This is a genomic window from Brevibacillus sp. JB24b (assembly GCF_051713385.1).
Taxonomy (GTDB): Bacteria; Bacillota; Bacilli; order Brevibacillales; family Brevibacillaceae; genus Brevibacillus_B; species Brevibacillus_B laterosporus.
The window spans coordinates 2,953,947-3,011,617 of sequence record NZ_JBNVQV010000001.1 but is presented as its reverse complement, the minus strand read 5'-3'; the positions used below and the strand labels follow the sequence as shown (position 1 = coordinate 3,011,617).

Below are 57,671 nucleotides of genomic sequence, written 5' to 3'. Positions count from 1 at the left end.
TTAAAGAGGCTGTTTCTCGTGAATTAACTCCTTATGTTAGTGCGATTTTATTAGACCTTGAAACAGGAAAATACGGTATTAAAGCCAAAAATGATCGAGCAGGATTGTTACTTTCCTATGAAAAAACAGGATATGATGCTACCGAGCCAGGGCGCTTACCAGATGTCATAGAAGATCTGTCTGCTCTTCGAATTAAAGAACAGGGAGGAGATGCCGTCAAGATTTTAGTCTACTATGATCCAGACGAACCCATTGAAATTAATGAAAAGAAGTATGCATTCTTAGAAAGAGTAGGTGCCGAATGCAGAGCGGTAGATATACCGCTTTTTGTCGAACCCATTGTTTATGATCAATTTGTGGAAGACACAAAAAGCGTCGAGTTCGCAAAAATAAAACCTGCTAAAGTAAAAGCATCCATTCGAGAATTCTCAAATCCACGTTATGGAATTGATGTATTAAAGATAGAGGTTCCTGTTAACTTCAACTATGTGGAGGGATTTGGAGATGGGGAGTATGCATATACAAGAGAGGAAGCTGCCAGACATTTTAAAGAAGCTTCAGATCTAGCTACTTTACCATTTATCTATTTAAGTGCAGGTGTTACATCGGAATTATTCCGTAAAACAATTGAGTTCGCCATTGAAGCTGAGTCTGCATTTTGCGGTGTACTTTGTGGACGAGCTACATGGTTTGACGGTGTTGCTGCTTATGGGGAAGGAGAAGAAGAGGGGCTACGTCAGTGGCTACAAACCAAAGGGAAGTATAACATCGATCATTTAAATGAATTATTAGATAAAGCCTCTCCATGGTGGTCCATTTATGGAAATATAGAAGACATTCAAATTATAGACTAGTCCCAGCCCCTTTGTAGAATAAAGGTAAACCGGATAGAAAGAAGAGAGTAAAACCAGTGCATTGCTGTAACTACAGGAGTGTACTGGTTTTATTTGTCATTGTATGTAAGATAGAGCGTAGGATTTGGAGATCATGAGAACGATTACAAAAATAGCTTGACGAAAATTATTACCTTAATTTAAAATTAATATGAAAATAATTTTCATCATAGAACTGGGGAGAAGAAAATGAGCGTATTCTTTGAACAAGCACAGCGCTTTGGGAAATCATTCATGCTACCTATCGCTGTTCTTCCTGCAGCGGGTTTATTACTTGGTATCGGGGGAGCGTTATCGAATCCCAATACTTTGGTAGCGTATCCATTTTTAGATGTACCTTGGTTACAAGCTATTTTCACCATTATGAGCTCAGCAGGTTCCATCGTGTTTGCTAACCTAGCTATCATCTTCGCGGTTGGGATTGCAGTAGGTTTGGCACGTTCTGATAAAGGAACTGCTGGACTTGCGGCTGTATTGGGTTATTTGGTTATGAACGCTACAATCAACGCGATGCTTATTATTACGAGCAAACTGGCAGCTGAGAATTTAGCAGCCGTTGGTCAAGGAATGACGCTTGGTATTCAAACATTAGAAACAGGGGTTTTCGGTGGTGCTGTTGTGGGTGTTCTAACAGCTCTCCTGCATAACCGTTACAACAAGATTGAGCTACCCCAATTTTTAGGATTCTTTGGTGGTTCACGTTTTATTCCCATCATCACTTCATTTGCCTCTATTTTGCTGGGAGTAGCTATGTTTCTTGTATGGCCACCCATTCAGGCAGGGATTTTTAAGCTAGGTGGCTTAGTTGAATCAACAGGGTATATTGGTACATTCTTCTACGGATTTATTCTTCGGCTACTAGGGCCTTTTGGCTTGCATCATATTTTCTACATGCCATTTTGGACGACTGGCCTTGGCGGTTCGTTAGTTGTTAACGGAACATTAGTAGAAGGAACACAGAAAATTTTCTTTGCACAATTGGCTGATCCGAACACAACGCAATTTTATATTGGAACAGCACGTTTTATGTCGGGGCGCTTTATTACCATGATGTTTGGATTATTAGGAGCAGTACTTGCCATGTATCAATGTGTAAAGCCAGAGAATCGCAAAAAAGTTGCAGGTCTATTGCTTTCGGCAGGTCTAACATGCTTTTTGACAGGAATTACGGAGCCGATTGAATTTTCTTTCTTGTTCATCGCACCTGTTCTATATGCTGTACATGCATTCTTTGACGGTTTAGCGTTTATGATGGCTCATGTATTCCAAATTACGATTGGTCAAACCTTCTCTGGTGGATTTATTGATTTTGTTCTGTTTGGGATTCTACAAGGAACTGCGAAAACCAACTGGTTATATGTGCCGGTAATTGGTGTTTTCTGGTTCTTCCTATACTACTTCACTTTCCGTTTTGCGATTAAGAAATTTAATATTAAAACTCCGGGACGTGAAAATGATCAGGCTTCAACCGCGACTGAAACGGATGTAACCCAAACGAATCGCGCAGCCAGTATTATTGAAGCCTTAGGTGGCAGCGAAAATATTAAAGATGTGGATTGCTGCGCGACTCGCCTACGTATGACTGTTTTTGACGGTGAAAAGGTGTCTGAAGAAGAACTGAAGAAGACGGGGGCAAAAGGTGTCATTATGAAAGGAAATGGAGTTCAGGTTATTTATGGACCACACGTGACTATCATCAAAAATGAAATTGAAGAGACATTGGGAGTGTAGGTACCGTGAATGAGATGACAAACGAAGCAATAAAAGCACAAATGAAACATGGTCTGGTAGTATCATGTCAAGCCTTGCCTGATGAACCCTTACACAGTGCGTTTATTATGGGGAGAATGGCACGAGCGGCTGAAGAAGGCGGTGCTGTTGGTATTCGAGCCAATACGAAGGAAGATATTGCAGAAATTAAAAAGCAGGTCAACCTACCAATTATGGGAATCGTCAAACGAGATTACCACGATTCAGAAATCTATATTACTCCAACCATGAAAGAAATAGATGAGCTAATCGAGATAGGTTGCGAAATTATTGCGTTAGATGCGACTGATCGAATTCGACCATTTGGGAAAACACTAGAACAATTTGTTCAGGAGGTAAAAGAGAAATATCCTCACCAATTGCTAATGGCGGACATTGCTACCTTGCAAGAAGCGAAAAAAGCAGAGGAGCTTGGCTTCGATTTCGTTTCTACTACGCTTGTTGGTTACACACCTCAGAGTATCGGGCATAGGCTGTACGATAACGATTTTGCCCTTCTGAAAGAAATGCTCACGTGTATTTCTGTACCAATGATTGCGGAAGGAAATATTTTAACTCCTGATATGGCAAAGCGTTGTTTGGAATTAGGGGTTTATGCTGTCGTTGTAGGAGGAGCGATTACGCGACCACAGCAGATTACAAAACGCTTTGTTGATCAAATTTTGAAAGCAAAAGAATAGGTATTTACTCATTGATTCTCTCTAGCAGTAAGGGAGAAAAGAGGTGAATGAAAAAAGAAGGCTTCGCCGATTGATAGGGAAGCCTTCTTTTTTGTGCCAAGATTAACCTTGTTTATGCTGATAAAGCACTCGCAAGGTTTCTTGTCTTTTAGCCAATAAATGAGTATCCTCGGCTAACAGCATAGAAATGACATCAATGATGAAATAGAACGCAAGCTGGCTTTGCACGAATTGCAATTCATCACTGCGTCGTAGATTCGATGTGAACAGGACTATATCGGATGTATCGGTGAGGGGCGTGTGATTATAATTCGTGATGCTAATTACGGTCGCTTCATGTGACTTTGCCTCTCTTGCAGCATCAATGACTTCACGTGTCAACCCCGTGTTTGATAGACAAATGACCAAATCATTGCTAGTTAAAAGTGAAGCATCCATAAGCATCATATGAGGATCAATAATCGCATCGACAAGTAAGCCAAACCGAACCAATCTGTTTTTCATCTCCAAGGAGGTTAAGCCTGAACTACCGATTCCATAAATATGAATGACACGCGAGTTCATAATCAATTCAACGATCCGTTTGATAATAGCCGGGTCAATCATTTCGATAGTAGATTGGATGATCTGCAAATAGGTATTTCCTACTTGAGCAAACGTATTTTCACTCGGTTCCACAGGAGCGACCTCACGACTCAGCATAATTTTAAACTCGACAAAATTATTACAGCCGATCTTCTTACAGAAGCGGGTGATGGTCGAAGTGGAGGTTTCTACTTTCTGCGCTAATTCTTTAATATTAATATTTAGCATTAGATCTTTATGCTTACGGATATACTCTGCGATTTCTTTTTCCTTTGAAGAAAGCAGGTGATAATTAATTTGGATGCGTTCGAAGACTCCTGCTGTAGACAAAAGTTGGGCACCTACCTCTCATGAATGAAATACTTTTATTATACTGTTTGATTTAAAATTGGACAAAACATATTCATAACCTAGAAGTGGATGACCCTTTTTATTTACCTTGTGAAAACCGATGAAACTGATTTGCTAGGAACCTTTTCTTATTTGGGCCTGATTCTGCTATCATAAGTACGAAAGTAATACCGGATAGAGCAAATTTACATGCAAAAGGAAGGATCAAAACAATGAGCTTTCAACTGAGTCGAAGGATCATTAAAGCCCTGTGCGGCCAGATCTCTTACGATAAAGGTGACGTATATTATCAAACGGGAAAAGTGATGATTACGCATTATGACCCGAATCAACAAAGCTATGAAGCAACGGTAAATGGCAGTAATGGTTACCAGGTTACGATTACATTAGAACAGAGAGGGGGAGTAAATGCAGAATGCACATGCCCCAAGCTTTCTTCATACGACAAATTTTGTCAGCATATTGCCGCTGTATTGTTAAGCATACGAGATAGTGATCAGGATAGTAGTGCAGTTCTCCGTTCCGTTAATACTCAGGTACATGATAGGGGAAAATTTGCTGGTTCTACGGATAGGCCTGCTCCGTTTCTCGATCAAAATCAAATGGCAAATCATATGCTGAAGATGTTCAGCCACAAATCGTTGCGTCCAAGCAGTACGCGAGCTTTCTTAGATACAAGGGATGTACTTGATGTAGAGTTTATTTGTAGACCCTTCCATTATGGTTATGGCAAGTACATGTTTGGCCTTGAGCTTAAATTAGGTCCAAAGCGACTATATGTTGTTAAGAATATAAGAGAATTTCTTGGTCGAATGGATCGGCGAGAAGGGATTCTTTTCTCTAAACATTTTGCTTATGATCCCGAGCATCATAGCTTTCAAAAAGAAAATGATGAAGTGCTCCGGCAATTAATCCAAATTAGTCAGAACGAGAAGATGTATCGAGATACATGGAATAATTTTGTCCATGCCAATAGTAAGAGCGGTGATCGCATGCTACTAATCCCCCCCTTTTCATGGGAGCCACTTCTAGCCCTGCTAACGAAAGCTCCATTGGTGAAGCTCGGACAGGGAGAGCGTCTATTCGATGGTATCCATTTATCCGATGAGCCATTACCCCTACAATTTGAATTCGATCAAGCGCAGTCTGAAGGCTATCAGTTGGATATTCAGGGATTAGATAAGCTCACAGTAATGGAATCATATGGTGTAGTTCTCTCAGAAGGAAAACTTATAAAACTACAGCATGAACACTGCAAACGGCTCATTGAGCTAAAAAATTTGCTCGAAACATCTCACCAGAATCAAGTCCAGATAAAAAAAGAGCAAATGGAACCTTTTTTGGAAAAGGTGATACCCGGTCTGATAAAGCTAGGAAGTGTCCATATCGCCCAAGCTGTTTCTGAGCAAATTGTGCAAACACCTTTGCGGGCAAGGCTATATTTAGATCGTGTAAGAGATCGACTACTAGCGGGCCTTGAGTTTCAATATGGGGATATTGTCATCAACCCTTTGGAGGGCACAAGCCGGAAGAAAGACACTGACCCGATTCTCATGAGGGATGGTGATCAGGAACGACGAATTCTTGAACTGATGGAAAAAAGTTCTTTTGTGATGACGGAAGCAGGATATTTTATGGATGATGAAGAGGCAGAATATGAATTTTTATACCATGTCGTTCCACAGTTAGAGAAGCTTTTAAAGGTATATGCGACTACGGCAGTAAAAGTAAGACTTCATACGGGGCATACCCCGCCTAAGGTAAGCGTAGATGTAGATGATCGAATGCAATGGCTTGAATTTAATTTTGACATGGCTGGAATTCCCGACTCAGACGTCCGAAAGCTATTAAAATCGCTTGAAGAGAAACGGAAGTATTATCGATTACCTAACGGAGCATTATTACCGCTGGAGAGTGTGGAGTTCCAGGAAATCTCTAACTTTATGGATGAAATAGGGATACGAATGGAAGAATGGAAGGAAGCGAATTTACGCCTTCCATTAATCCGAGGACTTCATTTGATCGATTCACAGGAAAGGGGAAAGAACGTCAAGCTGGGTAAATCATTTCGACGGCTTATAGAAAATATCCGAAATCCTGACAATCTGGATTTCCCAGTACCAGATAGTCTGGCTCACGTACTTCGAGATTATCAGGTGTATGGATTTCAATGGATGAAGACGCTAGCTCACTATCATTTCGGTGGAATTCTGGCAGATGATATGGGACTTGGAAAAACATTGCAAAGTATCGCATTTATCGCCTCCGTACTACCAGATATCCGAGAGCAGGGAATGCCAGCGTTAATCGTCTGCCCAGCTTCTTTGGTGTACAACTGGCGAAATGAGCTGAAAAAATTTGCGCCCGAAATTCGGACGGTTATCGCTGATGGTAGCAGAATGGAGCGTAGTAGCATCATACGAGACGCATCTAAAGTAGATGTTATTATTACCTCTTACCCACTACTGCGTAGGGATATAGATTTGTATGTTGTCCCGATGTTTTATACTCTTATTCTGGATGAGGCCCAGGCTTTTAAAAATTATGTAACTCAGACAGCACAAGCGGTAAAGGAGATCCAAGCCAAATATCGCTTTGCTCTTACTGGAACACCTGTGGAAAACAAATTGGGGGAACTGTGGTCGATCTTTGACGCAGTATTCCCCGAACTGTTTCAGAATCGGAAGGCATTTCATAATGTAACACAAGAAATGGTAGCTAAGAGGATTCGACCCTTTTTATTACGCCGTTTGAAAACCGATGTACTGAAAGAATTACCCGAAAAGATCGAATCGATACAGGCATCCACGCTTCTACCTGATCAGAAAAAGCTGTACGTGGCCTATCTGGCAAAATTACAGCAGGAGACATTAAAACATTTGGGTGAGGATGGATTTCAAAAAAACAAGATTAAAATTCTTTCTGGTTTGACCCGACTTCGCCAGCTATGCTGTCACCCTGGTTTGTTTGTCGAGGGCTATTCAGGAAGTTCCGCCAAGTTTGAACAATTGCTAGAGATTGTTCAGGAGTGCTTAAGCGCAGGGAAGAGGCTACTAGTGTTCTCACAATTTACCCAGATGCTTGGATTTATTGGGCGAGAGCTAGGTTATCTTGGAGTACCATACTTTTATTTGGATGGAAACACACCGACTGCCGAGCGGGTTGAGCTGTGCAGCAGGTTTAATGAAGGTGAGCGCGACTTATTTCTGCTTTCCTTAAAAGCTGGTGGTACTGGCTTGAACCTGACCGGAGCAGACACGGTTATTCTGTATGATCTGTGGTGGAACCCGGCTGTAGAGCAGCAAGCAGCTGATCGTGCACACCGCATAGGACAGAAAAACGTAGTGCAAGTTGTTCGACTCGTCACACAAGGCACCGTAGAAGAGAAAATGTATGAGCTCCAGCAGAAAAAGAAAAATTTAATTGAGGAAGTAATTCAGCCAGGTCATGAAGCTTTGTCTACTTTAACAGAGCAGGAAATTCGGGAGATTTTGATGATCTGATAAATAAGCCTGTCTGAAGTCTCTTGGTGTTTTAAACAACTCTCAATGATACGAACTTCTAGAAACACTCCGTATCATTGAGAACACCTATTTTACAAATATAGAATAGTACTATAAGATTATATAAATTCCAAATGTTGCATGCTCATACAGTTCGACTATTATAAATAGCTAAAAACGGATGGTAGACAGAATGAATGTAAGATTATACAAGAGTAAAAAAATCATAATGAAATAACGGAGGAATTAAATGCCAAATAAGAAAGCATACGTAAACGTTGAACTATTAAAACCCATGCATATAATACCAACCAACATAACATGTATTCAATGTGAAGGAAATGCCTCTTACATTCAGTGTGCGATTCCAAATCGAGAAAACAAAACCATTCAGATTATAGCTAGATCAACGTATTGTAAAAACCATGTAGGATTAATAGCTTCAAAACGAGATATTCCAATAGCGAACACTGATGAAGAGCTCAAAAGTTTGAGAGTAAATGGCGACTATGATGAACTGTGGAAGAAACTATTAAGCTGATCATTAATTTTTTCAATGCGAGTGAAGTTTACATAATAGAGCAGAGAGTGAATGAGTGATGATGCTTGTGAGGAAAGAGACTGATAGCCTCGCTTTTCTTTGCATGCATCCGAACTATAAGGGACAGGGATACGGTAGCATTTTGTGGAGTTTTGTAAAAGAAAAAGCAGTTGAATGAGGGATACTCAAGTTTACTATTGATAGTGATCCTCATGCAAAAGAATTTTATCTAAAATTAAAGATCGAATACTACCATTATTGCAGTATGAATTCTAAGCAACTGCATCTGCCATATTACCAATAGCAAAAAGGATATCAACTTACATCAAATGAGTGTAAAAAAACCAGTCACAAACACAAAAGCTAATGTGTTAGACTGGTTTTTCATTTTTCTATATAGCCTACATTTTTTCTCTAAAAATTTAGTGGGGGACCATATAGCTACCTAAAAATCAGTAAATGTTGGTGGCATGCAAAGGCAATGTTTGGACATGTTTTAAAAAAGCCGTAACCCGCTGATCTTCTTCTTGAGGATATTTATAATGTAAATGGTTTGCCACGTATTTTGCTGTACTGCGAAATAAATTCCCCATTGTAAAGAGCGCTTTCCATGTACCTTCGTAGCTCCCATCGGCATAGGTGGATAGAAGGGACTCCCAGCTTTGCTTTGAAAGATACTTTTCCAAGTACTTTCCATTTTTTCCTACACTGACTGAAAAATCAGTTTGGACACCAACCTTCCATTCCAGCATGGTAAGCAGCATTGGTCTTACACACAAGCTAAGGTGGTCCTGTGCGTAAAGAATTTCTCTTCTCCACAACCCTTTTGCTACATAAGTGGAGACCCACCAGAATTCATTGCAACAATCTGCAAAAAATTCAGCAGACGGACGTTTTGCCCAATAATCTACATCGGTTGGAGGAGGGATCTCAGGAAGAGCGTTATCTTTGTCCATTAATATGATCAGTAGCTTATCTTCTTTGCAATACTCTTCTGCTTCATGTAGGGGAATTAAGGTAAGGTCAATACGGTTTCCATCCGTAAACAACATCAGGTACGAGAAACGTCTACCTAACTCAGGGGGAAACATGGACATGGCCTCAGGAGTTTGTAAAATGATTCGATCCCCAAAAACTTGAATCCACTTGGGATCTCGAATAAAGGAATCCATATCGGTTACCAGATAACTAATATCAAAATCCTGAAACATGTCTTTGGGCACATTTGGATTCGTTCGTGACCCCTCTAACGCTACTGCACGGATGCGTTCATCGTTTTTTGCAAATCCGAGGATCATATCTAGCATTTCTTGTTCAGATCTCATGATTTTTTTCTAACCTCCGTATTTTTAAAGTAGATGAATGTAGGAAGCCAGCAGGTGGTCCACGAGTTCGAATCGTACGAAGGCTAGTTTTGCAAATAGGTTATAACTTGTTAAAGATTTTCTTCAAGATGCTCCTATCCTTTCATTGGAAATTGATTTATAAATGAGCGGTTAACCCAGTTGATGATTTATTTACCTCCCAGAATAGCATGTGTATAAGGTGTGCACAATAGTCAAGCTATTATGGAAATTTGCCTATTGTCGAGGTGAACCTTACAAAAGTGTTATATTTACGTAAGGTTATTCAATAGTTGAATTATGATGGAAATGTAATAATAAGAGCATAAGAAATCATTAGAGGTGAATGTTATGAAAGGAAATCATATTTTATCTTCTTTATGTTACTTCAGTGTCTTTTTCGCACCATTTTTATTACCGATTATTGTCTATTTCGTAGGTGACAAAGCTGTTCAATTTCATGCTAAAAAAGCATTGTGGACACATCTTGTTCCCTATGTCACCTTAGTTATTGGACTCGTAGTATCAGGAACCATTGGATTGAATCAAGGAACGGAGACAGCAGTCGGATTTAGTATCGTAGCTACTTATGCTATTACTGCTATTGTGATGATTTACTATTTCATTTGGAATATTGTTAAAGGTGTAAAGGTATTAAATGAAATGTAATCTTACACAGAGAGTTCGGCTATATTGTTTGTTTCGTTTAGGAAACCGTATGGATAAAATCTATACGGTTTTTTTCTTATTGTTGTAATAAAACAGAAAGATCGTCCGTCTAATTTGTGTATTTCTTGAATTGGAGTGAGAAAATGTGGAATGTAATCATGAGGTCGAACGATTATTTATTCAATACAAAAATGATATTTACAATTATCTAGTCTACTACACAGGGAGCACGGATGGTATGTACTGCACCCCAATTGTTAGACACACCCAACAATTGGGGTGCAGTACATGCTGATCGGGTGAAAAGATTAATTCAAGAGTTAAATGAAGTTTGGGACTTAGAAAGACCAGAGTTCGTGCTTCATAAAAAAGAAGTTCGTCTTACAGATTTTTTGATAGATATAGAAGATAAATTTATGTATTTATGCAAACAAAAAGAGGTGATATTCTCCATTATTCACTCGTTTGATGCTGAGTGTCGAGCTAGCTTTGACTCGTTTAGGGTAGGGGAGGTGATAGAGAATATTGTTTCCAATGCTATAAAGCATACCTCAACTGGGGATAGCATCCTACTTGAAGTTTTTTTAATAGATAGATCCTTTAGAGTTACTGACTCAGGAGTTGGTTTTGCAGAACAAGAATTAGCTGTTATTTTTACTAAATATCGTAAAGGGAACAACAGTGGTATACATAAATCAAGTGCTGGACTTGGTTTGTACATTTGTAAATTGATTGTGGAAAAACATGAAGGGACAATCAAGGCGTATAATCACGGTGAGGGTGGCGCTGTCATAGAGTTTACGATTCCTGTGTGACTTGTAGTAACTGAGAATTTTATATTGAAATCGTGGAGATGAGCAAGGTATGTAACTTTTGGAAATGTCTTGTTTGCAAAAAGAAAGAGGTTGAAAAGGGTATGGTAGATACCAACCCTCCTACCTCTTTCTATGTGCCATCCCTAGAAGCCTTTATACTGAGGTTCTTCTTGTTCCAATTGTTGAACACGAGATTCTAATTGATCAATAATGGTTTGTGCTTGCTCAGCTGATTGTGTAAATGCTTGCTTTGCCTTTTTATTTTGTGTACTTAATGCAAAGGTTTCTAAATTAGCCTGTGCACTTTTTAAACTAGCTAATGTTTGTTTTACTGATGAAGCTACTGTCATCCTTATCACCTCCGGATTTAGTATGTCTCTAACTCTTTGGTTTAAATACAAGTGCCCCTAAAAAACCAAAAATAATAGCAGCAGAAATACCTGCACTGGTCACTTCAAAAATGCCTGTAATGATCCCGATGATTCCATCGCGTTGCATTTCTGCCATAGCTCCATGGACTAGGGCATTCCCGAAACTCGTAATGGGAACGGTAACACCAGCTCCAGCCCATTTAATTAACGGTTCATACCAGCCGAGTCCATCCATAATGGCTCCAACTACCACTAGGGTCGACATTGTATGAGCAGGTGTTAGTTTGGCAACATCCATTAATAACTGCCCAATGACGCAGATGATGCCTCCTACGATAAATGCCCAAATAAAAATGCTCACTCATTTCCCCCCCTCTCAATAGCTACAGCGTGTGCTATGCAAGGAATCGTTTCATCTTGTTGAAAACTGAGTGGTGAAAGTAAAGCGCCTGTTGCCACTACTAAAATTCGATTCCATTCCCGATTAGTTAACCGATTAAGCAAATGACCATACGTAACAGTAGCACAGCATGCACAGCCGCTACCTCCTGAGAACACCTCTTGATTGTCGTTATAAATTAATAATCCACAATCTGTAAAAGCTTCTTCACGAATGGAGAACCCATGTTTCTTTAACAATTTTCCAGCAATCGAATGGCCAACTTTTCCAAGATCACCCGTAACAATCAAATCATAATAATCAGGTCCAATTTGCATATCTCGAAAATGGGCTTGTATAGTATCTACTGCAGCGGGAGCCATAGCTGCCCCCATATTAAGAGGATCAGTCAGACCCATATCAACGACCTTCCCAATCGTAGCAGAGACAACTTTTGGCCCTGTACCTTTAGGTGCCACAACAGCAGCTGCAGCGCCAGTTACCGTCCACTGTGCAGAGGGAGGCTTTTGTGAACCATATTCTGTGGGATAGCGATACTGTTTTTCAGCAGTCGAATTATGACTGCAAGTACCAGTAAGAACATAATTAGCTGATTGGCTATCTATCAATTGAGCTGCTAATGCTAAACCTTCCATGGACGTTGAACAAGCACCAAATACACCTAGATATGGTACCCCAATGGTACGTGCTGAAAAGCTTGAGGAGATAATTTGGTTCATCAAATCTCCTGTAATCAGATAATTGATATCTCCTTTTTGTAAACTCGCTCGTTTTACTGCGAGGTCAAATGCCTCTTCTAGCATGATTTTTTCTGCCTTTTCAAAGCTGTCTTGTTCCAGCCAGGTGTCACTGTGAAGAATATCAAAATCATTCGCAATTTTTCCTTGTGCTTCAAAAGGTCCACCAACCGTAGCGGTGGATAAAATCGTTGGTTTGCTTGGAAAAATCCATGATTGATGTCCTTTTAACATCTTAAGATCCTCCTATACCTACCGCATAAGTAAAAAACCATTTTAGTAATGCGATGAAAAACGCGGCAACTACTCCAAAAACGATAACAGAACCTGCTAATTTAAACATGTTACCGCCTACCCCAAGTACATACCCTTCACTTTTGTGTTCAATAGCTGCTGAAGCAATCGAATTGGCAAAGCCAGTAACAGGAACAGCAGTTCCAGCCCCTCCAAATTGTGCCAGCTTGTCATAAACGCCAAAACCAGTCAGAAGAACAGAAATAACGATTAGAACAGCAGAGGTCGGATTTCCAGCGCTTTTTTCATCAAAGTGAAAAAAGTGAATGAAAAAGGTTTGAATAACTTGTCCTAATAAACAAATCAAACCACCAACCCAAAAAGCTCGAATCGTATTTTTAAGCACAGGTCGGGGCGGTTCTAACGCTTTTGCAAATGCTTGGTATTCGATTTGGGTTGCCGTTAATTTTTTGTTTTTTGTAGCCATCTTTAACTCCTTTATTAATGTAGTCAAAGTTAATTTGGAATACAAAGCCAGTTTTTATACCTTACTTTCATATATAAAAAACCACAAAGTAACACAACCTAAATGAGACAGAAGGTATTAGAAGTTCTAGGGAGGGTATTTATGCCTGAATTCTGGGAGATTGTTTTTAGATCAATTGTTACGCTTTTTACATTATTGTTCTTGACGCGATTAATGGGAAAACGTCAAATTGCCCAAGCCACTTTTTTTGAATATATTGTGGGTGTCACAATTGGTTCTATTGCGGGATTCATTTCTGCTGACGTTGATGATAGGTTTATGAATGGGTTTGTTAGTATGATCATTTGGGCCCTTGTACCGTTTCTTTTCAGTTATCTATCGGTCAAAAGTAAGACAGTGAGCGATATGGTTGAAGGAAATGCTCGTGTGTTGATCCAAGATGGTAAGATTATGGAGGACAATCTCAAGAAGGAGAATTATACAGGTGAGGAATTGTTAGAACAATTACGCCTAAAAAATGTATTCTCGATAGCTGATGTTGAGTATGCGCTATTAGAACAAAATGGTCAGATTAGTGTTCTGCTAAAAAAAGAAAATCAACCACTTACTTCCAAAGATCTGAATATCCAAGGTGCTCCAAGTAGAGAACCTCAGACGGTCATTTTGGATGGAAATATTATGCTAGAGCCGTTGGCAACCACAGGTTTATCAAAAAGATGGCTTGAAACAACTTTAGATAAGATGGGCATCGTCTTAGATAACGTTTATATCGGACAAGTAGATAGTTACGGGCAATTGAATGTAGATTTATATGATGATCAAATTACGGTACCGGTGCCACAAGAGAAACCATTGACATTGTCCACGCTAAAAAAATGTCAGGCCGATTTGGAGACTTTTTCTCTTGAAACGAAAAATGATGTGGCTAAAAAGGAATATGAGCAGGGTGCTCTACGCTTAAAACAAATGATAGAAGGGGTAAAATCCTTTTTACAAAGCTAAAAAGGGTTACGATATGGACGCTTTGAATAGAAATATAGGAGGCCGAGTATAAAATCGGTTGCAACTTGCTTGAAAGGTAAGCTATCCTTAATTGGATGGCTTTTTTGCTTTCTATACATATAATTTAGAGATAAAAAAATAAGTGTTAAAGATATGAGAAATCTAGGAATTACGATAATAAATTAATAACATAATTAACTTTATGTAAACAAATAATGATCTGAATACTACCAAACTACAAACATTACGTAAATATTTTACAAAGTTCTTACAAACATATCACAAATTCACCATTACCTTGCCATGTTCCACCAAATCGTGTTACACTCACAAACAATTACAACATTTTTATATCCATGTTACGGTGTTTGATTTAAGGATCAGACTTAAAAGGGAAGTTCGGTGAAAACCCGATGCGGTCCCGCCACTGTATATGAGGAGCTACATCCGATACACCACTGTTCACTTTTACAGAGAATGGGAAGGGAGGATGATTGCGACGATCCATGAGCCAGGAGACCTGCCGTAAGATGTAACACTCCCACGAGGATGGGCAGGTGTTTGGGTAGGTCGTGTGGTGATATTATACATACGCCTATAAGGAATTGGTTTGTCCAAAAACCCAAGCATCTGTCTCCTTTTGGAGCGGATGCTTTTTTGTTTCAAATCTCAGAATAATAAAATGTTAATGGGACGTACAGGTCCAACTCGGTGCTACCTGCACCTGAAGCTTGGGTGATCACCAAGCTTCTTATTTCAAATTATGCTTTTGTTTACTTTGCATTACACAGGGGGGAGAAGCATGCAACAAACCGCCACGACAGCCCCAACGTCAGTTAACAGCATCGGTACACATTATACAAAAAACTGGATAGCGAAATTGATTGGAAGCGGCGTGGTTTTATTTTTATCTATGACGGTGGCAATCATGCTGGGACCAGTGCAAATTGACCCAGTTACCGTTTGGAAGGTAATAGGTTCACATGTTCCTTTTGTCCAAAACTGGATAGTAACTGATGTACCTAACGCTCAAATGCATATTGTTTGGGATATTCGAATGCCACGTGTTTTATTATCTGCGATTGTAGGTGCCGGCTTGTCTATTGTTGGGATCGCCATTCAGGCATTGATTCGTAATCCTTTAGCTGATCCCTATATCCTAGGAGTATCATCGGGGGCATCGGTGGGGGCAACAGCAGTGTTGTTATTTGGTAGTTTGGGGGTATTTGGTTCGTATGCGCTTTCTTTAGCGGCTTTTTTAGGCGCTCTAGCTTCGATTGTATTGGTGTTTCTTTTGTCGCTGGTAGGTGGGAGAGTGCAATTAATACGTCTGTTGTTAGCTGGAATAGCTGTTTCTATTATGTTGTCAGCGCTTACTAGTTTTTTTATTATGCTGGCACCGAGAGCTGAAAGTCTTTCAAGTGTTCTGTACTGGATGATGGGGAGCTTCACTCGTGCCAAGTGGGAGTCACTTGTATTGCCAACTATTGCGGTAATTGCTTTCTTTCTATTTTTATGGATGAATGCACGCAACCTAAATTTGTTGATATTGGGGGAAGAAACCTCTACGCTGTTGGGTTTACATCCAGAAAATATGCGTAAGATCCTACTGATTACGATTTCCCTTGTTACAGGTTTACTGGTTGCTGTAAGCGGTAGCATTGGCTTTGTTGGTTTAATGTTACCCCATATCTTTCGGTTGTGGGTGGGGTCTGATCATAGGAGGCTAATTCCTCTTTGTGCCTGTGGAGGGGCGATTTTTATGGTCTGGGCAGATGTATTAGCAAGGTTGATCATTGCACCTGAGGAATTACCGATCGGAATAGTCACAGCGCTTTGCGGCGGTCCATTTTTTATCTGGTTACTACGTCGTAGGGCGTACACGTTTGGAGGAAGCTGATGTGACCGTAAAATTGGGCGTGGACAAGCATGTAGAGTTAAAGCAAGTAGGCTATGAGACCCAAGGGACATGTATTTTGCAACAGATAGATTTACACGTACAAAAAGGAGAATTCGTTGGCTTACTTGGTCCAAATGGTAGTGGTAAATCTACTCTTCTTAAGCAAGTATATCGAACCCTTTCACCCACGACAGGCAGTATCTTCCTACTTGAAAAAGAACTTGGACGATACCAGCAGAAGCAATTAGCAAAAGAACTGAGCGCAGTGGTACAAGAAACACAAATTCAATTTGATTTTAATGTATACGAACTTGTACTGATGGGACGTTCTCCACACAAGAGTATGTGGGAAAATGAGAATAAGCATGATATAGCCTTAGTGGATCAGGCTCTAGCTCAAGTTGGCTTACAGAGCATGGGTGACCGGAGTTATTTGAGTTTATCTGGTGGAGAAAAGCAGCGTGTTTTATTGGCTAGAGCTATTGTGCAAGAGACCGATCTTTTATTGCTAGATGAACCAACTAATCATTTGGACATTCATCATCAATTGGGGATGCTACAGTTGCTAAAACAACAGCAAAAAAGTGTACTGGCTGCCTTACATGATCTCAATTTGGCTGCTATGTTCTGTGATCGTCTCTATATGCTAGAAAAAGGGGTTATCGTTTGCTCAGGAACTCCTCAAGAAGTGCTTCGACCTGAAATTTTAGAACGAGTGTACAAGATTCAAACGGAAGTAACCGTTCATCCCATTACAGGCAGAGTGAACATTAATTATATGATACCAGACCATGTTTGTAGTTGAATAAATGAAAAGGTAGGAAAACAAGATGAACAACGTAAATAGGCAAAGTTCCAGTATGAAGAAACAGGGCCTTTTGCATAGAGGTCAAAAGATGATGATTACGATGTTTGCAGGGCTTACGTTAGTAGTCAGCGGCTGTGGAAATGGGGCCACTCCCCAAGCAGCTTCCACTAACTCTCAACCAGCTGCTGAGAAGATGCAAATTAAAAATGGAGAACATACCTTAACATTTGAACAAGCTCCTAAGCGAGTAGTGAGCATGAATCAGCACGTTACTGAAATGCTTCTAGCATTAGGTGTTGAAGAGGTAATGGTTGGTACCGCTTATCCTGACGATGAAGTCTTGCCCGAATATAAGGCAAAATATGATCAAATCAAACTTTTGTCTAAGCAGTACCCTTCATTAGAAGTCTTTTTAAGTGTAGAACCTGACTTCGTAATCGGTAGAAGCTCTGCCTTTACAGCTAAAGGGATTGGCAGTGTTGAGGAGCTACAAAAAATTGGTATCCCAGCTTATACCATTACAGGAACGGTATCTAAGCATCCGACGGTCGATGAAGTCTATGAGGATATGATACAGCTGGGTAAGATTCTACAGGTGGAAGATCGTGCTAAGGACATTGTTGCTAAAATGAAAACAGACATCCAATCTATTCAGCAAAAGATAGGAACCATAGACAAGCCAGTCAAGGTTTTGGTCTTTGACAGTGTTAATTCAGGTCTATATACAACAGGAAATTCATTAGAAACTCGTCTAATAGAGATGGCCGGTGGACAAAACGTATTTGGTGATTTGGAAAAGTCATGGAGTGAAGTGAGCTGGGAGGAAGCAATTAAACGTGCTCCTGATGTTATTGTAATCAATGATTATGATAAACCAAGTGCAGAGGAAAAGATTAAATACTTATTAGAAAATAAAGCACTTTCCGATATACCTGCTATCAAGAATAAGCGATTTGTTAGCTTGCCACTCTCTGATGTATTTGAAGGTGTTCGAAATGTGCGAGCGGTAGAAATACTTGCAAAAGGATTTTATCCAGAGAAATTTTAATACACTGTCGCACAAGTAGTTCAAAGGTAAGCATATGTTGGGATATGGTTGATTATTTTATCTGGAGCATGCGCTTTTTTTATTGACATAATAGGAGGAAATTCTTTAGTTGTACGTTATAAATAAAAACGCAGTTATCCCTGCAACCTTTTTGTAACCAAATCGGTCAGAGATTGTGCATAGGTACATTCATATGGATTGATACCATTTGCACCAGGATTTGTGTGGGAGGATTCAGTTCAACAGATTCTTTGCAAGGAGTCATGTAAGGAAGAAATGAAGTATCCATCTTCCTTATTTTACCTCCACCTGTATTTATACTGACGAGGTAAATAACTAGATTCAAGACACATTGATAAAAACAAGCTAACAAACCATTTCACAGCAACAAGCGAAAAGTTGTTTTATAACGTCAAATAACGATGATTTGAATAAAGGCCAACTACTTTCCTTTTTGAAGAAGGAATCTGTTAGATGAAATCCTCCCATACACTTTAACCGCCATGCTGCCACCACAGCTATGGCGGTTTTTTTATGAGGCTCAATTCAACTATTTATGCCCTTTCGTTGGGAGAAGGGAAGGTAAATTCGCCTTAACAGGATACTGATTCCGTATGCTAATTAACTCCGATACCGTAATCATTTCATATCCGCGTTTTTTTAGCTCCGGCAAAATTATTTTCAATGCATCTACGGTTTGTTGACGATCACCACCGTGGTCGTGGAATAAAATGATATCTCCATTTCGTACATTTCTCAGCACTTTGTTGACGATCTTTTGTACCCCGGGATTCGTCCAATCTTTTGTATCTTGATGCCAGGACCACATGACAACCAAGTATCCCATATCTTTTGCTGCACCCACAATTTTTTCATTATAACTACCACCAGGTGGACGAAATAGAGTAGGTACTACCCCTGTTGTTTTTTGAATAATGGATTGAGCAGATTCCAATTCAGTTTTTATTCGTTGTTTTGAAAGGCGTCTCATATCTGGATGGGTGAGTGTATGATTTGCCAGCTCGTGATGTTGCTGTACCATCTGTTTTGCCAGCTTGGGATTTTTTTGAACACGGGTACCGACCGTAAAAAAGGTGGATTTAACCCCATATTTCTTTAATAGCTCTAAGATTTGAGGGGTGTAGGACTCGTTTGGTCCGTCATCAAAGGTTAGGGCAATTGCTTTCTTTTCTGTAGGCAAGTCCCAAATGGCTTCTCCACGTTTTTCATAATAATCGCGGTTTTTTTGTCGGATCGTTACCTCAAAGGCGAGGGGACGCCCGATGAGTAGCTTTTTCTCAACAGAAAGCGGCGTTATTTGCTTTGCATAAAGGGTATCAGACCAAGCTTGTGAAGCCAGTAGGCCTATAACAAGTAGCAGGCAGAATGTATAGCTGATTTTACGTAGCATGAAGGGCTCCTTTCGATCCGCTTTTCCTTCTTGAACCTTCTCAAGAAATTCTTACACACATGCTAGTATGCACTTTTTTTTATCAAAGCATGAGATATAGGCGGAAAGAGGATGGGAAGAAAAAAGCCCTGCTAGTAAGCAGAGCTTTTGGAACATTTTCTTATTTATAGTCACCTAATAGATAATTATAGAAGGGAGCATCTACATAAAAGGGATAGGAAGTTATGTTTACCTTAGGATCAATCTTCTTAAAACCAGCAACTACTTGAGCCGATTTATCGTTTAACGAGAAGGATTGGGCCATGTAATTGTCTTTTTCCATATAGTTATTGGTAATCTGTTTATAGCCCTTCATTTCATTCATGGAGAAGTAGAGGGGCTGCCACCAAGATGAGATAATCAATCCCGATTGATCTTCCTTGTCTTTTTTTGCATAAGAGTGAATGATCTTATCAAAGGCTTCTTTATCAGCAACAGATGTGAATTCAAAACTGATATCGTATTCTTTGGAGTAGGCGATGTATTTTCCGTTATCAATCTTTACTACTTGATAGTCAGGAGTGATGACAGGCTGACCCCATTCGGCTAAATAGATAAAAGCAGAGGTTTTTGGCTCCAGTTGTACTTTTGCTATCAATCCTTCACTTTTTAACAATCCGATCAGTTGAATGGCATGCGTTATGTCGCTATGGCCATAGGTGAGCGAAAGAGTCGGGTCAAAACGTGGAGAGAATCGCTTATCTTTGAGATTATAGCCTGTGACGATATCTTGTTTAAGTGTTTCATCTACGATTTTTTGTAATTCTTCCGCTTTGATTAGACTGGTGGTTTTCCAAGAATGATAAACCTTACCATAAATATCTTCATCGCTTGTTAGACCAAGAAAATGCTTATATTCACCTTTATATTCCAGAACTTTTCCGATCAACAAAGCTGCTATTTCAGGAGAAACAGCTTGATTTTTGATAACGGTTTGAGCAATAGATTCCGGGAGTAGCTTTGTATCGATTGCTACGGCAATTTCTTGCGCTACCTTAATAGGAAGCTGCCCCGTTTTAAACGTGAGGGAGGCAGAAGCAAAGGCTTTTTTTACTTTAGCCTCCGGATACGTATAGGCTAACTCTTTAAGACCAGCAGCGCGAACTGCATAAGAGACGGCATCTTGTGTTGCTAAGGATTCGTTTGGTTTCAAAGTTGTGGAATTGATGATCCCTTGTTCTTGCAGAGCAGGAACAGCTTGTGCTAGAGTAGAACCCGCTTTTGCATCTGTAATTGAAATTTTGCTTTCTTTGGATGGTTGCAAAGCAAGTATTGTCGTTAGTGCTTGTAGATAATCAGCTTGAGTTACCTGTTTTTGAAAGGTGAGCTGATAATTGGTTTGTAAGAATTGAGCATATTCATTGGAATGAAGGGTAGCAACTGAAGAAGATGCTCCCTGAGACGCAAGCAGTAAAGTCTCCTGAGCATAAACAGAGGAAGACGTTGTTAAAACGCTTAAAGCTAAGACAAAAGCTAGTCCAGACTTTTTCATTGGATGCAGGGTTCGTTTCATGTTTGTTTGGCCTCCCAATTAGATAAATTTTAACTGAACTAAACTTTTTTGCAGAAAAAGGTTTAGTTTGCTACCTATTAGTAAATTCCATAAAATTACAATATAAAAACGTTTTATATCCATATTATAAAGGGATAGAAGAGTTTTTTAAAAGGATTATTTTTTTGGAATGTAAGTAAAATACATTAAAATTTCTGTTTAGTAATCAAAAAAAACAATTTAACATACTAAAATACGTACAATGTTCCGTTTTAACTTGATTAAATTCGGATATTAAAATAAAATAGGATTGCACCACTCGATTGTTGATTTATATTTGGTAATGTTGTGTTTTGTGGCATTTGCACAGGAAACGAATGATAAGACAGAAAAAACAACAGGGAGGTTTCTTATGCATAAGTGGGAAGCTATAGATGAAGCTAACAGATATATACAAGAAAGAATAGATCAAACGCCAACAATCGGATTGATTCTAGGATCGGGCTTAGGAGAATTAGCGGATGAGTTAGATGATGCCATTGTTATTCCCTATCAAGAGATTCCTCATTTTGTGATGTCGACAGTGGATTATCATGCAGGTAAGTTGATCGTTGGTAACCTTGAAGGGAAAACGGTTGTCGCTATGCAAGGTCGCTTTCATTATTATGAAGGTCATAGTATTGATTCGGTAACATTTCCTATTCGAGTAATGAAAATGCTGGGAGTTGAGCAACTTATTTTGACAAACGCCAGTGGTGGCTTACATATAGACCAGCAGCCAGGGGATTTAATGTTAGTAACGGATCACATTAATTTGATGGGGATAAATCCGTTGATCGGGGCTAATGACGAGCGACTAGGAGATCGCTTTCCTGATATGAGTACCACATACTGTAAATCCTTAGCTCAGGTAGCGAAACAGGTAGCAACACAGACAGGTGTTTCCTTAAGAGAAGGTGTCTATGTAGCTTTTACAGGTCCTTCTTTTGAAACACCGGCTGAAGTTAAAATGGCACGAGTAATAGGAGGAGATGCAGTAGGTATGTCGACGGTACCAGAGGTGATTGTAGCCAACCATGCTGGAATTAAGGTGTTGACTATCTCTTGCATTTGTAATTTAGCTGCAGGTATTTTACCGCAACCTATTACGGCTGAAGAGGTTTATGAGGCAGCGGGACAAGCAAAAGAGAATTTTTCTAAGCTGTTACGAGGTATCGTGAAGAATATGTAAGTCACCAGGTTATATGAATAGGTATTAAATAAAAAACAGAGGTGTAAGTCATCATGGATTTTCTACGAGGCCTCCTTGGGGTAATTGCTGTACTATTTATTGCATTCTTGTTTTGTAACAATAAAAAAGGGATTAAATGGCGTCCAATCATTGGAGGTCTAGCTATTCAGTTTCTGTTTGCTTTTATTGTATTAAAATGGGAGGCAGGTCGAGCTGCGTTAAGTAAGTTCACCGATGTCATGAATCATATTATTAGTTATGCGAATGAAGGGATCAACTTTCTTTTTGGTGGACTGTACACTCCTGATTCTAAAATTACGTTTGTCGTAGCATTTAATGTTGTTCCGATGGTTATTTTCTTTGCAGCCCTGATTTCAGTTTTGTACTATGTCGGTGTTATGCAGCTTTTTATAAAATACATTGGTGGCGGTATTTCTAAAATATTAGGTACGAGTAAGGCTGAGTCGATGTCAGCAGCTGCGAATATTTTTGTAGGTCAAACAGAGGCACCTTTGGTTATTCGTCCCTTTTTAGGCCAGTTGACTCGCTCAGAGCTATTTGCTGTGCTTACGGGGGGGCTTGCCTCTATAGCAGGAACAATGCTTGCTGCATACTCCTTGCTAGGAATCCCGATGGAATATTTGCTGGCGGCTAGCTTTATGGCAGCTCCTGCTGGATTAGTTATAGCCAAGCTATTCTTCCCGGAGACTGAAAATATGAAAGAACGGGAAATAAAACTGGAAAAAAATGAATCAACAAATATATTCGATGCAGCAGCACGTGGGGCTGGAGATGGCCTATATTTGGCACTTAATGTAGGAGCGATGCTGTTGGCATTTGTCGCCTTGGTCGCGTTGGTGAATGGTGTGCTTGGCTATGTTGGGGGATTGTTTGGCATGGAGTTAACCTTACAAAGAATTTTTGGGTATCTTTTCTCCCCTCTGGCTTTTGCAGTTGGTGTACCATGGTCTGAGGCTCTTCAAGCCGGTTCTTATATTGGACAAAAAATCGTATTAAATGAATTTGTTGCCTATATTGATATGGCTAAGAATATGGCAAATTTGACACCTAAAACAGTAGCGATCTTAAGCTTTGCGCTGTGTGGATTTGCTAACTTTGGTTCCATGGCGATGCTGATTGGGGGACTTGGTTCACTTGTACCTGAGCGTCGTAGTGAAATTGCTCAAGTTGGAATGAAGGTTATCTTTGCGGGCACATTGGCTTCCTTGTTAAATGGTGCGATTGCTGGGATTTTCTTGTAAGGGTGGTATTAAACAAAAAACGCAGTTTCCAACCCTATATGGGCAGGAAGCTGCGTTTTTTCGTACCAATAATGTTTCCACGTTTTCTCGCAAGTAAACCTTAGGAGGAAGTAGTGGGTTCCTCGGGAGCAGTATCCATATTCTCATCGTCGATCTCGATATTATATCTGCTTAATAGTTGTCGCCATTCTACAGATAAGGATTGGTCTGTTACCACTTTTGTGATGCCTTGGAAGTCGGTAATAAAAGTGAAACCAGCTTTATCAATTTTTGTATGATCTAGCACTAAGATTTTTTGCTCTGAATTTTTTAACATAAGCTTTCTAATTTCTGCTTCAAATTCGTTAGAGTCCGTAGCGCCTCGTTGGAGATGAAGACCCGTACAGGAAACGAAGGATGCATCGGCAAAATAATGGGAAAGGGCACGGGTTGCTGAATGACTCACATACGAAAGGGAGCGCCGTTGTAGCGTTCCGCCTGTAGAGATTAGCTTTACATGCTCAGCATCGGACAACTCTAGCTCGACCTTAAATGAATTGGTTATAACCGTAAGATTCTGTTTATTTTTTATTTTTTTGGCAATATATAATGAAGTAGTGCTGGAATCAAGCATGATTGTATCGCCGCTTTTAATGAGTTGAGCGCATTTTTCTCCTAGTTTTTCCTTTACATCGACATAGTAGCTTTCACGTACCCAGAGTGGGAAATCAGAGCGTAGTCCATCTTCTAAAATAGCTCCTCCATAAGTACGGACCAAAATGCCTTCCTTCTCTAATTTGTCTAAATCACGACGTATGGTCTCTTCAGAAACAGTGAATTGTTTACTGAGCTCGGTTACCATCACATTTCCTTGTTCAAATAGCATATTCATGATTTTTTTGCGACGTTCGATTGCTAACATAATACCTCCCAAAACAATGATCTATCCCAATTGACCTACAGGCAAATATATCTGTTCTCTTGCCAAAAAGGATACCAAAAATAACGTTGTAAAAAAAGATGGAAAGAAAAGAAAGTTGAATTGTCGTGACAAGGGAAGAGAAATACGGGGAAAGAGTAGAAAAAGTTTGATGAAAGGGCTGGAAAGCGGTTGAAAATAGGGATCTAGATTAGTAAAATCAAAATACCGGTCATTATATATGTTTGATTTTGTGGTTTTGTGTGTTTTTTAGATTAGTAGCAGAAAATTTTTTGTTTTTTTGCTATAACAGAGATAGAAGACAAACAGTAATTTTATGCCGTTCATACTTGATTTGACCGTTTACAAATAGGGGGAGGCTCTCACATGGCAACGTTTATTCAATCGGTTCGTTTTGAAAACAACACTTTATTTATTTTAGATCAGACGAAACTTCCAACTTTGAAAGAATTTTTAGAAATAGACAACATAAAAGATGCCTGGGATGCCATTAAGGAGCTAAAGGTAAGAGGAGCACCCGCGATTGGGATTGCTGCCGCTTATGGGCTACTATTGGGAATCCATGATGCACCAGAGGACTCCTTCGAGGCTTTCTACGATGTATTCACAAAGCATAAAGAGTATCTAGCGTCTTCAAGACCTACAGCTGTTAATTTATTTTGGGCGCTAAACCGTATGGAACAACGTGCACTGGCTGATCAGCACTTATCTGTCACTGAAATTAAGCAACGTCTCGTTACAGAAGCGCATGCGATCCGTGATGAGGACGAGGAAACATGTCGCATGATTGGTGAATATTCGCTGACGTTGTTTGAGGATGGTATGGGAGTGTTGACGCATTGTAATGCTGGTGGGATTGCTACGGCACGTTATGGTACAGCACTTGCGCCTATTTATTTGGCAAAAGAAAAAGGCTGGGATATCAAAGTATTTGCCGATGAGACTCGTCCTCTTCTACAAGGAGCTCGTCTAACAGCGTGGGAATTACATGAAGCGGGTATTGATGTTACGTTAATTACGGATAACATGGCGGCAATGGTGATGTCTAAAGGCTGGGTACAGGCAGTTATAGTGGGATGTGATCGAGTTGCTGCTAATGGTGATGTAGCTAACAAAATTGGAACTTATGGGGTAGCCCTACTGGCAAAAGCTCATGGGATTCCATTTTATGTAGCAGCACCGATGTCTACTATCGATCTTGAAACTGCTACAGGAGCCCAAATTCCGATTGAGGAGCGAGAAGCAGGCGAAATTATTGAAGGGTTTGGTAAGCAGACAGCACCGATTGATGTCAAAGTCTTTAACCCTGCCTTTGATGTGACTCCACACGACTTAATAACAGCGATCATTACAGAGAAAGGCATTTTACGAGCTCCTTACGATAAAGCGTTGACAGATCTGTTCCAAGCCACTGAGAAAAGCAACTAGATTGATTCACGGGACACAAGGAGGACAAACTAATCATGAACGAACCAACGAACGAACAGATGCAAAAGGAAGCTAAAATAAAACAGGATATCTGTGAGATTGGGCGCAAAGTATATGAAAAAGGCTTTGGTGCGGCTAACGATGGAAATATTTCGGTTCGTCTTTCTACCAACGAGATCTGGATCACTCCAACCGGTGTAAGTAAAGGAGCTTTGCAGCCAGAAATGCTGGTCAAAGTAAATGGACAAGGTGAAGTGCTAGAAGGAGAACTTCGACCTACTTCTGAGATGAAAATGCACTTGAAAGTATACGAAATGCGTCCAGACATTGGTGGGATCGTTCATGTTCACCCTCCGTATGCTACAGCTTTTGCAATAGCGGGGCTTCCATTAGATTTTGCAACTTTGCCAGAATCGGTAGTGCTACTTGGGACCATACCTGTAGCGAAATATGCGACTCCCTCCACGCAGGCTCTCCCTGAGTCCATTGCTTCTCACGTCATGAACCATCAGGGGGTTCTGCTAGAAAACCACGGGGCACTTACATGGGGAAAAGATCTTCAAACCGCCTATTATTTGATGGAATCACTAGAATTTACCGCGAAAATTAACTGGATTGCAAGACAAATGAATGGGGCTCGGGAATTGTCAGTAGAACGGGTACAAGAGCTGGTAGCGTTGCGAGAGAAAATGGGTTTCATGGGGGAGACACCAGCTGGAGTCATTTGTCCACCAGGAATTGATGTATGCTCTGCATTTGAACAGTCTACCTCAATCGAAGAATCTCAAACGCTGACTGTCAAAATAGATGAACAACAAATGGAACAGATTGTTAACCGGGTAACCGAGGCGGTTATTTCCCGGTTACAGCTTCCAAAAATAAAATAGGAAATGCATCCGAAAGAAAAAAATGCGAAGCCTACTTTATTAAGGTCTTCGCATTTTTTTTGGTTGAAAGTTACGTAAAAAAAATCATGTATACAATAAAACAGATGTGATAGGATATAGAGATGCTTCTACTAGGAAGCATGTATTAAAGGGGGGAATCAGGTGGAAACCGTAAAAAAACCGCATATCTTATCAAATCCATTTATACGCGTTATTCTAATGTCTGGAGTATTTTTACAGCTAGGCACTTGGGTGCGAAATTTTGCTATCCTTTTGTATGTTATGGAAGTTACCCATAATGATCCTTATGCGGTCTCCATGATTTCTGTAGCGGAATTTGCTCCTATCTTTATTTTCTCATTTATAGGTGGGACGTTTGCTGACCGTTGGAGACCAAAAAGAACGATGGTGTGGTGCGATATTTTAAGTGCCGTTTCCGTTTTTGGTGTTCTACTTACTCTCATGTTTGGGTCTTGGAAAGCAATATTCTTTGTTACGCTGTTTTCTGCTATCTTGTCTCAATTTTCGCAACCATCGGCAATGAAACTATTTAAACAGCATGTTCCAGCAGAACAGTTGCAAGCAGGAATGGCGATGTTTCAAACGCTAATGGCAATCTTCATGATTGTTGGACCAGCTATTGGTACCATGGTATTTCAGAGTTTTGGAATTGATGTTTCGATCGCCTTGACAGGAGTTGCGTTTTTAGTTTCAGCAGCCGTGCTGTATAGATTACCAGCCGATCAGAAGCCCAAAAAGAACGATGTTACCACAGGTATTTTAAAAGAAATGACTGACGGGTTCCGTTACGTCTGGTCAAAAAATGTATTACGGACTCTAAGTTTTTGCTTTATGATGGCAGGCTTAGCAGTGGGGTTATTACAGCCATTGGGTGTATTTATAGTAGTGGAGCAGTTAGGCTTACCTAAAGAGAATTTACAATGGTTTTTGATGACCAATGGTGTAGCTATGTTAGTAGGTGGGGCTTTGGTGATGACGATCTCTAAAAAAATCTCCGCTCAGAAACTATTAGCTATCGGTATGATTAGCAGTGCCATTTCGGTCATTGGAATTAGCTTTTCACAAAATTTTATGCTAGCACTTGCTTTTCAATTTATTAACGGATTATTCTTTCCCTGTATCCACATTGGGGTCAATACTTTGATCCTAATGTCCGCAGAAGAAGATTTTGTTGGACGGGTTAATGGAGTGCTTAGCCCCTTATTTTCCGGAATGATGGTTGTGATGATGAGCGTATCTGGTGTTGTAAAGGAAACGTTTACGTTACAAGGAAGCTACCAAATAGCAGGATTATTCTTTGTAGTCGGGGTCTTTGCGGTGATACCACTGTTTAAACTTCAGCTACAAAAGCCAGAGCATACAGATAATGCGTCTCAACCAGTCTCTGAACCACAGCCGGAATCATAGGGTATGCATTATCTTTTACGCATTTGAATAAAGAAAACACACAAGTCAGCTGGTTATACTGGTTTGTGTGTTTTCTTTATTTATATGTCAAGGATTAGCTTACATATTCCATTCCAATTGTCTGCCGCCGATAATGTGATAATGTAAGTGGAAGACGGTTTGCTGACCATGTTTTCCGGTATTTGTTACCACGCGGAATCCGTTTTCTTCTAAACCAGCTTCCTTTGCTACCTTTTGAATCGCCAAGTGGAGGCTACCAATTCGTTCTTTATCTGATTCATCCAATCCCATAACGGAGGAAATATGTTTTTTGGGAATTACCAGGATATGTACAGGTGCAATGGGATTTATATCGTGAAACGCGTAGACATCATCATCCTCATAGACTTTTTTGGAAGGAATTTCTCCTTGAATAATTTTACAAAATAAGCAATCCATATAAAAATCTCCTCTCATTGATTAATATTCTTCCTCTTATTGTAGTAAAATTCTAATCAATTTACTAGTTTACTTACCCAATCGGCTCATTATTTTCTGGGAAAGCGCAAAAAGAGACAAAAAACCACTCGTATGTATACAAATAGCAAAATCCAACATACTAAAAAATGAAGGAAATTGTTACAAGAGTGCGAAAGTTATCAGTAAAATCAAAAAACACAAGGCATTTTATATTTCATTTTTTGTAATATTCCTTTACAATGTTAGAAATCCTTTATCATAGTAGAGAAAGAGAGTGGGGGAACCATGGCACAACAAGCGACAAAAATGACGGAAAACTTAAATCCGTACGAAATTGTTCAAAAGCAAATTGAGAATGCTGCGAAATTGCTTGATCTTCCTCGAGCAGCGGTAGAGATTTTGAAAAAGCCCAAACGTGTTGTCAGTGTATCTTTTCCAGTGAAGATGGATGATGGAACTGTTCGTGTATTTGATGGATATCGTTCGCAACATAATGATGCTATTGGTCCAACTAAGGGTGGAATTCGCTTCCATCCACAAGTAACTCTTGATGAAGTTAAGGCTCTTTCTATGTGGATGTCATTTAAATGCGGTGTGGTGCATTTACCGTATGGTGGTGGTAAAGGTGGGGTCATTTGTGATCCACGAACGATGAGTCAAGGAGAATTAGAGCGTGTCAGCAGAGGATTCATGGAGGCTATTCACGATGTAGTTGGACCCGAAAAAGATATTCCAGCACCTGATGTCTACACGAATGCGCAGGTAATGGGATGGATGATGGATACCTATAGCCGTCTAAAAGGTGCGGTTACGCCGGGGGTTATTACGGGAAAACCACTAATTCTTGGCGGGTCAAAGGGTAGGAATGAGGCTACAGCACGTGGCTGTGTGTATACGATTCTAGAAGCTTTACAAGAAAAGGGCATGTCCCCTACCGATGCAACAGTAGCCATTCAAGGCTTCGGCAATGCTGGGCAAATCGCAGCTAGACTTTTGCATGAAATAGGCGCTAAAGTAGTAGCTGTTAGTGATTCAAAAACAGCTATCTATGCAAAAGCAGGGTTGCATATACCTGATGTCATTACAGCAAAGGAAGCGGGGTCCTTAGGTAATGTAGCTGGGGCTAGCCTCATTGCACATGATGAACTGTTAGAAGTTGAAGTGGATATTTTGATTCCTGCTGCTTTGGAAAATGTGATTACTTCAGCTAATGTAGATCGAATTAAAGCGAAAATTATTGCAGAAGCTGCAAACGGTCCAACAACACCAGCAGCAGATGAGGTCTTGCAACAAAAGGGGGTCCTGGTCATTCCAGATATTTTAGCCAACGCAGGTGGAGTGACGGTTTCTTACTTTGAATGGGTGCAAAACCTCATGAACTTTTACTGGTCAGAATCAGAAGTAAATGACAAATTAAAAGACGTAATGGTACGTTCTTATCAGGAAGTAAGTCAGATTGCTAAACAATATCAAACAGACAGAAGAACAGCTGCTTTTATGATCTCTTTACTTCGCATCACAGAGGGAATGAAAGCGAGGGGCTGGATATAATTCCTTGCTAACACGATCGATTTTTCTTATGATAACTGTATGATATGTTATTCCCCGCCGGAAACTATACCCGGCGGGTTTTGCTGTTCCCCCACGTTCCTGTAGGTGCTTTTATAGTATGTTGATCAGGTTGGTCAGCGTGTTCAATTCAGTCGCCTTTTTTAAGTAATAAGGAAACCCTTTCCTTATTAGGATCGTCACTTACGTTGTACAAATTTTTTTCCGCATGAAGCAGTTGAACAGACCTTGTGATTGGAAAGAGGAGGAAAAAAGGAAATTATGAAAAGCGTACGCACTATTTCAGCTACAGCTATACTTATCGCACTATCTGCTTCATTGGTTGCTGGGTGTCAGGAAACATCGAATAAGACGCCATCTACAGGCTCGGAGAATGCTCAAACCACTGAGACTAAGGGGACGCAATCTGGTCAACCAACAGAGCCAGCAACAGACAGTAAGGAACGTACCGGAAATGAGCCTACAGGTGCATCTTCAGGAAATACTTCAGCACCGGCTACCTCGACGGAAGGCACAACAGACAAGTCGGGAAGTAAATTACAAGCAGTGACTCCAGAGAGCATAGAGGTACTTGTTAATAAACAGTATAAGTTACCTGATAGCTATAAACCTCAGGATCTTGTCTATCCAGATGTTCCTTTTTTGTTTAAAGAAAAAATTGAAAAGCGTATGATGCGCAATGAAGCAGCAGATGCTCTACAACAAATGTTTGCTGGCGCTAAGCAGGAAGGCATAATGTTGGCGGGGGTATCCGCCTATCGTTCTCATACTACACAAACAAATTTATTTAATCGTTATGTGAAAAAAGATGGAGAGGAAGCGGCCAAAAAGTACAGCGCAGAACCAGGACACAGTGAGCATGAAACAGGACTTGCCATTGATGTTTCGGGAAGTACAGGGAAATGTGCAGCAGAGGACTGTTTTGATGGTACTCCTGAAGCTGTTTGGTTAGCTGATCATGCGCACGAATATGGATTTATTATTCGCTATCCAAAAGGGAAAGAAGCCATTACGGGCTATCAATATGAACCATGGCATCTGCGTTATGTTGGTAAAGAAGCAGCTAGTGAGATTCATGATAAGGGTATAACACTTGAAGAATATTCAAATGCTCCTACAGCATAAAACTCTTCCATGGAATAATTTTTTTGAATTTCGTTGGTAAAGATGTGACCCTTTTGGATTGTAAATCGTCTTAGTAGATAGGGGATTTTCCTCTACGTAAGGAGTGGGTTACATGAGTATGAAATTACAATCGCTCACAGCTAGCTTTTTAACAGCGAGCATGCTGTCAATAAGTCCTGTTTGGGCAGAAGAGATGACAAGTAGTATGCAAACCAAAAGCAAAGAAGTTGTGACCATACAAACACCTGAGAAAACACATTCAGAAATACAAAAGAAGATAAAACAACCAAAAAATGCTTCCATAAAAAAATCTGTCCATGGAGACATTCAATCGAATAATAGGTGATTTGTATTCAAAGGAACCAAAAAGGAGCGTGTGCTTAGAGAAGGCACACACTCCTTTTTTTGATTGAAGATAAAAGTATTTGTTCTTGTTATGATTCTCAGAAGGCAAGTAACGACCAGTGGTTATTTTTTTTCTTCTAATAAATCTAAAAAATGCTGGAAAGCTTTAGAAACTCGCTTTTTACGATGATATACAATTTGACGGAATACCCTGATATCTGGATGTGTAAAAGGAAGAATGGCGAGCTTTCCCTGTCTTACCTCCTCAATAACTGCAAGTTTTGGCAATATCGAGACCCCTAAACCATACGAAACACATTGCTTGATAGCCTCTAAACTGCCAAATTCGTACGAAAGCTCCGTTTTGACCCCATTCTGTTGAATTACTCTTTCTAACATATCACGATAACTACAGCCTTCTTCGGTCACAATCAAAGTTTCGCCTTCGAGATCATGAACGCTCATTTGTTCGAGGGAAGCTAGTGGATGATCCGGATTGCCAATTAAGACAAGCTGTTCTTCTGTTAATACATGACAAATCAAATCAGGATCATTGTGTTGTCTGTCCATGATGATTGCAATATCAAAGGTGCCATTTTTAACACCTTGGACTAAATCACGACAAATTCCCGGTTGTAGAAAAAGCTTGATACGTGGATGTTTCCGGCGAAGTGCTTGTAGATGAGGAGGTAAGTAAAATGCTGCTAATGATTCGACTGTACCTATAGTAAGCAACCCAGTTAACTGAGTTTGCTCGGATAAATTTTCTTTCACCTCATCTAAAAGAGCCAAAATCTGTGAAGAATAATGCAACAACTCTTCACCACTATCGGTTAATCTAATTTTCCGACCATAGCGTTCAAATAAACTGGTCTTAAATTCTTCTTCCAGACGCTGGATTTGAGTTGTTACACTTGATTGGGCGTAGCCTAGTATTTCTGCGGCTCGTGTAAAGCTTTGCTGTCTTGCCACTTCGCGAAAGGTTCGAAGATAATATATGTCCATGTTTTCCCTTCCTATCAAAATTATCGATTGAATTTATCAAATATTATAGATAACACCGATGGGAAAGTATATGGTAAAGTGAGGTCAACTTATTCCAGGAGGACTATTATGACAACGCAAAGTGTAGCAGCTCAAACCTTAAAGAAAACGTTGAACCTGCCTCAAATTGTAGCTTTATACATAGGAGCAGTACTTGGATCAGGAATTCTGTTAATTCCCGGAATAGCTGCTGAAATGGCTGGACCTGCGTCTTTATTGTCTTGGATTACCATGTCATTTGTAATGATACCGATGGCGATTACTATGGGACTCTTATCTGCCATTCATCCCAGCGCGGGGGGTGTTTCCCATTTTGTTAGACTCGTTTATGGTAATCGTTTTGGCAATTTAGTTGGTTGGTTCTTTTTATTGTCAGTTCCCATTGGTGCACCGATCCTGGCAGTAACAGGTGCTACCTATGTAACCACACTGTTAGGCTGGGAGCATAGCAGTGTGTATCTAATGGCGACCATGATAATTGCTGTTGTTGTGGGCATGAGCTTTTTGGGAATGCAGGTGACAGGGCGCTTGCAGACGATTGTGGTTTCCTTTATTTTGGCCATTTTGGTATTGGCCATTGCTTCTGCCGTACCACATGCAAAGCTAGAGGCCTTTACACCATTTGTTCCACATGGTTGGCTTTCGATTTTTCAATCTGCTAGCTTATTGTTCTGGTGTTTTATTGGCTGGGAGGCAGTAACTCACTTGTCAGAGGAGTTCGTTGATCCAAAGAAAAATGCCATTAAAGGAGTCATGATTAGTTCAGGTCTAGTAGCCCTTCTATATGTAGGTGTAGCGATCATGACGATTGCTACCTCTAGCTATGGTGGAAGTACCAAAGCTTCACTTAGTACGATGGTACAGCTAACTTTTGGTCAAGCGGGGGGCTGGGTGGTTGCTATTACGGCTCTGTTTATCTGTTTAGCTACTGCAAATGCTTACGTAAATGCAGCCGCGCGAATTGCTTTTTCGTTAGCGAAAGAAAAAAGTGCTCCTGCCTGGATGGGTACCTTACACTCAAGAACACAAGCTCCTTTGGGAGGACTTCTTTTTCTTAGTGGTGGTTTTGTACTAACGTTACTGTTACTTGCAGGTGGAGCTATCTCACTAGAGAAGCTGATTCAGGTACCAAATGCTACTTTTATGGCTACATATCTAGGCGGGTGTCTTGCCGGAATCAAGCTTTTGCGTGAAAATAAATGGGGGTATATCTCTGCATGGATTTCTCTTGTGGTCACCCTGTGTTTATATCCTTTCCTTGGTTGGGGTGGATTGTACCCCATATGTATTTTTCTACTGGTACTTATATTTGATAAAAAGAAGTGTAAACCTATATAGGATGCAGGATCTGAAAAAGGAACTCCCTTTGCAAACAAAAAGACCCACGAATGTCAGTGCTTCGTGGGTCTGCTATAGTATGTACCTATAGATCTTATGAAGAGAAGGGTGTTACCAGGTCTCTTTAAAGTTACCTACAATACGTTTAATTGGTGCCACAGTAATAAAAGCTTCTGGATCAGTAGCAAGTACTATCTTTTTTGTTTCCGACCATTGGTGTTTTACAATAACGCACATTAGTACCTGTTTGTCTTGATGTGTATAGGCACCACTCGCATTCCAAATGGTCACGCCACGTCGAACGACTGATTTTGTGATCGCTTCGGCTACCTCATCCCCTTTTTTGGAAATAATAGTAACTGTAATCCGATCGATATGATTCAGAACCAAATCAACTGTACGAGCTCCAATGTACATAGAGATGATTGTATACATCCCTAGCTCTGGATTACCAAAATAGGACGACGCTATCACGATTAGGGCATTAATACACAGTCCAAAAACGCCCATCGGAATTTGAAAATACTTAACAGCGATTCTGCCTAAGATGTCTGTTCCACCAGTTGAGCCACCCACGCGTAGTATAAAGCCTGTTCCCATACTAGCAATTAACCCACCAAAAACAGCACCCAATAAGATATTGTGGGTCCATAGTTGCTTTTGTGGAATCACATTGAGAAAGATTGAGATACAAACAACTGCGTAAATGGTATAGCAAATAAATTTCTTGCCAATTTTAAGATAACCGAGAATCAATAAAGGAATGTTTAGTACAAAATATAAAGTACCAACACTCATCCCTGTGAGTCGATAAAGAAGGGTACAGATTCCAGTTAAACCACCGGGTAAAAGCTGATGGGCGGCAATTAGCGTATTAGCTCCAAAGGCAAACACTGCGCAACCGATTAGAATGCCTAATAGATCACGACAAACACAACAAACTGGATGGTAAAAAAAGCGTTTTGTTTTCTCAGGAATGTCAGCAGTACTCATGTCGTTTCGTCTCGTTCTCCATTATTTTTTCTAGTTTGTAATACTCGTATGATTTTACCTAAAGCTATGCCAAGATTCAATAACAATTAAGAGTTTGAAAAAGGCAATGATATGAATTTTTATACGAGAGCCAGCGTGACAGAGAGCAACAATGTCTGTCAGGTTGGTAAAGTTCGCATATAGGCTAAAAATGCTCCTTTTTCTCCAAATTCGACAACCATCACGTTTGACTGTATGCTTATTGATATGACATCATTAGTAGCAGAAAGGGGGGAAAGTGATGGGGCAGTGTATCGTATAGGAGAATTGGCTGTTTTGGCAAACATTTCAAAGCGAACTGTGGATTACTACACCAATTTAGGTCTCTTGCAACCGAAGCGGTCTTCTTCCAATTATCGTTATTATGATGAGTATGACTTAGAAATTTTGCAGATGATTGAGCAATGTAAGTCATTACACATGCCGCTCTGTGAAATAAAGGAATTGGTAAAGAATAAACGGGAAGCACCCAATGCAGAACAACTGATGGGATTGACAAGAGATGTTAATCAACGTATGCAACAGCTCGAACAAGAAATGAGTTTGCTGACAAGCCAGATTAATTCTCTGTCGGAAGAGGAGCAACATGAGATTCGACAAAAACTGTCGGTACAAGGAACCACGCTTTTACACTCTTTGTTACTACTTTTGCCTTACAAGCAGGAAAAAAATTAGAGAGAGAACGACTCGATGGAGGTGAACACCTTAATTCAGCGATGGATTAAGGTAACTGGTTGGAGATATTTAATTTAGTCATGGTATTCATTTTGATTGCCTTTACTGGATTTTTCGTGGCGGTAGAATTTGCGATAGTCAAGATTCGTACGAGTCGCATTGATCAATTGGTTGCGGAAAAGAAACCAGGTGCATTAGCAGCAAAGAAGGTAATTACCAACTTGGATGAGTATTTGTCCGCATGCCAGTTGGGAATAACGATTACAGCAATGGGTTTGGGATGGCTAGGTGAACCTACTGTACATCATATGTTACAGCCCCTTTTCGAAAGAATGAATATTTCGGGAGGAGTAGCCAATACCCTTTCTTTTATTATTGCGTTTGGAACCATGACATATTTGCATGTGGTAGTAGGAGAATTAGCTCCTAAGACTTTTGCTATTCAAAAAGCAGAGCGAGTAACTCTGTTATTTTCAAAACCATTAATTTATTTTTATAAAGTGATGTATCCATTCATCTGGGTTTTGAATGGTTCCGCGCGCTTTCTTACCGGGGTATTTGGTTTAAAACCAGCCTCTGAACATGAAATGGCTCACACAGAAGAAGAGCTACGACTGATCTTATCAGAAAGTTACCATAGCGGTGAAATCAATCAAACCGAATTTAAATATGTGAATAAAATATTTGAATTCGATAACCGGATTGCGAAAGAAATCATGGTACCGCGCACAGAAATGGTAGGTCTCTATCTGGATGACCCGATAAAAGAACATATCAAAACTTTAAAATCTGAACAATATACTCGTTACCCTGTTTTTGGCGAGGATAAGGATGATGTAGTCGGGATTGTAAACGTTAAAGACTTCTTCATTCATAGCTTGGGTGAGAGTGAGCTACAGATTACGAGTTTGAAAGAGTTTACTCGTCCTGTCCTAAAAGTAATAGAGACTATGGCCATCCATGACCTCTTAGTGCAAATGCAAAAAAAACGTATTCAAATGGCTATTTTGTATGATGAATATGGGGGCACTGCTGGATTGGTCACTTTGGAAGATATCATTGAAGAAATAATCGGTGAAGTCCGTGATGAATATGACGAAGATGAACGCCCTCGCATTCAAGAAATAGGGATAAATCATAAAATTATTGATGGGAAAGTGCTGATAAGCGAAGTAAATGAGATGTTTGATCTGTATATGGATGATGAAGATGTAGATACCATCGCAGGCTGGATGCTTATGCAAAATCCTGATTTACGAAAAAATGTCCCGATTATATACGAGGGCTACGAGTTCCGTATTTTAGAAAAGGATGTTAATCACATTAAACGTGTGGAGATTAAGCCTGTTGCCGAGCCAGAAACAGAAGCATCGGTTGATAAGGAATAATCCACATGTAATCACAACGAGTAAAGTATAAGATGCTAGAAGGCATTTCTGGATTAGCTTATTCGGAAATGCCTTCTAATCATTATCCTAAAAATATGGACAAAGATTATCAGGGATTCTGTTAACTCTCAATTGAATTTTGGGCGTAAACCATGTAACATGTAATACATGGTTTACAATACCTAAGAGTTTATGTAGGCTAAACTACTGGTGCTTTATCTTACAGGGTAAGCGCAAAGCGAGCAGGTCATACATACACATTGGTAAACGGCATGATTACGCTGTTGACTGTTAAGTGAAGCATAAGCTCTCATCCCGTACTTTTTAGAAAGGGGCGAGAGCTTTTCAATACTTATTTGGATAAAAAGGAGTTTTAGAGAATGAGTGTAACCATGGACAAAATCGTCGCTCTTGCCAAACACAGAGGATTTGTATTTCCAGGATCTGAAATTTATGGGGGTCTTGCTAATACGTGGGATTACGGTCCGCTTGGTATCGAGTTAAAGAACAACATTAAAAAGGCTTGGTGGAAAAAATTCATTCAAGAATCTCCGTACAATGTTGGAATTGACGCGGCGATCTTGATGAATCCGAAAACATGGGTTGCATCTGGTCATGTGGGCAATTTCAACGACCCAATGATCGATTGTAAAAAATGTAAGGCACGTCATCGAGCAGATAAACTGATTGAAGATAAACTCGCAGAAAAGAACATCGAGCTAGTTGTTGATGGTCTACCTTTTGAAAAAATGCAAGAGCTTATTTCAGAACACAGCATTGTGTGCCCAGATTGTGGTAGCCAGGATTTCACAGATATCCGTCAGTTCAACCTGATGTTTAAAACATTCCAAGGTGTAACGGAATCTAGTACGAATGAAATCTTTCTACGTCCAGAAACGGCACAAGGTATCTTTGTAAACTTTAAAAATGTCCAACGTACTATGCGTAAGAAGATGCCATTTGGTATTGGACAGATCGGCAAAAGCTTCCGTAATGAGATCACACCAGGTAACTTTACGTTCCGTACACGTGAATTCGAACAGATGGAGCTTGAATTCTTCTGCCAACCTGGCGAGGATATGAAATGGTTCGAGTTCTGGCGCAACTACTGCTTCCAATGGTTGTTGACATTGGGAGTAAAAGAAGAGAACGTTCGCCTTCGCGATCATAATGAAGATGAATTATCTCATTACAGCAAAGGCACTAGCGATATTGAATATAAATTCCCGTTTGGTTGGGGAGAGCTTTGGGGTATTGCAAACCGCACGGATTTCGATCTGAAGCAGCATATGGAGCATTCTGGGGAAGATTTCTCTTACCTTGATCCTGAGACAAATGAACGTTATGTACCTTATTGCATCGAGCCATCTCTTGGTGCAGATCGTGTAACGCTATCATTCTTGATCGATGCGTATGAGGAGCAGGAGCTTGAAGGTGGAGATAGCCGTACCGTTTTACGTTTCCACCCAGCGCTAGCACCTTATAAAGCAGCTATTTTCCCATTATCCAAAAAGCTGTCTGAACCAGCTATGAAAGTGTTTGCGGACTTGTCCAAGGATTTTGTGGTAGATTATGATGAATCCGGCTCTATTGGTAAACGTTATCGCCGTCATGACGAGATCGGAACACCGCTTTGCATTACGTACGATTTTGAGTCCGAGCAGGATGGCATGGTAACGGTACGTGATCGTGATACAATGGAACAAACACGTGTAGCGATTGCAGATTTGAAAGCCTTCATTGAAGCTAAAATTTCTTTTTAAGCATGTACAATTTGCTACAAGCATAGCTCGATAAATTACCTTACTGGTTTGATCCTATTTCGTAAATATAATAATTCTTTCATCAAATATTTTGGTGTTACAAAAAGCCGTTCTTTATCCAGCTTGGAGAGGGCGGTTTTTTTGTAGGGAAGAATGTTTCAGAGAGAACCAGTATCAAGCTTTACTAGAGCATCGGAAGTATCTAAAAAACGTAATTGGTAAACGTTAGCTTGTGTACGTGTAGCATATATGGTTTGGTAAGAATCTGGACCATAAATACTTGATTTACAATTTGCAAGATTCAACAATTGACTATGATAATCTTTATCAACTAAAATGAAGAAAGAATGATACTAAATAGCAAGTAATGGTTGTTACGAACGATACATATAAAGGGAGTGTAAGTTCATGTTCATCGAAACAAAAACGATTATCGTAAAAGAAGGTACCTCAGACTTGGTCGTTAAGCATTTTACTGGTGAAGGCGACATTGAGAAGATTGAGGGCTTTATCGATTTGAGCGTGTTAGTAAAACGCACTCGTAAAGGCCATGATGAAGAAGTCATTGTGTTAATTCGTTGGGAATCAGAAGAAGCCTGGAAAAGATGGGAGACAAGTGAAGCGCATCTGGAAGGTCACCGACAAAGCCGTGGCAAACCAAAGCCAGATCATATCGTAAGTTCAACCCATGGCGTGTATGATGTAAAGTCTAGTAAATCTGCTATCGTACAGTCATAATGAGAGAAATGCTGTAAAAATGACGCTGGTATAGCGTCTTTTTTCATGTTGTTCTTCCTCCTAAAACAGATCTAAACGTATTATTTAAGGAAAATTTTAGCATAAATTAAGCGTGTCTTAAGGTATAGCTCTATAAACTTATAAGCAGGTATGTTACCATACAAGTAGATAAAAGGATAGATTTCCTATTGTTAAAATGGGAATAGAGAGAAGAGAGGAGCCTTTCATACTACCTATGAACTTCATAAATAAAAAGAGAATAATAAAATGGGGGAGCATCTTACTTACTGTTCTTTTCCTTCTTTTTATTATTCCAGTGTCCACTCCTTTGTTACTTGCCTTGCTGACGGCGATCGTATTAGAACCCTTGATTGGTCTTATGCAAGAGCGATTCAAGCTGAGGCGGAATCCTTCTGTGTTGATTGTATTTTTTTTCTTTGTTCTAGTTATCGCTTTAAGTGGATACCTTATGATAACAAAAGCGACCACACAATTCTTGCAGGTAGTTGAGAATATTCCGCATTATATTGATCTGGGTTCCGCGCTTTGGCAAGAGGTGCTGGATCAAATTTGCGCTTTTTCCGTAGGTCTACCAAATGCATTAGTTGAAGAGGTCGCCAAACAGATTAGTGTATTAGTAGGGACAATAAAATCAGGGCTGTTATCCTATGTTAATGCAGATACAATTAAACATATTGTAACAAAAGTACCTGCTTTTTTCGTTAATTTTCTTGTTTATTTAATCGCCCTATTCTTTATCATGGCTGATTTAGATAAGCTCAAAGCTTCGTTTTATGCAAAATTAACGGAGCAAACCGAACAAAGGGTCAAATTTATTTTTCATAAAATAGCGTCATTTTTTACTGGCTTTTTTAAAGCACAATTCTTGGTAAGCTTAGTTATTTTTGCTGTTACGTTCGTTGGATTGCTCATTATTCAGCCAAAAATAGCATTGTTTATGGCGCTTGTCATATGGATTATTGACGTAATTCCGATAATAGGGTCTATTGTGATTATGGCGCCATGGTCGATTTTTTATTATGTTACCGGTGATTCTGTCATGGGAACCAAGCTGTTATTTCTAGGGATCGTCCTGTTAATTATCCGACGAACAGTCGAACCTAAAGTGATGGGCAAACATATGGGCTTGTCTCCTATTGCTACCTTAGCCTCTCTATTTATTGGTATTCAGCTATTTGGTGGGGTGGGTTTACTCGTAGGTCCTTTATTAGTGATCACTTATAAGGCAATGAGAGAGTCTAGTATGCTCCAAATAGATTTTAAGCTATAGCTGAGTTAACCAGTAAACAAAATAATGTAAATGGGTGATCTACCTTTTTTCGAGTAAAGAATAGTTGCTTACTAGGTATTAGAAGAGAACTTTATACGTACGGCAGAATATAATGAAATTGTGATGATTTTTCTATTAGTTTTCCATATTATTTCTTTATTTTTCTAGTAGAATAAAAAACAGCGAGGAAGAGATTACAAAACCATGGAAGGAGAGAAGAGCATGTCTTATGAAATTTCATATTTTACTGGACCTGTTTTATTATCGATGGCTATGATCGGCTTCTGGTTCTCTACGGTTTTGGTACGGAAAGATCTTCGCACACAAACCGTTGAGGCAAGTATCCAAGACGTAAGTGAACATCATAAATTATTGAAAAAAATGGATGATGCCACCTATAAAGATGTTACACAAAAATTGCAAATGAAAGCTAAGAAAAAACAGAAGCAATAGTAGCAGGGACATAGGAATACCGAAAGAGCATGTGAATTGGACAATGTATTACAAAAAAGTGAAAAAGTAAGCCTCCCATAGGGCTGTCGGATACAATTCCGGCAGCCCTATTACATTATGAAAGGATTTTAGAAGGAACTAGAGCTCTTTTTACCTGAAATCATGATTTAATATAAACGCTTGGTGTAGCTATCATGTAATAGGTTTGCTACATCCTCCGCGGAAAATTTAGCATGCTCGGCCAACATTACTGCTGGTTTGGGAAGGCTTTCCTTTGGTAGCCAGCTAGTTGGTTGCCAGAGGCCAGAACGTTTAAACGCTTTAGCGCAATGTACAAAACATTCGTTCACTTCTACAGCAATTCCCAGTTGAGGCACGCGGCCTTGCACTTGCATTGGTTCGAGAAGCTCTTGATCTGTAATGACCCGTGCTTTTCCGTTAATACGTAATGTTTCTTCAAGTCCTGGAATGATGAAAAGTAAACCTACATATGGATTGGATATAATATTTCGTAGAGAGTCTACTCGACGGTTGCCAGGGCGTTCAGGTATGAGAAGATGATGGTCATCTAGTACATGAACAAATCCCGGATGGTCTCCACGAGGAGATGCGTCACAAAGGCCTTCTTTGTTGCTTGTAGATAAGACTAAAAAAGGTGCCTTCGCTAAGAAGGAGCGACAATGCGCATCTAAGAATGGAATAACCTTGTTACTGGCTAGAGGGCTTGGTGTACCAGTCAGTGTAAGCAGTTCTTCTTCAGATTGGATAGTGTGTTGAAAGGGCTTCATCTAATCCAACTACCTTTCATAAAAAGATATGTTATATTATTGTAATGTTCTATAAAATACAGGACAGAGTTCATCATATCATATTTTGAATATTTTGTTTTGGTTACCTTTTTTTCTTGGACAAGATGAAAACAACATGTAGCAGTAAAGCTAGAGAAAGAGAGTGAGTAACTGTGTATTCCATTAGCCAAGTGGCGAAAATGGTAGGAATTCCTACTGTTACCCTTCGTGCATAGGAAAAAGGTACTGATCTAACAATGTTTCTTATGTAGATATTGGATAGAACAAACCACCCGGCTTGGCTCGCTCGATTTCGCAGGGTGGTATTTGGCAATGATTATTCAGATGGTCTTTGCCAGTGCGTTCGTCTCCAGCTGTAATTCTCCTTGCAGTCCTTGTAAAAATTCTCGTAATGTTCTGATTTGACTGACCAGTCCGCTGAGGGCGAATGTGAGTGCGAGTAGAATATCTTCTTTTTCGCTTGGCTCTTTACTCTCATTAGACAGCGTAGAGAGTAGCACTGCGAAACCGAAAGTAGCTTGCCTTTCTAAAGCAAGAATTGCTCTTTGTGTTGCCCTAATTCTTGTTGTTGTAGTAAAAATGTCAACCAAAAGGCTTTTTTGAAAGTCAGTGATCAAAATAAATTCCTCCCTTCATGTGAGCAATTGTTGAATGACGGCTAAAGTTTGTCGTAATTGATCATTAATATCCTCAAAATCAACTTTTATTTCGTCAGCTTCATGCAGGAATTGACTTGTGAGTGTTTTAATATTTTCCTCGATTTCTTCCAAACGTCTACAAAGACTGGCACTCATGGTTCATAACCCCTTTCTTTTCTACGTGAGCAATGCTTGTTCAATTAATATCTGAATATTCTGAATGAGAAAATTTGATTCATCTGCTTCTTTTCTGCTCTCTCTTCTTTTATGTTTTAGTCTGCATTTGAATCTTTTAATGGTCCGAACGATTTTCTTAATTTCCTTTTCTGCACACTTGTTATTACTCATGGTATTCCCGCCCTCCATTTTCAAAAGTTTATCAGGGATGTTATATATAATGCGAAAGTGAAGAGAAGGGAAATAGACAAGTGCCAACCAATAAGCCCATTTTTTGAGAGTCCTAGATTTGTACCAATAGAAAAAAGCCGGCATGGTTTACCTGCTTTTTCGTCTCTGTTTATGAGTGTTCGGGCGATTGAATCGCTAACGAAATTTAGTTTACCAGAGCATGCTGAGGTGTTACGTCAGCTTCACGAAAATAAGAAATTGATCGAGAAACTATCATTGAAGAGGATGAGCCAGCCGAGTTTTGTTACAGGATATCTGACTCATGTCAGTATGACTATGCGATAACAATTAGCTGGTGGAAAGAGACAAAAAAGGTCGAGGAGTAATTGAATCAGCATGGGGATGGGTAGAAAGGTTGATTCAACGTTTAAATAAATCAAGTTAAAGAATGATGAGGATCTCTGGTGGATACCTGTAGAAGATGTGGTTGCTGTCATAATTACATAAGCAAGGGAACTTATTTGAAGAAGAACTAAATTAACATAGCAAAGCCCTCCCACATTAGTGAAGGAGGGCTTTGATCGTAAAAAAATCACAATCGTATCTCCTTAAATTTAGGAAACGATTTTCCTTTTGCAAACCAACTTCAAGATACGTAAAGGACATAACAGTACCTAATATATGCAAGAAGTGGTTTTTTATTTGAAAAAACAATAAACATTTTCTATCAAAATAATTCACAGGCTTTTAACGAATAGTATCAGGTCAATGATTTACAATGATGTATAAGGTTTGTATAATTGTGATGGCTTGTGAATATTTGATTTATTTATCCAAAATATATTAACAAAGGTGATAGAAAAATATGGGAAAAAGCTTTTTATTTTTGAGTTGGTTTCGAACAAAGTCAGAAGAATCTTCACAAACAAAAATGTTTAAAGAACAGATTGCAAGTAGCCAAGTCAGCATGAATATTAAGCATTCAGAAATTGAAACCCAAATGAAAATGATTCGTCTGAGTCAAGAGGATTTAAAAATAGCTAAAGCATTGCAGCCAATTATAGCGGCGCATATTCATGATATTGCCAAAACCTTTTACAAAACAATTCTTAGTGTTCCTCACCTAAAACAAATTTTGACCAAGCATAGTACAGTAGATCGACTGGCAAAGAGTCTAGAGTTACATTTGATGGATATGTTTGATGGACATATAAACGACGGATTTTTACGAAAACGCTTTAAAGTAGCAGAGGTTCATGTACGCATTGGATTGGAGCCGAAATGGTACATCGCAGCATTTCAAAATGTTCAGGAGCATGTATTGAGAATTATTTTTGATCAAATTCTAGATTCGAAGCAATTATTAGAAGCAAGCATTGTGGTTTCTAAAATGTTTAACTTTGAACAACAAGTGGTACTTGAATCTTATGAGAAAGAAAATATGCGACGTGAGCAAGAATATCGAGGACGTGAGCAAATCCAAACAAAAATGGCGGATATTAGCTTTATGCTTGCATCATTAAGCCAGCAAACCACTTCTTCGGTGGAACAGTTGATTTCTAGCGGTCAAGATATGAATATAGCTGTCCAGCATAGTGCGGACAAATCCAAAGAGACCCTTCAATTAGCGAGTGAAGGACAGCAACGAATGAAAGAACTGGAGTCACGTATTCGAGATATTAGTAATGGTATGAATGATATGGAAGGGTTGATTGAAAAGCTGAGTCACTCTTCAAATGAGATTCAAAAAATTGTAAATCTTGTACAACAAATTGCAGAACAGACGAATCTCCTTGCGCTTAATTCCGCTATTGAGGCTGCTAGAGCTGGAGAGCATGGACGTGGATTTTCCGTCGTCTCTCAAGAAGTACGTAAGCTGTCCGAACAAACTAGACAATCCGTTCAAGATGTTTCTTCACTGATTGCCCAATCGAGTCAATTTATGCAAGAAGTCGTTTCCTCCATCCGCCACATTCAACTCCTAGTAAACAAGGGACAAGAAGAGTCAGATCAAACAGAAGTAGCACTCAATCAAATCGTAATTTCCATGCAAACAAGCATAACCGAGATTGACCGAGCCACTACCAAAATGGCCCAATTTATTGAAGATGTCGAGATGATTGGGAATTCAACCTATAAGGTTTCTCAATCAGCCCAAGCATTAAATCAGTTACAAGATGAACTAGAACAACAAGGCAACAGGTAAGGTAAACTCACGAAGGGTAGCTAATTAGAAACGCTTAAAAGAAAAGGGGAATTGTCATATGGAGATTATTTTTCCCGAGAAATTACAAAAGGGGGATATGATTCGTGTCATATCTCCTTCCCGTAGTTTAGGGATTATTGCGAAGGAGATACGTGAACAAGCATTATATGTGTTAGGTAAGCTGGGGTTACGCGTTACGTTTTCAAGACATGCAGAGGAGATGGATCATTTCTCATCATCAAGGATTGAGTCAAGGGTAGCAGATATCCATGAGGCGTTTACTGATCCTGAGGTGAAAGGTATTTTGACAACTATTGGGGGTTTTAATGTTAATCAACTGCTACCTTATCTTAATTATGAGTTGATTAGAAACAACCCTAAATTATTATCTGGATACTCTGATATTACAGCTCTACAGAATGCTATTTATGCAAGAACAGGGCTTGTCACTTATTCAGGTCCTCATTTTTCTACGTTGGGTATGAAGCAAGGTCTGGAATACACGGTCGAATACTTCCAGAAATGTTTCATGGAAAATAAAGAGATAATCATACAATCCTCAGAGACTTGGAGTGACGATGCTTGGTATGCTGATCAAGAAAATCGTGAATTTATTCCAAATGAGGGAGTGTACATGATCCAACCAGGAGAAGCTAGGGGTAAAATATTAGGTGGAAATTTATGTACGCTAAATTTATTACAGGGAACCCCATATATGCCAGATTTGAACGATGCCATTTTGTTCCTAGAGGATGACTACCTTAGTTTTGCTGAAGAATTTGATCGTAATTTACAATCGTTACTCCACACTCTTTTATACCGAGGGCAAGTGAAAGGGATCTGCTTTGGTCGCTTTCAAAAACAATCAAACATTTCCCCTAATGTGTTAAAAGAGATGATTCTGACGAAACGTGAACTACAAAATATCCCTTTGATTGCTGGTTTAGACTTCGGACATACCTCGCCTTGTTTTCCATTTCCAATAGGGGGAATGGCGGAATTCGTGGCCAACGAACAAGGAACCGAGCTTTGCATTTTAAGACATTAAGTACTTAAAACGTAAATGGCAAGTTATACAATGTCAAACGTCATTGCTAACTTGCCAAAAATTTTCATTATTTATTTGAAAAAACGAATGACGTACATGATAAGTGATAGCACCACGCTAATAATAATGCAGGTAACGACAGGAAAATAAAAACGAAAGTTCTCCTTTTCTACCACGATGTCACCGGGTAACCGCCCTAGATGCAAAAAGCGACCACCTACCTGCCAGAGTAAACCTACTACAATCAAGACGACACCGATTACGACTAAGGTTTTTCCCATATGTACTCCTTAACTGCCACCATAACGATCAGAAATGATCTGCGTTTACAAAGCATTTTGCTTCGAAAGCTGAATCATTTGATACACGTCTACTGGTTTTTTTGTTTTCTCTTGAAAAAGATGCCCATTTTTTACATGATCAATGTACAAGACACCGTCCAAGTGGTCCATTTCATGCTGGATACAACGTGCTTTATGCCCTGAAGCCTCAATAATTACTTCTTCCCCCAGACGATTTAATGTTTTTACCACAATCGATTCAGCTCGTTTCACAGCACCGTACATACCTGGTAAGGAAAGACATGCTTCATATTCAAAGGTTTCTCCCGTTCGAGAAATAATTTCTGGATTCATTAATTCTACTAATCCGTCACCACAGTCCAGGACCGCAATTCGCTTTAAGAAGCCCACTTGTGGCGCTGCCAGGCCTGCTCGACCAGGATCAGCATAAAGTGTATCAATTAAATTTTGTAATAATTTTTGTTCCCGATCTGTGATGCTGGTAATAGGCTTGCATACTTTGCGTAGCACAGGATCACCAAGTTGTCGAATCATCAATTCAGCCATGTTGAAATCAATCCTTTCCTTCTCGGTTTATTCATATTGTTTTCCTTCCATGATTTACAGTTATTGTGTTAAAAAAGGACTGTAAATTTATGTATCTATTCATATTATACGTTTTATCGGCTTGTTAGTGAAAGGGTTAAGATTGTTGCTACCCCCTTATAGTTACAGAAAATAAACAAGGGACTTGTCAGCACGAAAGGACAGCCTCTTGTTTATTTTTTAGACACCTTGATTATCTCTAAGCTCGATAATCGTTCCTTCAGGAGCGAGCAATTTTAGTAAGCGCCCGTTTTCAACGGTATAGATTTCCTGTCCATCCTTCATTTTTACGTGGTAGCCTAAACTCTTCACTCGTTGAAGCTCTGACTCCAAATTTTCCACCCACAAACACAGATGGCCAAGTCCTTGGGCATTGGCGTTAGGAGGATCTAGTAATTCACCAGCTTTCCCAGTTTGAAGTTCGATGTAAAAGGAATCTAGCCTTAACCATGTATTAAAATCACGTTGGTGAAAATGAGGTGTTTCCTGGACGAGCTCAAATCCTAATACTTCTTGATAAAACTGTAACGATTCCTTATATGTATTCGTTTGGATACAAATGTGATGAACATATTTACGAGTCATGTTATTGCTCCTTAAGCTAGTTGTTTTTAAATCGGATCATTTAAATCGTAACTACAAACTGTTCATTACAGCAAATCAATCTTAATAGTCAATCTCTTCCCAATCCTGTAAATTTATATTTGAATTTTTTACTAGATTAGTAAAGCTGTCAGCAACATAATAAATAAAATCTGGATCATGAACATAGGCGATAATCTGTCCTGTTTTTCCGTCTGAGGCTGGATCATAATCTAGCATAAGATACAGACTGCCGCCCGCTAATTGAGCAAATGGAAACCATTTCTTGTTAAATAGATAAGGCTTAATTCTAGCATCTAGATGTGAGATCTCTTGTTCATCATAATATTCGCTAAGGAGTTCATCATTATCGCAAAAATAGCCTTTTGTTTCTTTCATTTCGTCAAGGGAGTATAAATAAAAAGGTTCTATACAGCCTTCACCATATTCAGGATATAAAATATGAAAGTGGTAGCCGCTACCATTCTTATAACGATAAAATTCTTTAAAATCTTCAGGTAGCTTGATATCAAAGAGCGTTTCAATTTCCTGAAGGTTTTCTGCGGATGCCCCTTTCAAAGAAAGATAATTGTCATATTCTTCTTGTACATCTTCGCCGACTTTAATAGATAACAATCGTTCAAGCTCTTCAATCTGTTTTTTCATTGTGCTTATTCCACCTCTATATTATCTATACAATGATATGTATTACCATTGATTATACTTGAATATAGGCTGGTGTAAAAAGAGCGTAGTTTGTTTTACTTTCGTATACCATCTGGTGCGATAGGGGGATGCTCTTATTGCAGGAATCAGGGAAAGTTCTGATATTGAGATGCCTTGGGGGAGGATGGAGTGGTTCTCTTACAGGTAGAATGGATGCGAGTGAAAAATTGTAGAAAACTACCTACAAAATAAAAGTTCATCTACTGCTTACTCAATCAACATATTTGGAGAGCAGGTATTTTCAAGATTTTATCACATCTATCTTAAAAACTCGGCTACTCTAGTAAACAAATCCCTTGATGAATAGGGACTTGTACAGACTAGTAGCCGAGTTTTATTTTGAAACGGAATGCAACTATAAATGGGTAAGGATAAAATGATTAGACAGCTGAGAGCTTAGGCCAGAACAACTCTACTCCTTGCTTGGTTAGTAATTGTTGATAATCTTTTAGCTTGGTAGAATCCTCCCACACTTCTCTAGGTTGATATCCTTTTTCGACACAAAAAGCGGCTAGCATCCCTGCTGACTCCCCGATATTCCATTCGACGGGATGCAGTCGATAACAACCGTTCGTGATGTGAGTCGTCCCAATGTTTTTGCAAGCAGGCAATAGATTATTAACTCGAATAGGAATTAGCGCGCCCAATGGGATTTGAAATGGCAAAGAGGCAACATCTATATAGTTTGTACCTTCCGTGGTTGGATGCAAATCAATGCGATAGCTACCAATACCAATCGTGTCTAGGAACGGTTCGGCTCCCTCATCACCCCTCCATTCTGCACTCACATGCTGTTCAAGAACAGTAAATGCTGCTTTAATACGTCGAGATTCTCGAATGTATGGATATTTAGCTAATCCATCCGTAGTTCCCATCACATCAGGTCGTAAGCGTAATCCAGGATATCCTTCCTTACCATCTGGTCGAGGTGCCTCTGTTTGCATCCAGTACAATAGCGATAAGCTTAATTGTTTCGCTTGATACAAATGCTTAGAGACATCTTCTTCTGGAAGGTCATAAATAGGGGCTAGCCAATAATCGTTTTGTGGCCAGTTTACTAGAGTAATATCTGTAGAAAAGGTACCAGGAACAAAATTTAATTGATCAATGATTCGACGATAGGTATATAAAGAAAATTTTTCAGTATCAGGGAACAGGGAATATTCAATTGGTTGTAATGTTCTAGGGTCTGCAGCTGTAAAGCTTAGCTGACGAGCTGGCCAAAAATCAGGCTTGTAATTCCGCCAAAAGTCGTAGTCTGCTGGTTTATCTATGATGTGGTTTTCTCCTTCCACATAGTCCATAGCAAACACATATGTCGAAGCTTGAATGTCAAAAGGTCTTGCATCCCCGTCTATAGCATGAGGCTCACCCGTATCGTATTGAGATTCAGCTCCCGTAACATATTCGACGTTAGCCATTGGTAAAAGATCTCCGCATTCTGTAGCATCTAGGAAATAAAGTGCTTTTATGGAAAAGGTAATACCGCTATCACACTGGGAAAGCGTAACAGAGCAAATGGTATCCCCATCTGTTTCAACAGAAGTCGCTTTGCAGCGGGTTATAATCGTAATCAGTCCGCTATGTACATAAGGTGCTAACATTTCTTCCATGACGGATAAATAGACACGTGGATCGGCACATAGCCGACTGACACTGCCGTTACCAGGATCAAGATTGTATGTTAATCGAGCTTCTGTCGTCAACGGGAAATGCTGACGGTAGTAGTCGCGCACCTGATTACGAAATTGGCGATAGGTTTGGGTACAACCGAACTGTTCAATCCAACGATGTTCATCAGGTGGAACGGCTTGACTGGTAAATTGCCCTCCAATCCAGTCTGTCTCTTCTGTAAGTACTACTTTTTTTCCGAGTCGTGCGGCGCCTAATGCTGCTGCAAATCCGCCTACACCGCCACCAATAATGGCAACCTCTGTTTCTAATTCCTTATGCATCTAAACAACCTCCTTTAGTGTATATGAAAAAACAGGGTACATATTGGTTTTAACACAAAAAGAGGTAGTTGAAACCTAAAATTGTAAAAAAATAAAATATTTCGCAAACTAATTGCTAGGAAGGGCAGAATAATAGACGTAAGGGTCTTTTGGTGCAGGAACCTGTGAGATTTGCTTCGCTTGTAATACGAGTAGTTCATTGCCTTCATACGTTGTCAAACCTAATGCTCCATTCACCTTAACCCAGCTATCTGTCTTAAATTCCTTGGCATTGGGCGATTGAACGAGAACTCCAGATACCTGTGCGTCTGCGGTACAACATGACACAGAGAAACGAGCCACTACAAATTCATTTTCTTGCATATTGGGCTGACGGTAGACAAATCCCATCAGTTCTAACGGATGGCCATCAAATTCATGAGTAAACACAGATAGTACAGTTAAACCATCTAAAAAGTTTTGATCGGTTAGTTTCAGGATAGGCTCCTGGTACAACGAAGTAGCGAACTCCTGATAGAAATCACCAAAACCCTCAAACATCTTCCGGACTTCCTGTGTAAAGAGAGTAGTGGGGGGACGCTTAAAAGTAGTGCCATTGGTGTTTGGGCCGGTAGTTGTAGTAGGGTTTGTACTAGCTGAAGTATTTGCCTGAGAGCTAGATGACTCTATGTCTACAGAGTTATTTGTAGCATCTACACGGTTCTTTTCATTCTCCTTTGAAAGTAACTTTTTTGCATCTCCCTGCAAAAGATTAATCCCTTTTTGCTTGGCTATCGCACTATCTAGCACTTTATCAGGCATAAACAATCCCATAAAAACAGGAAGCAGAAAGAGTCCATACACAAATGTACTACTCCAGCGAGAAGATGGTAATCCATGTAACTCACCACAATCGCATATTACTTCGCTTTGATTCTTTGACTGTCTTATTTGCCAAAAACTGCTTCCCGTTAATAACAGTAAAATAATAAAGGTAACATAACATAAATTATGTAAACGGGGTGCCAGATAAAAAGTAATGGAGCCTGTCCAAAGCAGATGAGCTAAGACCAGCGAAAAGCCTAGCAAGATAAGGCTACGCATATAATAATGATGTTTCTTCGTTCGGTGATGCATCATCCAGACCTCCTCTTATAAAGGATAGAATAGGGTTAGTAGCAAGACAGATAACGTGACTAAACAAATAAATTTGGCTACGAAACCGATTCGGAAAACATTTGTAGCAGTAACGTATTCTTTAAGTCGATCATCGGACCAAACACCATGAAAGCAAGTAAAGAACCTTTGCTAAAAGTGTTAGAGAACGACGCCGCAATAAAAGCATCTGCTTCCGAACAAAGGGAGAAAATAAACCCGAGCCCCATCATTGTTAGATTGGCGTAGAGGGGAGTATCTGCAAAAGAAATCAGGTCATCTCTAGCAACATACAATCGAAATCATTCCGATTTATTTTCGGGGGATTTTTTCTTACGTATAATTAAGATGAAAAAGCCTATTACATCGTTTACATTTCTGACACAGCTGATTTTTCTAACAAATTGACATCTGTTCTGTCTGTGAACTATACTTTTCTTTGCAAGTAAGTGCTTGCATTCATAAAAACTAGGGTGAAAAGAGATGAGGAAAGAATCGACAAATGATAAAATTCTGCAGGCTACAATAGACTTGTTAAAGGAACAAGGCTACAGAGCTACGACTACAAAAGCAATTGCCGAAAAAGCTGGAGTCAATGAAGTGACGATTTTTAGGAACTTTGGCAGTAAAGACAAAATTATGGAAATGATCGTGCAAAGGCACACTTTTCAGATGGACAACATAAGAGATTACTTCACATGGGAACTGGAAGTGGACCTGTTACATATCGGCCAATATTTTTTGCGGCAACTTACTGACATGCAGGATATTATTTCAATTAGTTTTCGAGACCCAACTGTGTTTGCTGAGCTTGTGAAAAAAATCTCGATACAACCAAATCAGTTTAAACAAATGCTGACTGATTATTTTGCTAAAATGAAGGAAAAGGGTAAGATAGCTGATATTGATTGTGTTGCTACGGCAGAATTATTTATTTGTCTCACCACAGGCTACTTTTTTATGCGATTTAGTCTGTGCCGTTCGTTAATTACGTTGAATGAGCAAGAAATAATACACCATACTATAAACACATTCATCCGAGGGATATCACCTGGGACTCCTTCTGATTAGTTTTGCACGAGATTTGGAGAAAGAGGAGGAGCATTTATGATTTTTAGACCAAAGGACGATAAATTTTTTAGCACGTTGAGCCAGATTGTAGGTATAATTGAGGAGTCTGCTCATTATTTTGCCCAGTTTCCTGAGAAGAACGATGGGGATCTGGTTACCTTCTCTAGTGTCATGAAAGACTACGAGCATAAGGCAGATACACACATACATAAAGTAATTATGGAGTTAAATAAGGCATTTATCACACCGATTGAGCGTGAAGACATCTTGGCTTTGGCTGTTAAGCTGGACGATGTGCTAGACGGTTTTGAAGAGCTGTCCTCTCGCTTGGAGATTTATAATATCCAAAAGTGGGACGAGCACATGGAGGAGTTTACTGTTCTATTACTCGCGGCTACCAAGGAGATTACAGGAGCAACCGATCTGCTGTTCCAAAAGAAAATGAATGAGATTCATCCCTATGTAGTAAGGATTAACGACCTAGAATCAAAAGCGGATGCAGTGTTAGATAGAAGTATTCGTCAACTTTTTGCTTCTCAAAAGGACCCGATTGCCATCATGCAGTATAAAGAGATTTATGAGATGTTCGAAGGCGTTGCAGATAGCTGTGAAGATGTAGCCAATGCACTTGAAACGATCATCATGCGAAATGTCTAAAGAAAAGGGGTTCCATGATGGATAGTGTACTTTTTATTTTGGTTTGCATCATCATCTTAGGTTTGACTTTTGATTTTATTAACGGTTTTCACGATACAGCCAATACAATTGCCACTTCCGTTACCACAAGAGCGCTGCCTCCCCAAGTAGCGATTGTAATGGCGGCTTTGATGAATTTTTTTGGTGCGTTATTGTTTACAGGTGTAGCCCAAACCATTACGAAAGATATTGTCGATCCTTTTTCCCTTGAAAATGGTTCGATTGTACTTCTATGCGCCCTAATTGGAGCAATAGCTTGGAATCTCATTACGTGGTACTATGGAATTCCTAGTAGTTCGTCACATGCGCTGGTTGGTTCAATTGCTGGTGCTGCTATCGCTTCAGAAGGTTTATGGAGCTTAAATTATTCAGGGTTTATTCGTATAATGGAAGCTTTGCTCATATCGCCTGTCGTAGCGTTGGCTATTGGGTTTTTAGTCATGTCCTTATTCAAAACCGTATTCCGCAATTCTAATCTGGCTAAAACGAACAAGGGATTTCGCATTTTTCAAATCATGACAGCTGCTTTGCAATCATTTAGCCATGGAACCAATGATGCTCAAAAAACAATGGGGATTATGACGATGGCTTTGATCACAGCAGGCTTCCAGACAACTACAGATATTCCAACATGGATTCGTGTATCTGTCGCCTTAGCAATGGGACTCGGTACCATGGTAGGTGGATGGAGAATCATTAAAACAGTTGGAGGCAAAATTACCAAATTAAAACCGGTTAGCGGTGCGGCAGCAGATTTGTCGTCAGCCTTTATCATTTTTGGATTTACTTTCCTGCACTTGCCTGTTAGTACCACACATGTAATTTCTTCCTCAATTATGGGGGTAGGATCAGCACAGCGTGTGAAAGATGTAAAGTGGGGAGTAGCACGACGAATCGTGTTCACTTGGATAATCACTATGCCGATAACTGCACTGTTATCAGCTGGTTTATACAAGGTAGTCATGCTATTTGTGTAAAAGAATACACCTAAAAGATAAAGAAAACCGATTATGTTCATAGAGGAGCAGAGTCTGTTTGAAAGCTACCCCCTACATGTTCTTTGGAGGTATATCTTTTAGGTGTTTTTTTTGTGTGAGAAAAGGTATAAAGTAGGGGTAGCGGCTATCTAATCATGGAATAGGGGGGAACGCAGATGGTAAATAGTCGTTTTGCAGTAGCTATTCATATCCTTTCAATCGTAGCATCTACACCCTGTGGACAGGCTACATCGGCTTATATAGCTGGCAGTGTAAATACAAATCCTGTGGTAATTCGTCGCATTAGCAGTATGTTAAAAAAAGCAGGAATAATAGAGTCTAAGGTCGGAGCCCCAGGTGCCACGTTAACGAAAAGCCCAGAGGAGATATCACTTCTTGATGTTTACAAAGCAGTACAAAGCCCTGATGAGCTATTTGCAATCCATGAGGAACCTAATCCGGCATGTCCAATTGGAAAGCAGATCCAACATACTCTGACTGATGTTTTTTTGAGTGCCCAGCAGGCGATGGAGCAAGAACTGGCAAGTAAAACAGTAGCAGATGTGTTACAGGGAATGGGTATGGGTAAAAATGTAACAGAGTAGGCCTCATCATCACGTATGAAGCGTATTAACATATTGTTCATCTAAAGCTAGCGATCGGTCTTTCGAGAAAGATTGTTAGCTTTTTCTAATCAAGGATATCTGTAAATATTATTGATTACTGGAAGCTCGTTTTTCCTTGACACTTTACGTACAATAGAAAGGGAAGAGGGTGATCGATACATGCTACGAAAGAAAAATATGGCGGAACTTTTGGAAGAGTTTCGGTCCGACGAGCGGATGAAACAGAACATCGTCAACTGGACGACGATTCCGCCTCGTGATCCACAAGTGGTGCCATTCCCAGAACAAATAGATGAACGGATCGCACAAGCGTTGAGTAGACGAGGAATTTCCTCTTTATATACACATCAAGCGACAGCCTTTCGCCATATTCAGAATGGGAAGCATATTGTGGCTGTAACACCAACGGCTTCAGGAAAAAGCATGTGCTATCACTTGCCCATTTTGCAAACGTTGGCTAATGACACTCAGGCGAGGGCATTATACATGTTTCCTACTAAAGCCTTGGCCCAGGACCAAAAGAGTGAATTACATGAATTAATTAATGAGATGGAACTACCCATAAAATCGGAGACCTATGATGGGGATACACCTGCTACTATTCGGCAAATGGTCCGCAAAGCAGGAAATATTGTAATTACAAACCCAGACATGTTACATTCTGCGATCCTGCCTCATCATACAAAATGGGTCGCTTTTTTTGAACATTTGAAATATGTGGTAATTGATGAGCTACACACCTACCGTGGTGTGTTCGGGAGTCATGTTGCTAATGTGATAAGACGTTTAAAGCGTATTTGCTCATACTATGGTTCTCATCCACAGTTTATTTGTACTTCTGCAACCATTGCCAATCCATTACAATTAGCAGAACAGATTACCGAGGAACAGATGGAGCTCGTAGATAATAATGGGGCTCCCACAGGGACGAAGCATTTTATATTTTACAATCCACCTATTGTAAATCATCAATTAAATATTCGTCGTAGTGCAACATTAGAAGCTCGAGACATTGCATCCGCTTTTTTGACAAATGGAATTCAAACGATTTTATTTGCGAGAAGTCGTGTGCGTGTGGAGATACTTTTGACCTATTTACAAGAGCTGATCCGCAAAAAACTGGGACCCAAAACAATCCAAGGCTATAGAGGCGGATATTTACCGTCACAACGACGACAAATTGAGCGTGGATTGCGGCAAGGTGATATTGCCGGGGTGGTTAGCACGAATGCACTGGAGCTAGGAGTAGATATTGGACAATTACAGGCATGCGTTATTACAGGTTATCCAGGCTCCGTAGCTAGTACCTGGCAACAGGCAGGAAGAGCTGGGCGTCGCCAAGATGAGTCTGTTGTTGTTATGGTTGGTAGTTCTTCACCACTTGACCAATATATTATTCAACACCCTGAGTATTTTTTTGAACGAAATCCTGAGTCAGCTCGTATCAATCCTGACAATCTAATTATTCTCGTGGATCACATCAAGTGTGCAGCATATGAATTACCTTTTACAAAAGGAGATACATTTGGTCGAGCTGAAATAGTAGAAATTCTAGAATTTTTAACGGAAGAGCAGATTCTGCACTCCTCCAAAGGAAAGTGGTTCTGGATGAACGATTCTTTCCCAGCCCATAACATCAGCTTACGCTCTGCTTCACAGGAGAACGTGGTGATTGTCGACATTACCGACCGTGGACAGGAGAAGGTCATTGGAGAAATGGACCGTTTCAGCTCAATGACATTGTTACATGAAGAAGCGATTTATCTGCATCAAGGGGTGCAGTATCAAGTGGAAAAGCTGGATTATGAAGAGAAAAAGGCTTTTATCCGTGAGGTTAAGGTCGATTATTATACAGATGCTAATTTGGCGGTACAATTAAAAGTACTAGAGTCAGATGCTACACGAAAGCAGAAGGAGACTGAATTGGCTTACGGGGAAGTAGCTGTTAATGCTATGGCAACGATTTTTAAAAAAATCAAGTTCGAGACCCATGAGAACATCGGATCAGGACCGATACATTTGCCAGAAGAGGAATTGCATACGAATGCAGCATGGATTAGTTTCCCAGAGTCCATTTTACAAACGATTGGTCAAGAGGAGGTAGAGCTTGGGCTAGTTGGGGCTGGACATGTACTGCAACACGTTGCCCCACTATGGGTAATGTGTGATCCGAAAGATTTACATGTGATCTCACAGCGCAAAGCAGTTCACTCGAATCAACCAACGATATTCTTCTACGATCGCTATCCAGGTGGCATTGGTCTTAGCGAACAGGTGTATAACCAGATGGAAACCATACTTGCTAAAGCAGAAGAGATGATTAGCTCATGTCCATGTGCGTCAGGGTGTCCTTCGTGTATTGGATATGTGGAACGGGATGGAAAAGAACTAGCACTATCTTTATTGCGGGTGGCGCAAGGGGGGACAGCGTTTGTCTCTTAAAAATAAATTGCAACGGATGAAAAAGCATCTGACGCTTGATAGTAGCATCGAGCATATGGACCAAAAGGAAAA

General features: G+C 39.8%; 58 protein-coding genes and 1 riboswitch (2 of these 59 cut by a window edge). Of the genes, 35 read left to right on the top strand and 23 right to left on the bottom strand.

Annotation, left to right across the window (positions count from 1 at the left end):
* The 3 genes from ACQV1I_RS14145 to ACQV1I_RS14135 form a co-directional block, all read left to right on the top strand.
* On the top strand, nt 1-854 hold the 3' portion of the coding sequence (locus tag ACQV1I_RS14145) for a tagatose 1,6-diphosphate aldolase (protein WP_116333967.1). The gene continues 154 nt to the left of window position 1, outside the view; the window shows 854 of its 1,008 coding nt (coding positions 155-1,008); the start codon falls outside the window, past its left edge; its stop codon occupies nt 852-854.
* A gap of 228 nt (nt 855-1,082) precedes the next feature.
* Complete coding sequence (locus tag ACQV1I_RS14140; protein WP_094700000.1) at nt 1,083-2,624, top strand: PTS transporter subunit EIIC; 1,542 nt, start codon at nt 1,083-1,085, stop codon at nt 2,622-2,624.
* A 14-nt stretch (nt 2,625-2,638) separates the two neighbouring features.
* Nucleotides 2,639-3,343 carry an N-acetylmannosamine-6-phosphate 2-epimerase gene (locus tag ACQV1I_RS14135; RefSeq protein WP_412679133.1) on the top strand — a complete coding sequence of 235 codons (705 nt, stop codon included), beginning with the start codon at nt 2,639-2,641 and terminating at the stop codon, nt 3,341-3,343.
* A gap of 102 nt (nt 3,344-3,445) precedes the next feature.
* On the opposite strand, the gene ACQV1I_RS14130 is transcribed toward ACQV1I_RS14135, so the two are convergent.
* A complete protein-coding gene (locus ACQV1I_RS14130) occupies nt 3,446-4,258 on the bottom strand; it encodes a MurR/RpiR family transcriptional regulator (RefSeq protein WP_018670749.1) in 813 nt (270 codons plus the stop codon).
* Nucleotides 4,259-4,491: 233 nt separating this feature from the next.
* Here ACQV1I_RS14130 and ACQV1I_RS14125 point away from each other — a divergent pair, with 233 nt between their 5' ends.
* From ACQV1I_RS14125 to ACQV1I_RS14115, 3 genes are all read left to right on the top strand, one after another.
* Nucleotides 4,492-7,782, top strand: coding sequence for a DEAD/DEAH box helicase (locus ACQV1I_RS14125; RefSeq protein ID WP_116333965.1), 3,291 nt, complete (start codon nt 4,492-4,494; stop codon nt 7,780-7,782).
* A gap of 250 nt (nt 7,783-8,032) precedes the next feature.
* The gene (locus tag ACQV1I_RS14120) at nt 8,033-8,323 is read left to right on the top strand and encodes a hypothetical protein (protein WP_018670751.1); all 291 of its coding nucleotides are present in this window, start codon (nt 8,033-8,035) and stop codon (nt 8,321-8,323) included.
* Nucleotides 8,324-8,381: 58 nt separating this feature from the next.
* Nucleotides 8,382-8,501, top strand: coding sequence for a GNAT family N-acetyltransferase (locus ACQV1I_RS14115; RefSeq protein ID WP_438769425.1), 120 nt, complete (start codon nt 8,382-8,384; stop codon nt 8,499-8,501).
* Between the two features lie 274 nt (nt 8,502-8,775).
* Here the strand turns inward: ACQV1I_RS14115 and ACQV1I_RS14110 are convergent, their stop codons facing one another.
* A complete protein-coding gene (locus ACQV1I_RS14110) occupies nt 8,776-9,648 on the bottom strand; it encodes an aminoglycoside 6-adenylyltransferase (RefSeq protein ID WP_094700003.1) in 873 nt (290 codons plus the stop codon).
* A 369-nt stretch (nt 9,649-10,017) separates the two neighbouring features.
* On the opposite strand from ACQV1I_RS14110, the gene ACQV1I_RS14105 reads away from it, so the two are divergent.
* Together ACQV1I_RS14105 and ACQV1I_RS14100 are read left to right on the top strand one after the other, a co-directional pair.
* Nucleotides 10,018-10,335: a DUF4870 domain-containing protein gene (locus tag ACQV1I_RS14105; protein ID WP_018669869.1), complete on the top strand. Its 318-nt coding sequence runs from the start codon at nt 10,018-10,020 to the stop codon at nt 10,333-10,335.
* A gap of 233 nt (nt 10,336-10,568) precedes the next feature.
* Nucleotides 10,569-11,150: a sensor histidine kinase gene (locus ACQV1I_RS14100; RefSeq protein WP_116333964.1), complete on the top strand. Its 582-nt coding sequence runs from the start codon at nt 10,569-10,571 to the stop codon at nt 11,148-11,150.
* 143 nt (nt 11,151-11,293) lie between these two features.
* Here ACQV1I_RS14100 and ACQV1I_RS14095 read toward each other — a convergent pair whose 3' ends face one another.
* The 4 genes from ACQV1I_RS14095 to spoVAC are packed head-to-tail and all read right to left on the bottom strand — an operon-like array spanning nt 11,294 to nt 13,379.
* Complete coding sequence (locus ACQV1I_RS14095; RefSeq protein WP_018669873.1) at nt 11,294-11,500, bottom strand: DUF1657 domain-containing protein; 207 nt, start codon at nt 11,498-11,500, stop codon at nt 11,294-11,296.
* 28 nt (nt 11,501-11,528) lie between these two features.
* Nucleotides 11,529-11,882, bottom strand: a complete 354-nt coding sequence (gene spoVAE, locus ACQV1I_RS14090; protein ID WP_094700009.1) for a stage V sporulation protein AE — start codon at nt 11,880-11,882, stop codon at nt 11,529-11,531.
* On the bottom strand, nt 11,879-12,892 hold the full coding sequence (gene spoVAD, locus ACQV1I_RS14085) for a stage V sporulation protein AD (protein ID WP_116333963.1): 1,014 nt from the start codon (nt 12,890-12,892) through the stop codon (nt 11,879-11,881). The genes spoVAE and spoVAD overlap by 4 nt, the downstream gene beginning before the upstream one ends.
* A 1-nt stretch (nt 12,893) precedes the next feature.
* The gene (gene spoVAC, locus ACQV1I_RS14080; RefSeq protein ID WP_116333962.1) at nt 12,894-13,379 is read right to left on the bottom strand and encodes a stage V sporulation protein AC; all 486 of its coding nucleotides are present in this window, start codon (nt 13,377-13,379) and stop codon (nt 12,894-12,896) included.
* A gap of 141 nt (nt 13,380-13,520) precedes the next feature.
* Here spoVAC and ACQV1I_RS14075 point away from each other — a divergent pair, with 141 nt between their 5' ends.
* The 4 genes from ACQV1I_RS14075 to ACQV1I_RS14060 all read left to right on the top strand — a co-directional run bounded on the left by ACQV1I_RS14075 (nt 13,521) and on the right by ACQV1I_RS14060 (nt 18,137).
* Nucleotides 13,521-14,381, top strand: coding sequence for a DUF421 domain-containing protein (locus ACQV1I_RS14075; RefSeq protein ID WP_116333961.1), 861 nt, complete (start codon nt 13,521-13,523; stop codon nt 14,379-14,381).
* A gap of 345 nt (nt 14,382-14,726) precedes the next feature.
* A riboswitch (cobalamin riboswitch) is annotated at nt 14,727-14,923 on the top strand.
* Between the two features lie 260 nt (nt 14,924-15,183).
* A complete protein-coding gene (locus tag ACQV1I_RS14070; RefSeq protein WP_018669878.1) occupies nt 15,184-16,281 on the top strand; it encodes a FecCD family ABC transporter permease in 1,098 nt (365 codons plus the stop codon).
* 1 nt (nt 16,282) lies between these two features.
* The gene (locus tag ACQV1I_RS14065; protein ID WP_116333960.1) at nt 16,283-17,086 is read left to right on the top strand and encodes an ABC transporter ATP-binding protein; all 804 of its coding nucleotides are present in this window, start codon (nt 16,283-16,285) and stop codon (nt 17,084-17,086) included.
* Nucleotides 17,087-17,177: 91 nt separating this feature from the next.
* On the top strand, nt 17,178-18,137 hold the full coding sequence (locus ACQV1I_RS14060) for an ABC transporter substrate-binding protein (protein WP_236645772.1): 960 nt from the start codon (nt 17,178-17,180) through the stop codon (nt 18,135-18,137).
* 550 nt (nt 18,138-18,687) lie between these two features.
* Here ACQV1I_RS14060 and ACQV1I_RS14055 read toward each other — a convergent pair.
* Together ACQV1I_RS14055 and ACQV1I_RS14050 are read right to left on the bottom strand one after the other, a co-directional pair.
* A complete protein-coding gene (locus ACQV1I_RS14055) occupies nt 18,688-19,548 on the bottom strand; it encodes a polysaccharide deacetylase family protein (RefSeq protein WP_018669881.1) in 861 nt (286 codons plus the stop codon).
* A 160-nt stretch (nt 19,549-19,708) separates the two neighbouring features.
* Nucleotides 19,709-21,100 (bottom strand): hypothetical protein, encoded by a 1,392-nt coding sequence (locus ACQV1I_RS14050; protein WP_116333959.1) that lies wholly within the window; start codon nt 21,098-21,100, stop codon nt 19,709-19,711.
* 391 nt (nt 21,101-21,491) lie between these two features.
* On the opposite strand from ACQV1I_RS14050, the gene ACQV1I_RS14045 reads away from it, so the two are divergent.
* Entirely contained in the window at nt 21,492-22,310 is an 819-nt protein-coding gene (locus tag ACQV1I_RS14045) for a purine-nucleoside phosphorylase (RefSeq protein ID WP_116333958.1), read from the top strand.
* Nucleotides 22,311-22,363: 53 nt separating this feature from the next.
* A complete protein-coding gene (locus tag ACQV1I_RS14040) occupies nt 22,364-23,572 on the top strand; it encodes a NupC/NupG family nucleoside CNT transporter (RefSeq protein ID WP_104149296.1) in 1,209 nt (402 codons plus the stop codon).
* A 100-nt stretch (nt 23,573-23,672) separates the two neighbouring features.
* On the opposite strand, the gene ACQV1I_RS14035 is transcribed toward ACQV1I_RS14040, so the two are convergent.
* Nucleotides 23,673-24,473: a DeoR/GlpR family DNA-binding transcription regulator gene (locus ACQV1I_RS14035; RefSeq protein ID WP_094700017.1), complete on the bottom strand. Its 801-nt coding sequence runs from the start codon at nt 24,471-24,473 to the stop codon at nt 23,673-23,675.
* 384 nt (nt 24,474-24,857) lie between these two features.
* Between ACQV1I_RS14035 and mtnA the strand changes: the two genes are divergently transcribed.
* The 3 genes from mtnA to ACQV1I_RS14020 all read left to right on the top strand — a co-directional run bounded on the left by mtnA (nt 24,858) and on the right by ACQV1I_RS14020 (nt 28,234).
* On the top strand, nt 24,858-25,919 hold the full coding sequence (gene mtnA / locus ACQV1I_RS14030) for an S-methyl-5-thioribose-1-phosphate isomerase (RefSeq protein WP_116333957.1): 1,062 nt from the start codon (nt 24,858-24,860) through the stop codon (nt 25,917-25,919).
* A 35-nt stretch (nt 25,920-25,954) separates the two neighbouring features.
* Nucleotides 25,955-26,806, top strand: coding sequence for a class II aldolase/adducin family protein (locus ACQV1I_RS14025; protein WP_116333956.1), 852 nt, complete (start codon nt 25,955-25,957; stop codon nt 26,804-26,806).
* Between the two features lie 162 nt (nt 26,807-26,968).
* Complete coding sequence (locus tag ACQV1I_RS14020; protein WP_094700020.1) at nt 26,969-28,234, top strand: MFS transporter; 1,266 nt, start codon at nt 26,969-26,971, stop codon at nt 28,232-28,234.
* Between the two features lie 99 nt (nt 28,235-28,333).
* Here ACQV1I_RS14020 and ACQV1I_RS14015 read toward each other — a convergent pair whose 3' ends face one another.
* Nucleotides 28,334-28,672 (bottom strand): histidine triad nucleotide-binding protein, encoded by a 339-nt coding sequence (locus ACQV1I_RS14015; protein WP_094700021.1) that lies wholly within the window; start codon nt 28,670-28,672, stop codon nt 28,334-28,336.
* A gap of 306 nt (nt 28,673-28,978) precedes the next feature.
* On the opposite strand from ACQV1I_RS14015, the gene ACQV1I_RS14010 reads away from it, so the two are divergent.
* From ACQV1I_RS14010 to ACQV1I_RS14000, 3 genes are all read left to right on the top strand, one after another.
* Nucleotides 28,979-30,244 (top strand): Glu/Leu/Phe/Val family dehydrogenase, encoded by a 1,266-nt coding sequence (locus ACQV1I_RS14010; RefSeq protein ID WP_116333955.1) that lies wholly within the window; start codon nt 28,979-28,981, stop codon nt 30,242-30,244.
* Nucleotides 30,245-30,523: 279 nt separating this feature from the next.
* On the top strand, nt 30,524-31,387 hold the full coding sequence (locus tag ACQV1I_RS14005) for a D-alanyl-D-alanine carboxypeptidase family protein (protein ID WP_116333954.1): 864 nt from the start codon (nt 30,524-30,526) through the stop codon (nt 31,385-31,387).
* A 112-nt stretch (nt 31,388-31,499) separates the two neighbouring features.
* Nucleotides 31,500-31,733: a hypothetical protein gene (locus ACQV1I_RS14000; protein ID WP_094700024.1), complete on the top strand. Its 234-nt coding sequence runs from the start codon at nt 31,500-31,502 to the stop codon at nt 31,731-31,733.
* 122 nt (nt 31,734-31,855) lie between these two features.
* On the opposite strand, the gene ACQV1I_RS13995 is transcribed toward ACQV1I_RS14000, so the two are convergent.
* Entirely contained in the window at nt 31,856-32,737 is an 882-nt protein-coding gene (locus ACQV1I_RS13995) for a LysR family transcriptional regulator (protein WP_116333953.1), read from the bottom strand.
* A gap of 108 nt (nt 32,738-32,845) precedes the next feature.
* On the opposite strand from ACQV1I_RS13995, the gene ACQV1I_RS13990 reads away from it, so the two are divergent.
* Complete coding sequence (locus ACQV1I_RS13990) at nt 32,846-34,114, top strand: APC family permease (RefSeq protein ID WP_201747407.1); 1,269 nt, start codon at nt 32,846-32,848, stop codon at nt 34,112-34,114.
* A gap of 111 nt (nt 34,115-34,225) precedes the next feature.
* On the opposite strand, the gene ACQV1I_RS13985 is transcribed toward ACQV1I_RS13990, so the two are convergent.
* Complete coding sequence (locus ACQV1I_RS13985) at nt 34,226-35,107, bottom strand: YitT family protein (protein ID WP_094700026.1); 882 nt, start codon at nt 35,105-35,107, stop codon at nt 34,226-34,228.
* A gap of 234 nt (nt 35,108-35,341) precedes the next feature.
* Between ACQV1I_RS13985 and ACQV1I_RS13980 the strand changes: the two genes are divergently transcribed.
* The 6 genes from ACQV1I_RS13980 to ACQV1I_RS13955 all read left to right on the top strand — a co-directional run bounded on the left by ACQV1I_RS13980 (nt 35,342) and on the right by ACQV1I_RS13955 (nt 41,454).
* Nucleotides 35,342-35,821: a MerR family transcriptional regulator gene (locus ACQV1I_RS13980; RefSeq protein WP_313506344.1), complete on the top strand. Its 480-nt coding sequence runs from the start codon at nt 35,342-35,344 to the stop codon at nt 35,819-35,821.
* A gap of 59 nt (nt 35,822-35,880) precedes the next feature.
* Nucleotides 35,881-37,209, top strand: coding sequence for a hemolysin family protein (locus ACQV1I_RS13975; protein ID WP_116333952.1), 1,329 nt, complete (start codon nt 35,881-35,883; stop codon nt 37,207-37,209).
* Between the two features lie 380 nt (nt 37,210-37,589).
* Nucleotides 37,590-38,972, top strand: a complete 1,383-nt coding sequence (locus ACQV1I_RS13970) for a glycine--tRNA ligase (protein WP_116333951.1) — start codon at nt 37,590-37,592, stop codon at nt 38,970-38,972.
* A 408-nt stretch (nt 38,973-39,380) separates the two neighbouring features.
* Entirely contained in the window at nt 39,381-39,710 is a 330-nt protein-coding gene (locus tag ACQV1I_RS13965; protein WP_094700030.1) for an antibiotic biosynthesis monooxygenase family protein, read from the top strand.
* 235 nt (nt 39,711-39,945) lie between these two features.
* Nucleotides 39,946-41,001 (top strand): sporulation integral membrane protein YtvI, encoded by a 1,056-nt coding sequence (gene ytvI / locus ACQV1I_RS13960; RefSeq protein WP_438769405.1) that lies wholly within the window; start codon nt 39,946-39,948, stop codon nt 40,999-41,001.
* Nucleotides 41,002-41,223: 222 nt separating this feature from the next.
* Entirely contained in the window at nt 41,224-41,454 is a 231-nt protein-coding gene (locus tag ACQV1I_RS13955; protein WP_018669901.1) for a hypothetical protein, read from the top strand.
* A 167-nt stretch (nt 41,455-41,621) separates the two neighbouring features.
* On the opposite strand, the gene ACQV1I_RS13950 is transcribed toward ACQV1I_RS13955, so the two are convergent.
* From ACQV1I_RS13950 to ACQV1I_RS13935, 4 genes are all read right to left on the bottom strand, one after another.
* Nucleotides 41,622-42,242, bottom strand: coding sequence for a pyridoxamine 5'-phosphate oxidase family protein (locus ACQV1I_RS13950; RefSeq protein ID WP_094700032.1), 621 nt, complete (start codon nt 42,240-42,242; stop codon nt 41,622-41,624).
* Between the two features lie 341 nt (nt 42,243-42,583).
* Entirely contained in the window at nt 42,584-42,880 is a 297-nt protein-coding gene (locus ACQV1I_RS13945; RefSeq protein ID WP_094700033.1) for a hypothetical protein, read from the bottom strand.
* A 15-nt stretch (nt 42,881-42,895) separates the two neighbouring features.
* On the bottom strand, nt 42,896-43,057 hold the full coding sequence (locus ACQV1I_RS13940; RefSeq protein WP_176452370.1) for a hypothetical protein: 162 nt from the start codon (nt 43,055-43,057) through the stop codon (nt 42,896-42,898).
* 21 nt (nt 43,058-43,078) lie between these two features.
* Nucleotides 43,079-43,249, bottom strand: coding sequence for a hypothetical protein (locus ACQV1I_RS13935; RefSeq protein WP_161555082.1), 171 nt, complete (start codon nt 43,247-43,249; stop codon nt 43,079-43,081).
* Nucleotides 43,250-44,114: 865 nt separating this feature from the next.
* On the opposite strand from ACQV1I_RS13935, the gene ACQV1I_RS13930 reads away from it, so the two are divergent.
* Nucleotides 44,115-45,455 (top strand): globin-coupled sensor protein, encoded by a 1,341-nt coding sequence (locus tag ACQV1I_RS13930; RefSeq protein WP_116333949.1) that lies wholly within the window; start codon nt 44,115-44,117, stop codon nt 45,453-45,455.
* A 67-nt stretch (nt 45,456-45,522) separates the two neighbouring features.
* Nucleotides 45,523-46,503, top strand: a complete 981-nt coding sequence (locus ACQV1I_RS13925) for a S66 family peptidase (protein WP_116334015.1) — start codon at nt 45,523-45,525, stop codon at nt 46,501-46,503.
* A 71-nt stretch (nt 46,504-46,574) separates the two neighbouring features.
* Here ACQV1I_RS13925 and ACQV1I_RS13920 read toward each other — a convergent pair whose 3' ends face one another.
* The 7 genes from ACQV1I_RS13920 to ACQV1I_RS13890 all read right to left on the bottom strand — a co-directional run bounded on the left by ACQV1I_RS13920 (nt 46,575) and on the right by ACQV1I_RS13890 (nt 52,020).
* Nucleotides 46,575-46,784, bottom strand: coding sequence for a DUF2905 domain-containing protein (locus tag ACQV1I_RS13920; RefSeq protein WP_018669905.1), 210 nt, complete (start codon nt 46,782-46,784; stop codon nt 46,575-46,577).
* 45 nt (nt 46,785-46,829) lie between these two features.
* Nucleotides 46,830-47,351 (bottom strand): peptide deformylase, encoded by a 522-nt coding sequence (def, locus tag ACQV1I_RS13915; RefSeq protein ID WP_094700036.1) that lies wholly within the window; start codon nt 47,349-47,351, stop codon nt 46,830-46,832.
* A 219-nt stretch (nt 47,352-47,570) separates the two neighbouring features.
* Entirely contained in the window at nt 47,571-47,975 is a 405-nt protein-coding gene (locus ACQV1I_RS13910; RefSeq protein WP_094700037.1) for a VOC family protein, read from the bottom strand.
* 81 nt (nt 47,976-48,056) lie between these two features.
* A complete protein-coding gene (locus tag ACQV1I_RS13905; RefSeq protein ID WP_094700038.1) occupies nt 48,057-48,638 on the bottom strand; it encodes an SMI1/KNR4 family protein in 582 nt (193 codons plus the stop codon).
* A gap of 440 nt (nt 48,639-49,078) precedes the next feature.
* Nucleotides 49,079-50,653, bottom strand: a complete 1,575-nt coding sequence (locus ACQV1I_RS13900; RefSeq protein WP_438769397.1) for an FAD-dependent oxidoreductase — start codon at nt 50,651-50,653, stop codon at nt 49,079-49,081.
* Nucleotides 50,654-50,761: 108 nt separating this feature from the next.
* Nucleotides 50,762-51,772: a TIGR03943 family putative permease subunit gene (locus ACQV1I_RS13895; RefSeq protein WP_116333947.1), complete on the bottom strand. Its 1,011-nt coding sequence runs from the start codon at nt 51,770-51,772 to the stop codon at nt 50,762-50,764.
* A 74-nt stretch (nt 51,773-51,846) separates the two neighbouring features.
* The gene (locus ACQV1I_RS13890) at nt 51,847-52,020 is read right to left on the bottom strand and encodes a permease (RefSeq protein WP_236645780.1); all 174 of its coding nucleotides are present in this window, start codon (nt 52,018-52,020) and stop codon (nt 51,847-51,849) included.
* 250 nt (nt 52,021-52,270) lie between these two features.
* On the opposite strand from ACQV1I_RS13890, the gene ACQV1I_RS13885 reads away from it, so the two are divergent.
* The 6 genes from ACQV1I_RS13885 to ACQV1I_RS13860 form a co-directional block, all read left to right on the top strand.
* Nucleotides 52,271-52,858, top strand: coding sequence for a TetR/AcrR family transcriptional regulator (locus tag ACQV1I_RS13885; RefSeq protein ID WP_116333946.1), 588 nt, complete (start codon nt 52,271-52,273; stop codon nt 52,856-52,858).
* Between the two features lie 36 nt (nt 52,859-52,894).
* Nucleotides 52,895-53,515 (top strand): DUF47 domain-containing protein, encoded by a 621-nt coding sequence (locus ACQV1I_RS13880; RefSeq protein ID WP_094700041.1) that lies wholly within the window; start codon nt 52,895-52,897, stop codon nt 53,513-53,515.
* Nucleotides 53,516-53,532: 17 nt separating this feature from the next.
* Nucleotides 53,533-54,531 (top strand): inorganic phosphate transporter, encoded by a 999-nt coding sequence (locus ACQV1I_RS13875; protein ID WP_094700042.1) that lies wholly within the window; start codon nt 53,533-53,535, stop codon nt 54,529-54,531.
* Between the two features lie 176 nt (nt 54,532-54,707).
* The gene (locus tag ACQV1I_RS13870; RefSeq protein ID WP_116333945.1) at nt 54,708-55,136 is read left to right on the top strand and encodes an Rrf2 family transcriptional regulator; all 429 of its coding nucleotides are present in this window, start codon (nt 54,708-54,710) and stop codon (nt 55,134-55,136) included.
* Between the two features lie 180 nt (nt 55,137-55,316).
* On the top strand, nt 55,317-57,599 hold the full coding sequence (locus tag ACQV1I_RS13865) for a DEAD/DEAH box helicase (RefSeq protein WP_104031516.1): 2,283 nt from the start codon (nt 55,317-55,319) through the stop codon (nt 57,597-57,599).
* Nucleotides 57,589-57,671, top strand: partial view of a ribonuclease H-like domain-containing protein gene (locus ACQV1I_RS13860; protein WP_236645770.1) — the 5' end (the start) only. It continues 1,267 nt past the right edge of the window; 83 of the gene's 1,350 nt are visible here — the first part of the coding sequence; its start codon is at nt 57,589-57,591; the stop codon falls past the right edge of the window. Before ACQV1I_RS13865 ends, ACQV1I_RS13860 begins: the two co-directional genes overlap by 11 nt.

Excerpts from the sequence above, each read along its gene's own strand:
- ACQV1I_RS13885 (WP_116333946.1), top strand. The coding sequence starts at position 52,271 with ATGAGGAAAGAATCGACAAATGATAAAATTCTGCAGGCTACAATAGAC.
- ACQV1I_RS13935 (WP_161555082.1), bottom strand. The coding sequence starts at position 43,249 with ATGAGTAATAACAAGTGTGCAGAAAAGGAAATTAAGAAAATCGTTCGG.
- spoVAC (WP_116333962.1), bottom strand. The coding sequence starts at position 13,379 with ATGGCTACAAAAAACAAAAAATTAACGGCAACCCAAATCGAATACCAA.
- ACQV1I_RS14040 (WP_104149296.1), top strand. The coding sequence starts at position 22,364 with ATGGATTTTCTACGAGGCCTCCTTGGGGTAATTGCTGTACTATTTATT.
- ACQV1I_RS13950 (WP_094700032.1), bottom strand. The coding sequence starts at position 42,242 with ATGAAGCCCTTTCAACACACTATCCAATCTGAAGAAGAACTGCTTACA.
- ACQV1I_RS13985 (WP_094700026.1), bottom strand. The coding sequence starts at position 35,107 with ATGAGTACTGCTGACATTCCTGAGAAAACAAAACGCTTTTTTTACCAT.
- ACQV1I_RS14110 (WP_094700003.1), bottom strand. The coding sequence starts at position 9,648 with ATGAGATCTGAACAAGAAATGCTAGATATGATCCTCGGATTTGCAAAA.
- ACQV1I_RS13930 (WP_116333949.1), top strand. The coding sequence starts at position 44,115 with ATGGGAAAAAGCTTTTTATTTTTGAGTTGGTTTCGAACAAAGTCAGAA.
- ACQV1I_RS13920 (WP_018669905.1), bottom strand. The coding sequence starts at position 46,784 with ATGGGAAAAACCTTAGTCGTAATCGGTGTCGTCTTGATTGTAGTAGGT.
- def (WP_094700036.1), bottom strand. The coding sequence starts at position 47,351 with ATGGCTGAATTGATGATTCGACAACTTGGTGATCCTGTGCTACGCAAA.
- ACQV1I_RS14105 (WP_018669869.1), top strand. The coding sequence starts at position 10,018 with ATGAAAGGAAATCATATTTTATCTTCTTTATGTTACTTCAGTGTCTTT.
- ACQV1I_RS14140 (WP_094700000.1), top strand. The coding sequence starts at position 1,083 with ATGAGCGTATTCTTTGAACAAGCACAGCGCTTTGGGAAATCATTCATG.
- ACQV1I_RS13865 (WP_104031516.1), top strand. The coding sequence starts at position 55,317 with ATGCTACGAAAGAAAAATATGGCGGAACTTTTGGAAGAGTTTCGGTCC.
- ACQV1I_RS14035 (WP_094700017.1), bottom strand. The coding sequence starts at position 24,473 with ATGTTAGCAATCGAACGTCGCAAAAAAATCATGAATATGCTATTTGAA.
- ACQV1I_RS13990 (WP_201747407.1), top strand. The coding sequence starts at position 32,846 with ATGACAACGCAAAGTGTAGCAGCTCAAACCTTAAAGAAAACGTTGAAC.
- ACQV1I_RS14010 (WP_116333955.1), top strand. The coding sequence starts at position 28,979 with ATGGCACAACAAGCGACAAAAATGACGGAAAACTTAAATCCGTACGAA.
- ACQV1I_RS13980 (WP_313506344.1), top strand. The coding sequence starts at position 35,342 with ATGCTTATTGATATGACATCATTAGTAGCAGAAAGGGGGGAAAGTGAT.
- ACQV1I_RS13995 (WP_116333953.1), bottom strand. The coding sequence starts at position 32,737 with ATGGACATATATTATCTTCGAACCTTTCGCGAAGTGGCAAGACAGCAA.
- ACQV1I_RS13895 (WP_116333947.1), bottom strand. The coding sequence starts at position 51,772 with ATGATGCATCACCGAACGAAGAAACATCATTATTATATGCGTAGCCTT.
- ACQV1I_RS13940 (WP_176452370.1), bottom strand. The coding sequence starts at position 43,057 with ATGAGTGCCAGTCTTTGTAGACGTTTGGAAGAAATCGAGGAAAATATT.
- ACQV1I_RS13870 (WP_116333945.1), top strand. The coding sequence starts at position 54,708 with ATGGTAAATAGTCGTTTTGCAGTAGCTATTCATATCCTTTCAATCGTA.
- ACQV1I_RS14070 (WP_018669878.1), top strand. The coding sequence starts at position 15,184 with ATGCAACAAACCGCCACGACAGCCCCAACGTCAGTTAACAGCATCGGT.
- ACQV1I_RS14120 (WP_018670751.1), top strand. The coding sequence starts at position 8,033 with ATGCCAAATAAGAAAGCATACGTAAACGTTGAACTATTAAAACCCATG.
- ACQV1I_RS13910 (WP_094700037.1), bottom strand. The coding sequence starts at position 47,975 with ATGACTCGTAAATATGTTCATCACATTTGTATCCAAACGAATACATAT.
- ACQV1I_RS13965 (WP_094700030.1), top strand. The coding sequence starts at position 39,381 with ATGTTCATCGAAACAAAAACGATTATCGTAAAAGAAGGTACCTCAGAC.
- ACQV1I_RS14005 (WP_116333954.1), top strand. The coding sequence starts at position 30,524 with ATGAAAAGCGTACGCACTATTTCAGCTACAGCTATACTTATCGCACTA.
- ACQV1I_RS13970 (WP_116333951.1), top strand. The coding sequence starts at position 37,590 with ATGAGTGTAACCATGGACAAAATCGTCGCTCTTGCCAAACACAGAGGA.
- ACQV1I_RS14015 (WP_094700021.1), bottom strand. The coding sequence starts at position 28,672 with ATGGATTGCTTATTTTGTAAAATTATTCAAGGAGAAATTCCTTCCAAA.
- ACQV1I_RS14000 (WP_094700024.1), top strand. The coding sequence starts at position 31,500 with ATGAGTATGAAATTACAATCGCTCACAGCTAGCTTTTTAACAGCGAGC.
- mtnA (WP_116333957.1), top strand. The coding sequence starts at position 24,858 with ATGGCAACGTTTATTCAATCGGTTCGTTTTGAAAACAACACTTTATTT.
- ACQV1I_RS13900 (WP_438769397.1), bottom strand. The coding sequence starts at position 50,653 with ATGCATAAGGAATTAGAAACAGAGGTTGCCATTATTGGTGGCGGTGTA.
- ACQV1I_RS14115 (WP_438769425.1), top strand. The coding sequence starts at position 8,382 with ATGATGCTTGTGAGGAAAGAGACTGATAGCCTCGCTTTTCTTTGCATG.
- ACQV1I_RS14060 (WP_236645772.1), top strand. The coding sequence starts at position 17,178 with ATGATGATTACGATGTTTGCAGGGCTTACGTTAGTAGTCAGCGGCTGT.
- ACQV1I_RS13890 (WP_236645780.1), bottom strand. The coding sequence starts at position 52,020 with ATGATGGGGCTCGGGTTTATTTTCTCCCTTTGTTCGGAAGCAGATGCT.
- ACQV1I_RS14095 (WP_018669873.1), bottom strand. The coding sequence starts at position 11,500 with ATGACAGTAGCTTCATCAGTAAAACAAACATTAGCTAGTTTAAAAAGT.
- ACQV1I_RS14125 (WP_116333965.1), top strand. The coding sequence starts at position 4,492 with ATGAGCTTTCAACTGAGTCGAAGGATCATTAAAGCCCTGTGCGGCCAG.
- ACQV1I_RS13875 (WP_094700042.1), top strand. The coding sequence starts at position 53,533 with ATGGATAGTGTACTTTTTATTTTGGTTTGCATCATCATCTTAGGTTTG.
- ACQV1I_RS14025 (WP_116333956.1), top strand. The coding sequence starts at position 25,955 with ATGAACGAACCAACGAACGAACAGATGCAAAAGGAAGCTAAAATAAAA.
- ytvI (WP_438769405.1), top strand. The coding sequence starts at position 39,946 with ATGAACTTCATAAATAAAAAGAGAATAATAAAATGGGGGAGCATCTTA.
- ACQV1I_RS13880 (WP_094700041.1), top strand. The coding sequence starts at position 52,895 with ATGATTTTTAGACCAAAGGACGATAAATTTTTTAGCACGTTGAGCCAG.
- ACQV1I_RS14050 (WP_116333959.1), bottom strand. The coding sequence starts at position 21,100 with ATGAAACGAACCCTGCATCCAATGAAAAAGTCTGGACTAGCTTTTGTC.
- ACQV1I_RS14100 (WP_116333964.1), top strand. The coding sequence starts at position 10,569 with ATGGTATGTACTGCACCCCAATTGTTAGACACACCCAACAATTGGGGT.
- ACQV1I_RS14135 (WP_412679133.1), top strand. The coding sequence starts at position 2,639 with ATGACAAACGAAGCAATAAAAGCACAAATGAAACATGGTCTGGTAGTA.
- ACQV1I_RS14055 (WP_018669881.1), bottom strand. The coding sequence starts at position 19,548 with ATGCTACGTAAAATCAGCTATACATTCTGCCTGCTACTTGTTATAGGC.
- ACQV1I_RS13955 (WP_018669901.1), top strand. The coding sequence starts at position 41,224 with ATGTCTTATGAAATTTCATATTTTACTGGACCTGTTTTATTATCGATG.
- ACQV1I_RS14075 (WP_116333961.1), top strand. The coding sequence starts at position 13,521 with ATGCCTGAATTCTGGGAGATTGTTTTTAGATCAATTGTTACGCTTTTT.
- spoVAD (WP_116333963.1), bottom strand. The coding sequence starts at position 12,892 with ATGTTAAAAGGACATCAATCATGGATTTTTCCAAGCAAACCAACGATT.
- ACQV1I_RS14045 (WP_116333958.1), top strand. The coding sequence starts at position 21,492 with ATGCATAAGTGGGAAGCTATAGATGAAGCTAACAGATATATACAAGAA.
- ACQV1I_RS13905 (WP_094700038.1), bottom strand. The coding sequence starts at position 48,638 with ATGAAAAAACAGATTGAAGAGCTTGAACGATTGTTATCTATTAAAGTC.